Origin of the sequence: Sphingobium sp. AS12, assembly GCF_019097845.1 — a bacterium.
In the GTDB taxonomy this organism is placed as follows: domain Bacteria; phylum Pseudomonadota; class Alphaproteobacteria; order Sphingomonadales; family Sphingomonadaceae; genus Sphingobium.
The window spans coordinates 1-54069 of sequence record NZ_JAHRGM010000011.1 but is presented as its reverse complement, the minus strand read 5'-3'; the positions used below and the strand labels follow the sequence as shown (position 1 = coordinate 54069).

Sequence of the window (54069 nt, the reverse complement as noted above, 5' to 3'; positions counted from 1 at the left end):
CATGGCCGACGCATCTCAGTTGGGCCGCGATCCTGCTTCCCCTTGTCGCCCGCGGCGGCGGTGCATGGTCCATGGATGCACTCATTTTTTCCCGATCGAAGGCGTAGCGACCGTCAACAAAGTCCTGCCCGCGAACGCCAAATTACATCAAGATCTGTCGTTGCCCCAAGCCATTTGGACGGCGGCAGGGTCCTATGGAAAGGCAGTCTGGTGCATCATAAGCGACCCATTTCGGTCCTTTAAAAGGGAAAGGTCCGATTCCCGCAAGCAGACGTTCCGCGCTGTTTTCGCGCCAATGTCTGTGCACTCTCGGTTCGCACAGATCCTGATCAGGACCAAGCTCCTCGCCTGCCTTGTTCCCGCATGGCCTCAATGAACACGCGAACCGCAGGCATAGCCGCTCGACCGGGATCATAGAGCAGGCTGACTGGCATCGGAGACGGGGCATGATCAGCCAGCACCTCCACTAACTGCCCGTTCGCGATGCGCGGCGCTGATTGGTAGCTCAGCACATTGGCGAGCCCCACACCCGCCTCGGCAGCCGCGATGGTCGCATCAACGCTGTTGACGGTCAGGCGGGGAATCACATTTACGATATGGTCGCCCCGTACACCGAATGGCCAAGTGCTGCCGACGCGCACTCCACTGCCCAGAATACAATGATGCCTGGCAAGTTCGGCTGGATCGGTGGGCACGCCATGTGCGGCGAGATAGGCCGGGCTCGCCACGATGGTCTGCCGGACTGCGCCGACGGTAACGACGCGCAGCGTGCTGTCCGCCAGCACCCCGATCCGCACCGCCACGTCTATGCCCTCCTCAATGATGCGGACATTGCGGTCGAGCAGCATCATGCGCGCGTTCAGGCCCGCGTGGCTAGCCAGCAACGCATTGATGATGGGCAGCACATGCAGGCGCCCGAACATCACCGGCGCAGTCACATAGAGTTGTCCGCGCGGCACGGATCGCCCTCCCATGGCGATCTGCTCTGCCTCACGCAGGTCTGCGAGTATCCGCCGCGCCCGGTCGAGCAAGACCGCCCCTTCGTCCGTTAACGACACCGCCCGAGTCGAGCGGTGGAATAAATTGACGTGGAGATGCCGCTCCAACGCCGCGACTGCGCGAGTGACTGCCGGCGGTGACATATCCAGCGCCCGGGCGGCTGCCGCGAAACCGCGCTGCTCGGCCACGGCGACAAAAACTGAGAGGCTCTCGAAGCGGTCCATTATTCCTCAAAGTGAAATAGTGAACGTCGATCATCGCCGATTATCGCGCCAGCGGCAACGCGCTATGTCGCTGTCCATGGCACAAACATACCTCCATACGCTTTTCGGACCCGGTGCCCGCGCCATGCAAGCGGCAGCGGGATCGCGCGCCTCCCATGCCCGCATGGAAGCGGACGCGGGGCCCGTTGACGTGCTGACAAAGCGCGAACTGGACTTCATCGCCGCCCGCGACAGTTTCTACATGGCGAGCGTTTCCGAAGATGGCTGGCCCTATGTCCAGCATCGTGGCGGGCCGAGAGGGTTCATCCGTCAGATTGAGGGCAATCGCATCGGGTTTGCGGATTATCGTGGCAATCGGCAATATCTCTCCGCCGCACATTTTGCGGCTGACGACCGTGTTTCGCTGTTCATGATGGATTATCCGAACCGCCGCCGGCTCAAGATCATCGGCCATGCTCGTTCCAGCCAGGATCCCGCGGACATCGCTGCGCTCATGCCGCCAGACTATTCTGCCGAGCCGGAACGTGCGTTCCTGATCGACGTCATCGGATTCGACTGGAACTGTCCGCAGCACATCACGCCGCGCTTCACCGAGGCGGAGGCGCAGCGCGCCTACCAGCCCCTCTTTGACGAGATCGCGGCGTTGCGTGCCCGCATAATTCAATTGGAAGGAACAACATCATGACCGGTAAACTCACGCAAGGCGTTCATCATGTCGGCCTGACCGTGCCCGACCTCGATCAGGCGCGCGCCTTCTTTTGTGGCACGCTGGGTTTCGCTGAGATAGGCGGCGTGCCCGACTATCCCTCCATCTTCGTATCGGATGGAGAGATCCTGCTGACATTGTGGCGCGCAGCCGACCCGCTGACCGCCCGCGCCTTCGATCGGCGCGCCAATATAGGTCTTCATCATCTCTCGCTGTCGGTCGCCGACGATGCTGCGCTTGAAACGGCATGGCAGGCGGTGACGGCACATCCGGAGGTGATGGTCGATGCGGTGCCCGGTCCCATCCGTCCGGGGTCTTCGACGCGCCACTTCCTCATCTTCATTCCCGGTGGCATTCGCCTGGAGTTCGCCACGCCCTTTGCCTGAAAGGATATTACCCGATGTCGCGACCGCCCCTCCCGCCTTTCACCCATGAGACCGCAATGCAAAAGGTTCGCGCCGCAGAGGACGGGTGGAACAGCCGTGATCCCGCGCGCGTAGCGCTTGCTTACACCGAGGACAGCCAGTGGCGGAACCGGTCCGAGTTTCTTCAGGGGCGGGATGCCATCGTCGGCTTCCTGACCGCAAAGTGGGGTCGTGAGCAGGACTATCGGCTGATCAAGGGTTTGTGGGCCTATGACGGTAACCGGATCGCGGTGCGCTTCGCCTATGAATGGCATGATGATGCAGGTGCCTGGCATCGCTCTTATGGCAATGAGAATTGGGAGTTCGCGACGAGTGGCCTGATGGCGCGGCGGATCGCAAGTATCAACGACCTGCCGATCTCCGAGGGGGAGCGCCTGTTCCACTGGCCGCTCGGGCAACGACCTGAGGATCATCCCGGACTGGAAGAACTGGGGCTGTAGGTTTCACGGCGCGCGCACACCGGCCAGCCCACCATGGACTTCGGCCCCACTACAAGTCCACGGATCGACACCATTGGCCAAGAGCCGCCGCGCCTCGTCGCGCTTCTCGCGAGCCGCAACGAGGCGGACGAGCGGGTAAGCGCCGAACGACAAGCTCTTCTCCCTTCCGTCATGTTTGAAATTCATTCACCACACCTTCGTCCCCTTCGGCGTGACGAAGAGATAGAGTTGGTGTGCGTCACAGAGTTTGTACGGCTTATCCTTGGGTTTCGCCGCACGGAGCTGTGCATCGTTCAGCATGGTATCCGATACCCTATCCGATGCCTGTTCCATGATGGAGGCTTGTGAACAGGTACGGCCGAACCAATGCGATAAAGGTCGCAACTCCGGTGATTTTGGCAAGTGCTGTGGACTGATGCGAACCGTTGGAAACGGGCCGTTGGCGGGCCTGCTGGGAGCAAGTTCGAACCCCATCCTGACACAGCTTGAAGAGTGGAACAATGTTCTGCGGTTCAGCTCGCTCGGCAAAGGAAAGCTCATCTCGGCGAATGACGGTGAGGATGGTAGCGCCCCGCGCGAAGCCGTCCCGGCTGTTGCGCGGAGGCGTCACCGGCGCTGATCGGGGGTACGAATGGCGCGGAAGCCATACGATCCCCCGTTTTCCCTTCGCCTCTCATTCGAGGAACGCGCCCGGCTGGAACAGCAGGCGGATGGAACGCCGCTCGGCGCATATATCCGTGAACGACTATTGGCGGAGCCGCCGCGCCGGTCGCGGATAACACCAGCCGATAGACAGGCGTTAATCCAATTGCTCGGCGGACTCGGACAATCACGCATCGCCAACAATCTGAATCAACTCGCCAAACAGGCCAACCTCGGCACGTTGCCGGTCACGCCGGACACGGAAACCGCTCTGGCGGAAGCCGCCGCTGATATCGCCGCCATGCGGCAGATGCTGGTCAAGGCGCTCGGTCTGGATGCCGCGCCATGATCCTGAAAGCCAGCCAGCGCAGCGGCGGCAAACAGCTCGGCCTGCACCTGCTGAACGCCGAACAGAACGAGCATGTCGAGGTGGCGGAAGTGCGCGGCTTCATGTCCGAGTCGGTCGTCGGCGCGTTCAAGGAAGCGCAGGCGCTGGCCAGCGGCACGCGCTGCAAGCAATACCTGTTCTCGGTCAGCCTGAACCCGCCGGAAGGCGAGAATGTCCGCCCGGAGGTTTTCGAGGGCGCGATTCATAAGATCGAGGAAAAGCTGGGCCTGACTGGCCAGCCGCGTGTGGTCGTGTTCCATGAGAAGGAAGGCCGTCGCCACGCGCATTGTGTCTGGTCGCGCGTCGATGCCGAGACCACGACGGCGAAGCAGCTCTCATTCTACAAAACAAAGCTCCGCGAAGTGTCGAAGGAGCTTTATCTCGATAACGGCTGGAAGATGCCCGCCGGTATGATGGACAGGAAGGCCCGCGATCCGCGCAACTTCACGCTGGCCGAATGGCAGCAGGCCAAACGGGCCGGGCTGAAAGCGGATGATCTGCGCGGCATGGTGCAGGAATGCTGGGCGGTGTCCGACAGCCGGAACGGCTTCGCCAAGGCGCTCGAAGAGCGCGGGCTGTATCTGGCCAAAGGCGACCGGCGCGGTCATGTTGCCGTCACTTACGAGGGCGAGGTGTTCGCGGTCTCGCGGCTGATCGACAAGAAGAGTAAGGAAGTCTCGGCCAAGCTGGGCAAGCCGGATGACCTGCCGTCAGTCGAGCAGATTCTGGCTCGTATCGGCAATGAACTAGCGCCGCGTCTGAGCCGCCTCATCAGCGAAGCGAAACGCATAGCGGGCAACGCCATGAAGCCGCTGCTGGAACAGCGGAACGCGATGCAACGCGATCATTCCGACGAGCGCAAGCGGCTCGATGAAGGCCAGAAACAACGCTGGAACGCGGAAACGACGCAGCGGGCGGGACGCCTCCGCGGCGGCGTGATGGGCTTATGGGATCGCGTCACCGGCGATTACCAGAAGACCAAGCGGCAGAACGAGGTTGAGGCGCATTGGGGCCTGCAACGCGACCGGGAACAGCGGCAGGCGCTGGTGGCGGCGCAGCTCGCGGAACGGCAACGATTGCAGCAGCAGATTCGCGAAATGCGCACCCGCCATGCCGAGCAGATATTGGCACTGCATAAGCAGGCGGCAAATTATCGCCTGATGTCTGATCGTCAGACGCCAAGGCTGCGGGGGGAGTTCGGGCGACGCGCTGGGTCAGAAACGCCAATGCGACCGAACCGCCCTGGGCGCGGTCTTGATCTTGGTCGCTAATCTTCGAACATAGGACGTGAGATCGAGCTACTATTTTTGTGGATACAATACTGCCACCCAAGTTAGCGCAGTTTAACTCTGAAATTATCAATGTAGAGTTCTGCGTATTAAAAAGGACGTAGAATGAAACGATGGTTAACTGTCTCTATTTCTATAATCGCATTTGCTGCAATATACTGGCTTGTATTCGGAGCTGGGAGAGTGATTGTGCTCGGAGATAGCCAATACGATCCTTATGGGCGGTCTGATTCCTACACCGGAGGAACTCCAGCCATCTCTCAGCCCAAAGAGAGCCGTTAAATTCAATATATCGACTACGTGAGTTCAAACGGCAATCAGGCGCAGAGCGGACAGCTACGCCGCATTGGACTCGACGAGGGCCTGACTTATCGTGCTGAACCAAGCTGTGGAAAAATATAAATATATGATTTTAATCGGTTAGGATATGTCTGATCTTTCTTTTATGAGAAAGCTATTACAGATTCTGGCAATAATTGTCCTAACTATATTTACCTGTTGGTTTACGTTCGGCGGTGGCGTTCCGACGGTAATGCACATTCTGAATATAAAGCCTGCCGATACCGATTTAGTCGTCGGCGCTCAACCAATTCCCGAACATCTCAAGGCTCGTTAATGGAATTCTCGGACTTTGCGAATTTCTTACTTTCCTACAACTTTATTGGCGGATCAGGCAGTTCAGCCGTACCCGGTGTCAGCGTTACGCTTGTCGGCACGGGTCTGGATTACAAATTGATCACCGTAGGCTTCGCCAACACGGTAAGCAGCCTTCCAGCATACTACTCATCAACCAATGAGTATTATTACTATGTTGACGACTACAATTCCACCTTGCAAAGCAATTACGAAAATATCGTTCTAAATGGATACGTAAGTTCTGACAGTGATACGTTATTCGACGATGTAGCGAAAATTAACTTTGGACCAGCAACCGGGGGCGATCTCCCACTCATTCTCATTGGACAGTTAGAAGCAAATTATCCTATTCCAACCTCCAGCGGGTCTGCTATTCCTGATCCCGATCTCAATGCTTTCGTAATTCAATATAATCCCTCCCTCTTTCCAAGTAATGCCAGCCTCAAGCACGGGGACATATTCTTCTACGGCGAGAAGGATTTTTGGGAATCCGGTTACGGTATGCAAAGTCAGGGGTATAAAGTAATATTGGAGGAAACGCTTCATGCATTGGGCGTTGATAGTAAATTGCCCAGTATAGAAGGAACTTATCTCGACAATCAAAAGTATACGGTAGCCGCTTATGCTGTAGACTCTGCGCCAGGCATGTTTGATCCGATTACTGGTGATAGATTTGCCCCTCACGTCCTCCAAATCATGGATATCGCTGCCCTACAAGCGATTTATGGCGCGAATTTTGATAAGAGGTCAGGCGATACGACCTACACTCTCGCAACAATGAATCCGAACTTTGTCACCGACCCGGACAAGGCGTTTTTATACACGATATGGGATGGTGGAGGTAACGACACCCTCAATGCAGGCGCGTCGCAGGTTTCAGCGGAAATCGATCTGAGACAGGGCCGATTCAGCAGCATTGGAAACACCGCTACCGGCCTGAGCGAAATTGCCAAGGATGAGGACGCATCTTCCTCCGATCCCGATCCTGGCAATGTTGCCATCGCTTTCAATGCCATAATCGAAAATGCGACTGGCTCCAATCAGGACGACACTCTCATCGGGAACGCCTGGAATAACGTCCTGCGAGGCGGTGCCGGAAACGACTACATCTACGGTGACGGCGAAGTTTACGACAGCAATGTCGGATATGGCGCAGTCAGCGGTGAACATCATAGCGGCAATGGCGCCCATATCGCGGCAGCCGATGGCAGCGGAGCCGACACGCTTTACGGCGGCGGTGGCGATGATCATATCTGGGGTGGCGACGGCAACGACACTCTTTGGGGTGAGTCCGGCTCGAACGTCCTGACAGGAGGCACCGGCGATGACCACTACCGCGTCGATTTCGCTCAGGCGCTAGGCTCTGATAGGCTGCAAGAGGTCGCGGTCGGCGGGGGGATAGATACGCTGCGTATCATCAATGCTGACGGCCTGAGCGTCGGCGATCTTGGCTTCAGTTATGAGGCCACCAACCTCGTCCTGACGCTCGGCGGCTATTCGGTCTATCTGCCGTATATCGAGGAGAGCAAATATTACGGGACAACCAGAACGAGCTTCGTCGAAAATATCGAGATCAATGGCACGACCTATGATCTGAATGCACTGCTGCCGACCTATAGCGTTCAGCTTAAAACTCCGGGTGGTTTCAACACGCACACTGGAACTTCGGGAAATGACACCATCACGGGTTCCAGCGGAAATGACGTGATATCGTCGTACAACGGCGATGACACGCTCGACGGAGGCGCAGGCGACGATCAGATGTACGGCTCATATGGCGATGATATTTACTACGCCTCATCCGGTCACGATTTTGTCGTCGATGCGGCCTCGGATACCACATCCGGCGGTGCCCCGCTTCTCGCTGGCTTCGACAAGATCATCTTCAATTACACGATGGATGAGGTAGAAATTCGCGGCACCTACGGCGGTCTCGACCTGCTGTTCATCATGCCGGACGGATCGACCCTCGTAATCGATGGGCAATACAGCATCTCCGGCAGCACGTTGAAAACGGTCATTGAGCAGGCAGTGTTCACGGATGGAACGCTTGACCTGACCACGGTGCCGGAAGGTATTTCAATCTACAGCCGCATATCGGCCGGTTCTGGTGCGGCTGTCGGGTTCTACACAAACGGCACGACGGAAATAGCGGCATATAACGACCGCATCTTCGGCTCGGCCACCAACCCCAATGTCCTCAACGGCGGCGCAGGCGACGATATCATTTACAGTTTCGGGGCGGGAGACACGCTGAACGGCGGGACAGGGAATGATTTCCTGCATTCTGGCGGTGGCAACGACACCCTCACCGATGGCGCGGGCGACGATCATGTCTACGGCGAGTCTGGCAATGATGTATTCCGGAACAATGGTGGCGGGATCGATCTGCTCGACGGCGGTTCAGGAAACGATACCTATTATCTTCAACTGAGCGGGATCGGTACGATCCGCGACTCATCGGGCAGCGATCTGCTGAACATGAGCTACTACGGAAGCTATGCTGATCTTGGAAGCCTGTCCCTCATTCACGCCGCGAACAGCAATGACGCCATCCTGACGGTTGATTATACCAACCTGACCTACGTGGAAGGATTCTACAGCAACGCTATCGAGACATACCGCATGTGGGATGCGGCGACCTCTACCTATGTTGACCGCACCAAAGACTGGATTTTGTCGAACGTGTCATTCATCGGCTCCGCCGGGACGAACGCGGCTGATACCGTAACCCTGACCGCTGCCGACACCTACTATGGCCTTGGCGGCAGCGATGTTCTGATCGGCAGCGCCTTCTCCGATTTCGTTTACGGCGGCACCGGCACGGACACGATCAACGGCGGTGCCGGGAATGACATCCTGTTTGGCGATAATGGCGTGATCGATGATCGGGCGGAAGCCGATCTGCTCTACGGCGGCGCGGGGAATGACACCCTGTTTGGCGAAGGCGGCAACGATACTTTGTATGGCGAAGCCGACAATGACAGCCTACGGGGCGGTTATGGCGACGACACCCTTTACGGCGGTGACGGCAATGACAACCTGGAAGGCGAGGAGGGAAGTAACATCCTCTACGGCGGCGCGGGGTCTGATACTGCCAACTACGACCTTATGGTGGAGGCGGGCGTGGAAGCCAGCCTTATTCTGGGAACTGCTAAAAATGTCTATTTCTATGGCCTCCAACTCCACTCGGAACAGCTTTTCGAGATCGAGAACCTGTCCGGCACTGGCCACGCGGACAGCCTTGAAGGCGACGCCAATGCGAACATTCTTATCGGCAGGGGCGGGAATGACTACCTTCAGGGCTGGGATGGCGCGGACACGCTGCTGGGCGGCGAGGGCAACGATTTCCTGATCGGCGGTCTGGGTTCCGACACGCTGACAGACAGTTCCACCAGCTCGAACGACCGCTATTTCTTCGCCGCTGGCGGCGGCATCGATCTTGTCACCGACAATGGCGGCGCGAACGTCTACCAGTTCACATGGAACGGCACCGACGCGATCACGCAAAGCCAGTCCGGCTCCACGTTCAGCACGACGGTCGGCAGTGGCGGCAGCGCCTATGGCGCGATCATCACCGGCAATATGACCGGAAGCGCCATCTACTTCGGCGCGGCATTCGCGGGTGGCGCAGCCTATGGCAGCTTTGCGGGAGCGGACGTTAGTGCGCCGACCGATTTCCTGCGCTCCTACCAGTTCGGCGCGTCCAGCGTGACCTTCACCAGCAAGACCGGCACATCCGCGAACGAGACGATCAACGGCAACGACACGCTGTTCGGCCTGACCGCGCATGACGTGCTGTATGGCTATGGCGGGAACGACACAATATCCGGTCTCGACGGCAACGATACGCTCTATGGCGGCGATGGCGATGACGTGGTGAGCGGCGAAGCCGACAATGACACGCTTTGGGGCGGTGCCGGTGCGGATTATCTCTGGGGCAACACTGGCAACGATATCCTGTACGGCGAAGCCGGGGCCGACGCGCTGCGGGGCATGGAAGGCGACGACACCCTCTATGGTGGCGACGATGCCGACAATCTGCGCGGTGACGACGTGGACTACCTGTCCAGCTTCGCCGGAGCAGGTAACGACACGATCTATGGCGGTGGCGGCAACGACAACATTCACGGCGGCGCGGCCAATGACATCATCAACGGCGAAGCCGGGCAGGACACGCTCTTTGGCGATGCGGGCGCGGACACCTTCGTGTTCGATGCCACCAGCAACGCGATGGATTACGTGTCGGATTTCAGCACGTCGGCTGGAGACGTGATCGATATCACCGGGCTGATCGGCTTCGATTCCGGCCTCGGCCACGCCATTGCGAACTTCGTCCAGCTACAGGCGCTGTCATCGCACACCCGCGTTCAGGTTGATCGCGATGGCACCGGCTCGACCTATGCCTGGGAGAACGCGCTGCAAATCCAGAACGTCACCGGCCTGAACCTGACGACGCTGATTAGCAACGGCAGCCTGATCGTCGAATAGTCCGCCGTCCGGCGTCGGTCGCACAGACCGTTTGATCCCTTAGAACCTCATTTCCTCATGGCCCGCGCCCCGCGCGGGCCTTTGTTTGTCTGAACCTATCCGTAGCTCGTGATGGTCGGGGCAAGGCGTGAAGCCTTCTCCATGTGCATTTCGATCCTGATGGATGCCCGCCTGAACGGGTACGGACATCGGCTCCTCCAAACGCGGCCCACGGCGGGCTTGCGAAGCCCAAAGGAGGAAACGATGTTCAAACTGTCTCAAACCGATCTGCGCACGAAGACCGACGCCGAACTGGCCGATCTCTTCAATCAGGCCAGCCGCCATCTCGCCACGGCTCTACGCCTGACGACCTGCTTCGCGGAAGCTGCTTCCGCTCTCGGTCTGATCCGCAACGAGCTGACCCGTCGCGGCCTGCACTTACGCTGATCGAGGCCGCCTAATCGGCGGCCTCTTTTGCTGTGATTTCGCGCATCACGACACGACCGTCGAGGGGAACTGCGTTGAGTTCAAGCGTGAACCCTTTGCCGTCACGGGTGCGCCATGCGACCCCGATATCTGTCCAGCGTGCCTTATCGCCATGGCCGATTACGGTGTAGAGCCGGAATGCGGGGCGGTTGGTTTGTTCGGTCATCTTCGTTCTCCTGTCTGCCGCCGGGTCATTCCGTCAGCCTCATGGGAGTTCGCGCGACCTGTTGGGCAAGCGGGGGATCAAATGCTCGTGGGTAAACCGCGACCGGCAACGGGGCGGAGCTGCACGTCAGGAAGCGAGCCGCATTGATCGCCCGCGCAACGGGTCAAAACCCCATATCAGAGGCCAAAGGGATGTCCCGGCACTGCCAGAGAACGCCGGATGATCCGGCCTAACGGTTGAGCATTTCCACATCGATGCCGCCGTGGGCGACGATAGCTGCCTGCTCGATCATCCGTCGCACGGCCTTATCGGCCAGGTCAGCTTCCACCAGAACGCCGCCGATGGTCAGGCCGATATCCTGATAGGCGATATCAACGAAGATCGCGCCGCTGCCACCCAGCGCCTCGTGCAACAGGGCGTTGATCCGCAGGCTGGTCTGCTGGGTGTTGCCGGGTAGCCGGTAGTTGCCGAAGCGGCGCTTCAGATTGACCGCTTCGCCGACATAGACGTTCGTGCGATTGCCGGTGCGGACGATCAGCCGGTAAAGTCCGGCCTCGGTAGGTGCGGCGGGAAAGGTGAGCTTTCCGGTATCGGACAGCGTGACCGCGCCAAGCCGTCTCCAGTTGAGATTAAGCGCCACGGCACAATCGGCGGCAAGGTCGGTTTCGGTGAGTGACGCAGGATCGAACACCGCCTTGGCGGCGCGGGGTGTTTTGGCAGGCCGTTCGATTTTGCCCGCATCGGTGGGTGCCGCACCTGACCGCTGGAAGGTGATCGTCTGGCCCTTCATGTTGCGGTCGGTCGTCTCCCAACCGATGGCAAGCCACGCCTCGTTGTGCCGCCCCTTGGAAGGCGAGTTCGTCCACCAAGGGCCATGCTTGCGGGCGCTGGATGGCAACGGGAAGCCGACGATCTTCTCCACATCGGCAAAGGTGAGCGTGACGTGACCGCCGCTCTGCTGTTCAAGATAGGCGGTCAGGTCTGCGTATTTTCGACTCATGCGATGGATCGTAGCGACGGGTACGCCAAGTCACCACGGGATACCGTCATCGTCATCACCTTCCTCGAACGGCAGATACGGCTCATCAGGGATAAGCCCTTCGTCGGGCAGGCGGAAATTGTAGTGTTCGCGCAAGGTAAACATGAAATCCACCAGCCGCGTCAGTGACACGCGTGGCGGGAAGCCGTCAAAGGCATCGGGAACCTGTTTCGGGGTGAACAGGCCGTGCCGGATCGCTTCGCCTTCCATATCGAGGCCGAGGTCGCCCGCGATGCGGTAACATTCGTCCATCACCTCGCCCTTGAGGTGCTGGATACGTCCGGGGGTGATCTCTGCCATTAAAGCCTCCTGTTGCGTGGAACAGAAGGCTACCCGGCGCGGCGCGGGCCGGTGGGAAGAAGGCTGGCGCTCAGAAGAGCGCCAGTTGACGGCGTGCCATATCGGCCTGCTGCCATTTCGGGGAACGTGCGGCTTGTGCCAGCCACGCCTCGACGTAGTTCAGCGGGCCGCCCAGACGGTTGACGGCTTCAGAATGAACGAAATGCGATTTGTAGCCGGTCTCGCTGACGGGAATTGGAGTGCCGTAGGGGATACTCTCGACTTCAAGGTGGGCGAAGCCGGTGCCATCGTCGTAGCTGATCCATTCGGGTTGCCAGCGGATTTCCAGTGTGATGCCGTTCCAGTCGGTGGTGGAGATTTCGTAATTGTCTGTGTCGATCATGATCTGCTCCTTGGTTCGGGTTCGTCTCGTGGACGGGGAGCAACCCGACCGGCGGCTTGAGGCCGCCGATCACCGCAGGGGAATGTTCAACACGGGGCGCGATTGCGCTGGCGCGGGCAGGACATTGATCGGCGGACGCGCCGGGCGATTTCCCGTCACTCCACGAAAGACCCCGAAACCCGGCAGGACAGGCACAAAAAAGGCGGAGCTTTCGCCCCGCCCTTGGATCGCATAGCAGCGGCAGCCGCTTTCAGAGGATGCGACAGGAACCCTGATAGAACTCCATCGCCCTGCGGCCGCTGCGCTCGGTATAACCGGCAAGCCAGAACGCGCCGCCGTTCGTGCGGAGCTGCATCGCGTAATAGCGCGGCTGACCATCGGCCCCGCGCCAGTCGATCTTGGAAGCCGGGCCAAGGTGATCGAAGCTGGTGAACGGCGACCATCCGGTGCGGACGATGTTCGTGCCGGTGACGGTCTGGATGATGAAGCCACCCCGGCTGGTGTCGATCTGGCCGGTGACGCGGATGGCGTCGCTGCCCTCATTCGCGCCCAGCGGATTATTGGCGGACAGCAATGGCCGTCCGGCCGCGCATTCCATGCGGAACGTCTCGGCGCTGGCCGGGGCGATGGCGACCGTCATGGAGATGACGGCGGCGGCGGCAATCATGGTCTTCATTGGCCTTCTCCCGTGCGGCGGGATTGCCGCGCGGAACGAAGACTAGGACGGCTTTAGCTGCCGCTTGGGAGAAAGAGCCGCCCGGCCTGTTCGCTGCCGCGCTTGCATTTTCATAACTCAATAACTTTTTAACCATGATCTGATATTGTATCAGGATAACAATGAGACACGGCCTGTGGGGGGCGATGGTCTATATAGCGGCAACAGGGCTTCCACGCCTCGACCTGATCCTGAACGGAGCTGATAATGGCGGCGACAACGCGCCGCGTGGCGCATTCGCTTTCAGCGCCGATGACTTCTTTGCCAATGCCTTCGATGCGTCCACGGCGGGCCAGAAATCCGGCACGCAACTGACGGCGGCGGAAGCGGATGAGCGCCGCAAAGAGGAAGAGCAGGAAAGCGACGCCTTCCGCGACAGCATGGCGGAACTGGCCTATCTGCAAGAGCAGATCGCCCTTGGCGGCGTCACGCTGACAGTTGCCGAACATGGTAAGCTGGGCAAGCGCCTGACCAGCGACCCGACCTTCCGCGCCGGGGTGATCGCCCGCATGAAACAGGACGATCCGACGCTGACCGATACGGCGGCAAACCGCGCTATCGACACCTATGCGGAATGGGCCAAGCTCAAAAATATCCCGCCGGGCCAGCGAACCGACGCGGAGAACGAGCGGTTGCGCGAGCTGGACGCGGAAGTGAAATCCAATCCGACCGTGGGCGCGGTTGCGAAAACGGCGAGCGATCTGTCCATTGAACTGCAAACCCCGAATGAGGCTGCAACGCAGGCTTACACCGGAAAATGGACCAACTCCGCAGAGATGGCGGCTGTAAGCGACGCAAGGACCGATCTTATTGCATCTGCGGATTCAACCGCCTCGCAGTCCAGCGGGAGCGCGACAACCTTCGCTGACGACACGGAAGCCCGCCCTGACCGGGCCACCGCCAGGCCAGCATTCGGAAGCGCCGCCACCGGCGCCGCTGCGGCTACACAAGATGCCTCGGCGTTGCTGTCCGCCGCCGATGAGGCCGCCCGGACACGGGCGGCCAGCTTCTCGATCTAGGCCGCCTGCGCCCGGTTGTACCGCGCGACCTCGATCTGGCCGACGATGTTCGCCACCAGCCATATCAGCGGCCATGTCACATAGAAGATGCCGACCGTCAGGATCGCGGCGAGGGTCAGGCCGATCGCCAGCCAGATATTGGAATAGAACAGGCCGAGCGGCCCCGCGACCAGTGTGACCATGAACTGGACGATGGCTGATTTTTTATCCGATGTTCCTCCCGATTTGCTGACCGGATTGGTTGCGCGGGGCGGCGCTGGCGACGGCGCTGGGATTATCGCCGGGGGCGTCGTTGGCGGTGCGGTCAACGCCGGTTCCGGGTCTGCGTCCAGCGTGGCCAACGCCTCCCGCGCCAATTGCTGCCAGTGCGCGAGGCCGAAGATGACGCCCTCATTGGCATGGGCTTTGCCATCGGCGCGTTTGAACCAGTGCCGCGCCTGATCCGCGTCGCGCGGCCCGTTGGTCGCTGGCAGACGCGCAGCATAATATGCGCCAAGCTGGTATTGGGCGATGATCGACCCGCCATTCGCCGCGTCGATATGCTGGCCGTAGATCACGTCGAACTTGTCGGGATTGTCCATCTGGTGCCCACCGGCCAGCAGGCAGGCCTGATCCAGTCCGACAAGATCGCACAGGCGCATCCAGAGCTGATCGGGATCGTCGTGTTCATGCCTGCCGGTCATGAACATGCGCGTGAGAATGGCGCGGACTTCCTGCTCCCTGTCGGGGAAGGTGAGTTGCGAGAACGGCTCCGACATGGGCTTTTCCGACATGGGCTTCTCCGGCTGGCATGGAAGACCGGCTGGTGCAGCCGGTGCGTTTGACGCGGGGCTTATTTGCGCGGTGTCTGTGCGGCGAGCTGGGCGCGTTGCCTGAACGTATCGAGGGCAAACTGCCCATAGCCCATGTTCACCAGCGTATCGGTCTGCCACGAGAAGCCGGTCGCCGCGACGGTGGCTGACGCGCCAAGTCCCGTGGCGGGATACATGCGAACGTCGAGAAAGCCGCTGCTGACCTGACCGTTGATGACGAAACTGGCCTTGATGGCGGGGTATGCGCCATGGCTCGCGCCCTGATCGAGCGAGCCGTTGTAGTCCGCCGTGCGCGTCACGCCGCGCCGGTTCGCTTCGGCCAGAACCTGTTCGCGGGTCAGCGAATTGGGAAGCCGCCACGATGCCGGAATGGTGCGTTCGGCGGCGTTGTGGAACTGCACGTTGGCGAGCGTCGCCCGGACACAGAGCTGGCCGGGCATCCGGCCAGCCACCGCCCGGTCGCCGCCGACCTCATAGCCGCGTGAGCCGGTGCCGTTGCTGGTATAGATAACGAGACTTTTCGGGGTATTGACGGTTGCGGGCCTGCCCGCACTATCGAAAAGCCCTACCTTATCGCCCTGAACGATGGTGTGCTGACCCTCGGCGCGAAGCTCCGCGACCATCTGGTTGAAGGGCAGGCATTTGCGCTCCTCCATCGCATGGGCGGGCGGCGGCGCAAGGGCCGCTCCGACGACCAGCCCGCAAACGAGGGCGATCCTGACACACCTGATTGTCTCGTGCCTGAAACCGTATTCAACAACACCCGTCATGTTGACCTCTCGCAGCTCCGAATGCGCGGGATGGCACGGTACAAAATCGATCAGGAAAATCGAGTGAAATCTTGACTAACTGGTTTCAGATACGCTCATATACTTAACATGAGCAACGCAAAATCTGCACTTCAACCTTACGCATCTTCAATACTATCTTAGATGGTTGATAGCCTTATTTATGACTGCTTGATCCGTCATTTCTTCTTGTCGCTGGCCCGCCGCTCCGCGCGTTGCGCAAATGAGCGTTTCCGCAACATTTTTTCCGGCTGCCCGCAGCGCCCGCTCCTTCCTCAAAAGGAGCGGAAGCGATGACGAAAATGGGCTATGCGCGGGTTTCAACCGACGACCAGAATCTTGATCTGCAACGCGATGCGCTGATTGCTGCGGGCTGCGTCCGCATCCATGAGGATCACGGCATATCGGGCAGGATTGCCGCCCGGCCCGGCCTCGACAGGGCGCTGGCGGCGCTTGGCCGTGGCGATACGCTGGTCGTGTGGCGGCTCGACCGGCTGGGCCGGTCGCTGCCGCATCTGCTCGCTTTGGCGGGCGATCTGGAAGCCCGTGGCTGCGGCCTCGCCTCGTTGACCGAGGCGATAGACACCGGTTCCGCCGGTGGGCGGCTGGTGTTTCATATCATGGGGGCGCTGGCGGAATTTGAACGCGCCCTGATATCGGAACGGACACGCGCCGGATTGCAGGCCCGTCGCCAGCGTGGCCAGACGCTTGGCCGCAAACCGAAACTGTCACGGTCAGATCTGGCCGCCGTGCGGGCCGATCTGGAGCGGGGCCAGAAGGTCGGCGGGATCGCTTCCCGCCTCGGCGTCAGCCGTGTGACGCTCTGGCGGGCCTTGAGGCAGGACGCTCAGGCCGCCTTTCTCCTGTAGCGGGCGGCACCGTCGAGCCGGTTGCGGGCATGGCTGCAATAACTCTCATCCAGCTCGATACCCAGATACTGCCGCCCCGCAAGCATGGCAGCCACGGATGTGCTGCCGGAGCCGGAGAAGGGGTCCAGCACGACCCCGCCGGGGCGGGAATATGCCCGCACCAGCGGCGCGAGAATATCGACCGACTTCTCGGTCGGATGAAAGCGGTTGCCGCTGTAGACCCATTCCTGCGCATCGCTCATCGGAGCGACCGGCTTTGCAGGGAAGCCTTTGGCCAGAAGCCATGCGGATTCCTGGCGGCATTCAGTGTGCCAGGCGCTGGATGCGTAAGGTTTGCGCCAGAATATCTGGCCCACAGTGCGGAAACCCGCCTGCGTCCACGCGGTGCTGAAACTGTCGATGGCGCTCCAGCCGCAGAACAGGATCATGTAGCTGTCGTCGCGCAGGACGCGGTGCATGTGTGGAAAGGCGGGGAGAACGCCGTCCGGGTTCTGATCGTTGGCGACGGTGCGTCCGTGCCTGTCGCGGTAGCCGACCAGATAGGGAGGGTCGGTGATGATGAGGTCGATACTCCGGTCGGGCATCTGCGCCATCTGTGCGGCGGCCTCGCCGTGGATGATGCGGTTGGTCTGAAAGCTGGTCATGTCCGTTCTCCTTTCGCTGATTTCTGAGGACGCGAAGGAAAAGGCCGGACGGGATAAGCCGCCGGTCAGCCCGGCACGGGCGGAACAGGCAACACGGGAGCTTCGATGCAATCGGGGCGAATGGATCGGGCAGCCTGTTGACCGGCGGCTCACGTCCGGCATGTTCGCGGCTTACATCTCAGGGATCGGCGGGAAGGAGCGGCAATGGCCCGCGCCTGCAACGACGGTGTGTCCATCAACCGAAAAATGGCTGGACAGATTTTGTGTGCATGGATTCCGGTTCATCGGCAAGAATATGGAACGAGACGAGCTATACTATTCGAGCAAGTGAATTGGGAGATGACGATGGATCAGGGAGCCTGCCCCTTCGAAGAAGGGGACCGCGTGGATCATAGCGCATTTGGTTTCGGCACTGTTGTCGGCGCATCAGGGCCGTATGTCGGCGGCGATCCCCGAACAGGCGGGATTATTCCGGCGGGCTGGCGGGTGAAGGTAAAGTGGGACGATAATGCCAAAGGTGAAACCGAAATTTCGTCAGGACATCTGATCAAAGTTTCATCGCCCGACCAGCGGCCATTCGCTTATTGGAACCGCCGTTGGGAAACGCTCCTGTCCGATTGGAAGAAAGCGAGGCGGGAGACCGAAGAACTGGCATCACAGTTTCGTCCCATACCCGACATCGCGCAAATTAACGAAGCTCTGTCAAAAGAGAAATGGCTCTGGACGGAGATCGAAAAATGGTGGTCTGACGAGGCCGCAGGTCGTCACTCGTAGCCTGCCTGGTCGAGCGCCACGTCCTCTGCGCGTGCCTTCTCAATAGTATCGAGAAGCACCGTACATTGCCTGTCAGTCGGAATTTTCATCGGCATCTGCATGGCGATTTTCAGGACGCCGATCTCCTTCGGTGTCAGAACACGGGAGCGCAGCGAATGGAGCGGGCAGCCTGTTGACCGGCGGTTGCGTCCGGCATGTTCGCGGCTGAATCTCAGGGATTAGCGGGAAGGAAGTCGGTGCATGTCGATCATGCATCAGTTGCACGCCACGAAATAAAATGGAACAAGTAGAGAACATGGCTAGACACGATTCGGATGTGGCGCCATAATGGCGCCATGACACAGCAAGCCCGAACCACCACAGTCCGTCCGTTAGATCGGATCAATCTCCGCCTCTCAGGGGAGACTTTTCAGGCCATTGATGACGCGCGGTCGGAAAGAGCGGGAAACGTTTCACGAAACACATGGATTGCGGAAGCCATCGAAGAGAAATTGGCGCGAGATGCTGGCGCCGCCACGGGACAAGATCAGGTGGCGAATGCCTAGCTTTTACGAGTTCTTCGCCGGTGGCGGCATGGCAAGGGCCGGGCTGGGGGCGGGTTGGACGTGCCTGTTCGCCAATGATTTTGATCACAAGAAGGGCCTGACCTATCAGGCCAATTGGGGAACAGGTGGCGAGCTTAAGATTGGCGATGTGAAGCAGATCCGCGCTGCCGATCTGCCCGGAACCGCTGATCTCATCTGGGGATCGTTCCCATGTCAGGATTTGTCTCTGGCCGGTGGGGGCGCTGGCCTTAAAGGCGAGCGTTCGGGTACATTCTATCCGTTCTGGGATGTCATTAAGGGGCTGATCGCCGATGGACGTGCGCCTAAGATTATCGCTTTGGAGAATGTCTGCGGGACGCTGACTTCTCATGGCGGCAAGGATTTCGAGGCGATCTGCCAGACCTTCACCGATGCTGGGTATCGCTATGGCGCTCTTGTTCTCAACGCCGCTCTTTTCGTGCCGCAATCACGGCCGCGCCTCTTCGTGATCGGCGTTCACAACGATGTTGAGATTGATCCCGCCCTGTTGGCTCCCGGCCCTATTGAACCTTTCCATACGCGCGGCCTGTGCAACGCCATCGATGGCGTTTCAGAGTCAGCAAAGGACGCATTGCTGTGGTGGAACGTCCCGACGCCGCCACATCGTAATTCGACCTTCGCCGATATCATTGAAGAAAATCCTGCAAGCGTTGTCTGGCATACGCCTACCGAAACAAAGCAATTGCTGGGTATGATGTCGCCGCTAAATCTGGCCAAGGTGACGGCGGCAAAGCGGTCAAAGCGGCGTATGGTGGGCGGTGTTTACAAGCGCACCCGGTTCGACCAGAACGGCGTGAAGGTTCAACGCGCCGAAGTGCGTTTTGATGATGTCGCAGGGTGCCTGCGCACCCCTGCCGGTGGATCAAGTCGGCAGACGATCATCGTAATTGATGGAACGACGGTGCGTTCACGCCTCATCTCGTCGCGGGAGACCGCGCGCCTGATGGGCCTGCCGGATGAATACAAGCTGCCGAGGAACTATAATGAAGCCTATCACCTCACTGGTGATGGCGTAGCCGTTCCTGTCGTTAGACATTTGGCGAGTCATGTGCTGGAACCGCTGCTGGGCATTTTATCCGCTCAAGAACGGGAGGCTGCGTGAGTGTAATCCCATGTGAACAAAACAAGGGATTGCGCGATCAAATCGAGCGGTTCGCCGAAGTGTTGAAAACAGAGGCCCACAAGCTGGGCGATCACGGGCTGGATGAGAAGGATTTTTACAATTCCGGTCTCTTCCGGGGGGCGGTTGAGCGCGTTCGCGGCCAGTTCTCAGCGACGATGCGCGGCAAGCGCGAATTTGCGCAGCACGCGCTTAATCATATGGAAGATGGCGGCTTCATCGCCGGATGGGATTTGACGGAAGACGCCAATCGCAACGACTACATCGTTCGATTGAGTAGCGGGCGAACGGCGATCATCGATCTCAAAGGTTGCCTTGATGGCAACAATACCAACATTTTTGAGCGCCCGGCCAATGCGGATGAATTCGTAATCTGGAGCATCTGCACAAATCCCGGCGCCGACCCGCGCAAGAACGCTTGGTCGGGTATTCATACTCGACTGAGCGCCGAAATGATTTCGCGCAACCAGCGCGTCGATGGTGTAGTCATCTGGGATATGGTCTGCGGCACTATTGGCAGGCCATGCCCAAAACTTCTGGATGCCAGCCGTGCCACTGATCTCGGCCCGTTCCGCATTCCGCCCGCCTGCGTTTATCTCCTGCCTGCGGCAATTCCCTCAATCGCCAATCCTCACGCGCCCGCTCAGCCTCTTGCGAATGTTGAACTATTAACCGCTTTTCATGCCTGCTTCCTGGGGCGGGATGATGAGTTGCATCACGTCGATTTCGACATCGCCCGAAAGGGCGGCGAGCTGGTGCGGAAAACAACGGTGCGACGCGGCGGCGTGGTGCAGCAGGAATCGGAGATGACGGCGATCCGTCGAGTCTGATACTCTCTCTCGGATGACCAGTAGAGACCCTGATTCTGTTAACTTTCCGCCGTTTGAAACCGAGGATTTGCGCGCGAATCTGGCGCGTTTTCTCGATACCCCCTTTGAAGATGCCACAGGCGTCACCCGAAAGGTGGGGAACTACAAATGGGGCGTCTACGCCTTTTTCGACTACGATGGCGAGCCAATCTATGTCGGCCAGACTAATGAAATGCTGCGGACGCGCATTCGCCGCCATCTGACCAATCAACGTACCGATGCCGTCGCCATGTCAGTTCTCGACCCCTTCGAGGTTTTCGAGATTGAAGTTTGGCCGCTTGCCGAGTTTCAGGAAACCGTTGGCAAGGACTCCACTGCCCGCCAGCACCTAGATGCGTTGGAACGGCTCATCACTGAGCAAGCGGTCGAACGGTCGCAGTTCAAGGCCATTCTGAACGAGAAAGACCCCCCGCCAGGGAAGCTCGCTGTGACAGCGCCACTCTCCCTGCGGGGTAGGATCGTGTCCGAACGGGTTCACGAGCTTCGTTCCCACCCCGATTTTCGGATCGCACGTCGCGCCCTCATCATATCGCGTTTGGCGCAGGTCATATCGGAACGCAAAGTGCAGGGTGGGTTGCGGCGCGTGCTACTGACGCAGGCTTTACGTCTGCAATGGCTTGCCCACCGTCGCTATGAGGCGCTTGGCGGCGCCGCGTCAGTGGAGAAGGAAGGCGATGACGACGCCTGACGAACTCCGGTCGCGCACCATGCGTGCGGTGCGATCGAAGGACACCAAACCGGAAATGATCGTCCGTAAGCTAATACACGGCATGGGATATCGCTATCGTTTGCACCGCAAGGATTTGCCCGGTTCGCCTGATCTCGTCTTCGCCGCTCGTCGGCGCGTGGTTTTCGTGCATGGTTGCTTCTGGCACGGGCATGACTGCAAGCGCGGAGCGAGGCAGCCCAAGGCGAACGCAGAATACTGGCGGGAGAAGATCGAGCGAAACCGTGCGCGCGATTCTCGCGCCACAGGCGGGCTGACCGCGAATGGTTGGCTTGTCGCGACGATCTGGGAGTGTGAGCTAGGCAATCGTGAACATCTGAAAGATCGGCTGCGGTCGTTCCTCGACGATCAAGCGTAGCAGCATGGCGAAGGTTCAAAATTTCGGCGACAACCGGAACAAGGGATGGTGCGTTTTCTGCGGCGGCCCAAATGAGTCACGCGATCATACACCGTCACGGGTGTTTCTGGATGAGCCATACCCGGCTGATCTCGGCGTATCGCCTGCTTGCCTGCGCTGCAATAATGGCTTCTCCAGCGACGAAGCATACATGGCCTGCCTGCTCGAATGCGTGATGGCTGGCTCGGCTGAGCCGACAGACCTGTCGCGAGCGAAAATCGCTCGCCTGATGGAAGGCAATTCCAGCATAACAGCCCTGCTTCGGGCGGCGCGGCGTTCGGTGGACGGTGGCGTGATATTTGATGTCGATTATGCGCGTGTCCGCAATGTCGTCGTCAAACTCGCCCGTGGCCATGCCGCCTATGAAATGAACGAGCCTCGGCTTGACGATCCCACTGACGTTTTCATCAAGCCGCTTGCCATGATGAATGAAGGTGAGCGCGAAACATTTGAAGGCTGGAGTGGCGAACTTGCCGTTTGGCCCGAGCTTGGCAGCCGCGCCATGAACCGACTTATCATAGCTGGCGACGATGTTTATGATGAAGGGTGGCTGGTCGTTCAAGAAGCGCGCTATCGCTATCGGACGTCTGTGGAAAACGGGCTTCGCATCCGCTTCGTCATTCGGGATTTTCTCGCCTGTGAAGTGGCATGGGACTAACCCTCGTGTTCAGTACGCGGCATCCAACTGGCGCACGGTTGGTCGGGATTGCACAAGGGCTGACGGCCCTTTGCCCGTCTCCATGTGCGGTGACATGGTGCGCGTCCAGTCGGCATACGGCTGGTCGATGGGGTTCAGGGGAGAGGCGAAAGTCTCCCTGATCGAGGGTGTCCAGAGGGGCGGCGATGCGCCCATTTGGTCATGGGGTGTCGGGGAGCAGGAACGCTCTGCCTGACTGGCGATGCAACGGCCATGCGTTGCTCCGGCGCGAATAGTCCCCCTGACCCTATGTCATGCACCGGGCGTTAGCCTGGCGGCATTGGCTGGGTGGGAACGGGGGACAGGTGAGCGCCGGTTGGCCGGGAGGGATGCAACGGGAGACGCGCAGCGGGTCTCTCTTGCCAAGATATGCGTTTGGCAAAGAGCCGCCGCAGGCGGAACTTTGTAATACAAACGCACATCTTGCGGTACGTGCTAACGCCGTTTTGGATCGGGCAGTTTGTCGCCGCCCGTCCGCTGTTACCGCCGTATCTCCACACGCGGCGCTTTCATACACTGCGTCGGGATCAGCCACACGCCTTCGCCAGCCCGGAACATGACATCTTCCGCGAACATGATCCACGTCCCGTTGCCCAAGCTGTTGCCGTCCTCATACTGGCGCTCACAGAAGGAATGGAAGTGCCAGCCCTTTGCCACGAACTCCGCCGTCGCTGTCACCGTGCCGTTTTCATCGTAGGTCGTTTTTTCGCCGAAAAGCTGAAACTCGTCGGCAGGCATCATCCCATGTCGGCCATGCAGGATCACCTCCGGCTTAGGCTTCGATGGTTTCACCTTCCGTTTGTTGGCTGGGCTGCTGAAAAATCCAAAGGGGTTCTCGTCGTTCGTCATATTGCTCGCTCCTTGTGTGTCTGGCCGGGGTCGTTCCCGATCATGCGACAGGGCAGACACTCGGAACGCGACGGATCACAGGGGCCGAAACGGTTGGCTTTGTCCGCGCCTTCGCACGTCGATCACGACGGCGGCGCGGCTCTCAAAGCCTCTGTTTCGCAACCCTTGATCCATAGGCGCGAAAACGAGGGGCAAGATGGCGCATGATCGGCTTCCAACCTTTTTCCCACCTTTCGGCTAAGTTGATTCCATCATGAGTCGCGCGTGAATCATGAGGAGAAAGGGTATGCGTTTTCATCTGTGGTTGTGGACTGTCCGGGGCTGGTTCTCGTCGGCCCGCGCCTCCGGTCGCCGTCTCTTTCGGCTCATCACCCTTTCCCGCCTGCCGCCCGTACAGCTTCTGCCGGTCGAGCATTTCAAAAGCCCCGAAGCTGCCAAAGCCCTTGCGGAGAAGGTGGCCAGAATGGAGCTTTCCCGTCGCGGGTCGCTCAAGCTGATCGAAGACCGGATCAGCCGCTATGAACCCGGCTTCCTCAATCCCGATGGCTCTCCGGTCGATGCCGCCGACGTTCCCGACTTCTCCGTGATCGTCGGCGATGACACCGGCAAATGGCTGGGCGATTTCCGCACATGGCCAGCGCGGGAGTTCAGGCAGGCTATTCAGGACAAGATCGCGCATCGGCTGCAATGGATCGACGCCGCCCTTCGCGCCCGTTGACCCTGCGAATTTTTGATAAGCCGTGGCCTCACCGCCACGGCTTTTTGCTGCGTTTCTCCCATGTTCGGGCTTCGGCTCTGCTCTCCTTCCTCCGGCAATCCATCAAGCCGGAGAAACGCCGATGAAAATCAGCTACGGAAACGACGGGACGGCGCAACAGGACATCGTGCCTGCACTGCCGCCACCGCCACCAACTTATCAGCCGCTGCCGCCCGCATTGCCGCCGCGTCGCAATCGGATCGTATCGGCAGGCGCGAACATGATGGTGGGCGCTCTGCTTGTCGGCTGCGTCCTGTTCGGCACGGAAACTTTAGCGCCGCCCGACTACAAGCCGTCCGCGATCATGGGCGGGTATCAGGGGCGGATGGCGTCTGAAATCCGCGCCCGCGAACTGGAAACTCAGGCCAGATACGATGCATGGATTCAGCTGGCGCAGATCAGCATCGCTCAGCAGCAGGTCGGTTATCAGGGACAGGTGCAGGCCGTGGTCGCCAACTATCAGGCGGCCTATGATCGGGCGCGGCTGTTCTCGGACGCGACCGCCCGCATCCAGCAGGATTATTCCCGTCAGGTGCTGTCGCAGAAGCGCCAGCAGCAGGACAGCAGCTCCGGGCTGGTGAACCTTGCCCAGCTCGGTGCCGATCTGTTCCGGCCCTTCGATCCGACGATCTCGGAAAATCTGCAAGCTTACGCCGACGAAACTTCGGCCCGCCTGCGGGATCGTCTGGATGACTCCATCCAGCAGGGGATTACCGTCGATGTGGAAGGCTGGGATACCGGCCTGCCGTCGCCAGATGCGGTGCGGGCCGATCTCGACAAGCTCAAGCCCATCGTCATCCCGCCGCCGCCACGTATCAGCCGCGATCCGCGCGAAGGACATGAGTGACGTGCGCCTGGAAACGATGGCCAACGGGCTCATCCGCCTGCTGGGTGCTGCGCAGCAGGCAGACAGGCGCGAGCGCGAAGAGGAAAGCCGCGCCTACGCCGCCTGGCAGCAGTATGTCATGGCGACCGCCGCACCTTCCGGGAAGCTCGGCGACGGTCGGCTGGCCACGATAGAGGATGCGTCGGCGGCGGGGCTGCTCGATGCCTCCGGCCTCTTCCTCGGCGCACTGGACGGGCGGGCGCTCTTCTTCGCAGGCGACGGCCAGCTCCTTAGCTATGCCCGCGCCGGTTCCGGCAAGGGGCGCGACTGGATACTGCCCAACCTTGCCCATGTCCGCGACCGCTCGCTGCTGGTCGTGGACGTGAAGGACGGTGAAAACTGCTTTGCCAGCCACCATCATCGCAGTGAGACGCTGGGGCAACGCTGCATCTATCTCAACCCGTTCGGGCTGCTCGGTCTGCCGGATACCCCGATAAACCCGCTGCAAACGCTGGTGGACATCGTGAAAGGCGGCTTTGAGATCGATACCCAGGCCGATGAAATCGCGCAAATCCTGCTGCCGCCTGCGCCAAAGGCGGGGGGCAATGAATGGGTTCGGAAAGGTGCTTTGCGCCTGTTGGCGACCCGGATGGAATATCTGGCGCATTGCGAGCCGTCCTCATGCAATCTCGGCGGCCTCTGGCGCTTCGTGAATGCGCCGCCGGAAGATACCGAGCTTGCTTTCTCGATGATGGAAACCTGCGGGATAGAAGGCATCGCCCGCCGGGCCGGTGCGCTGCGGGCAACCTTCATGGATGCCCCTAAGCAGTTTGAAGCCTACAAATCGGATGCAATCGAGGCGCTGGCCCCATTCGAGCCGGGCAAGACGCTGGAACGCGCAACGCGCGAACACGGGTTTGATTTCGCCCGGCTCAAGCACGAACCCTGCACCGTGTATCTCATCACGCCGTCTGAAAAGCTGGGCGTGATCGCCCCGTGGATCAGCCTGATCGTCAACTATGCCATTGAGGCCATTGCGCGGGAGCCGGGGCCGATCCGAACCTGTTTCGTGCTGGATGAGTTCCCCCAGCTTCCGCCCGCGCCAGCGATCCTGAAAGCCTTACGCCTTTATCGCGGGCGCGGTATTCAGCTCTGGATATTCTCACAGGGGCGGTTCTCGATGGAATCCCGCTGGTCGCGGGAGGCGGTCAAAGAGTTTGAGGATCAGGCGATGGCCTTCACCATGACGGGGGTGGAAGACCCCGACCTGTTGCGTGACGTGGAAAAATGGTCGGGCAACCGCACCATCGTCACGCATGGCCAGAATGTCGGCGGCGGTGCCGTGGAGTCAGCAGGAAACAATCGCGGTGAAACCCGCCGTGCCGTTCTGCAAAGCGAGGATATCCGCGCCGTTGGCGCGGGGCGGCAGATTATCAAGGTCGCCGGAATCCCGTCGCTGTTCGTCTGCGACCGCCTGCCGTTCTATGCGGTCGATCCGTGGAAGGATCAGATTGGCGATGTGCGCGATCTGCACAAGGGTGAGGCCAATTGAGAATAGATTGCAATATTTGCAATCTCTCAACTGGAAATTGTATAATGGTGGTAGGTCTTCCTGAATGACGTGAAGCGTCGTGGAAGATTGGGCGCGGGAGAAAAGGCGTTTCTCCCAGAGATGAGATGGATACGGCTTAATTGATGTCCCCGCGCCCCAATACAGGGGCGCTGCTATTGCAGCAGAGGGATATGCCGTGTCGCTTATTTCGACACAAGATATGGAACAGTATCGTCAGTGCGTTGACAGCATTGATGTGCCTGATGATCTGAAAGACGACGTGATCAGGATTGTGTTCAATATAGTCTGCTCCTTCGTGGATCAAGCATTCGGTATTCATTCGGCACAGCTTTCCTTGAAAGACCGTGCAAATCCGTGCTTTTCCGGCAGGTCAGGCCATGCTAAGATCGCCTCCGATCCCCAAGGGGAGGCTGTTTCCCTCGAAATAGAGGGCGCGATCAATACTCAGAAATACATAGGGCATGATTTGCCATGATTGAAAAAACCTCAAAGAAGGCGGTAATTTACTGTCGTGTCAGCCACCCGAAGCAAGACCGGGAAGGCAATGGTCTCAATAGTCAGGAAACCCGCTGCCGTGAGTATGCCGGGTTCCGCAACTATGACATCGCGGCGGTGTTCACCGACAAGAAGACCGGCGGACTGTTCACGCGCCCCGGCATGAAAGACATGCTGGCTTATGTGCGGGCCAATCGAAAGGATGCCCCAGTCGTCATAATTGACGACATTTCCCGCCTTGCCCGCGATGTGGACGCGCATAAGAAGCTGCGCGTTGAAATCGCCAAGGCGGGCGGGACGCTTGAAAGCCCGTCCCTCGTGTTCGGCGAAGACTCCGATTCCGTTCTGGTCGAACATCTGCTGGCCTCGGTGGCGCAGCACCAGCGCCAGAAGAATGGCGAGCAGGCCAAAAACCGGATGCGGGCGCGGATGCTGGGCGGCTATTGGGTGTTCTTCGCCCCAATCGGCTACCGCTATCAGAAGGCGTCCGGGGGCGGCAGTATCCTCGTGCCTGACGAGCCAGTCGCCTCGTACATTCGCGAAGGGCTGGAGGGTTTCGCTTCCGGGCGGTTCAATTCACAAGCCGAGGTCAAACGCTTCTGGGAATCCCATGCGGGTTTCCCCGTCACCCGGCATGGCGTCCTGACGAACGAACAGGCCAACCGCATCCTTACCCAGCCGGTCTATGCCGGATACCTTGAAAGCAAGGTATGGGATGTATCGTTCCGCAAAGCCCATCACGAAGCGTTGATCTCGCTGGAGACATTCGAGCGCAATCAGGAACTGCTGAAAGGCAATGCCCGCACGGCCAATCGCGCTGATCTCAACGCAGAGTTTCCGCTGCGCGGTCATGTCGCCTGCTCTTGTTGCAGCCACCCTATGACGGCCAGCTTCGCGCGTGGGCGGCATGGCGGGCAGTTTGCGTATTATCTATGCCGTCAACGCGGCTGTGAACGCAGCGGCAAGTCGATCAGGCGGGCGATGATCGAAGAGGCTTTCACCGATCTGCTGCGGTCCCTGACCCCTCGGACGGAACTGGTCAGCCTCGTGTCGATGATCTTCCGCAAGGTCTGGGATGACCGCGCCCGCTCCGTGAAAGAGCAGGCTGCGACGATAGAGGCGGAGAAAACCGCCATCGATCACCAGATTGGCCAGCTTGTCGAGCGTATCGTTGCGACCCAGAACGCGACCGTCATCGGCGCGTATGAGCGCAAGGTGGATGAACTTGAACGCCAGAAGCTGGTGCTGGCTGAGAAAATCGCCCGGTGCGGCACCGCTCTGCCGGATTATGATGAAACTTTACAAACCCCTATCCGGTTTCTGTCTAACCCATTGGAATTGTGGAATAATGGTGATTTGACCGACAAGCGGATCGTGCTGAGTCTGGCCTTTGCGGGACAGCTCGTTTTTGACCCGGAAACGGGTTTCCAAACCCCGAAAATATCCTTGCCGTTCAAGGCGTTAGAGGAGTTTTCCGGTCGAGATAAGGTGATGGCGGAGCGGCAGGGATTCGAACCCTGGATACGCTTTTGGCGTATACTCACTTTCCAGGCGAGCGCCTTCGACCACTCGGCCACCGCTCCGCATTGCACTGGAAGTCGCGCTCCCTATCGCGGCGAAGGCGGCTAGGCAAGGGGATGCTTTACTTTCCTGTGCGGTGGCGCTCTGATCGGCGCATGATCCGTTTTTTCGCGCCCGCGCTGCTCGCTTTTGCCCCCGCTTCTGCCGCCATCGCCGCTGATCCGCCGGCAACGCCCGCTGCCGTCGTGGCCGCAGCCCCGGCCAGCGCCTGGCGCGCGATCGCGGCGGAGGATCTGCTGGTGATGACGATCGAGGGAGGCAAGCGGGTGGTGATCCAGGTCGCCCCCGGCTTTGCGCCGCGCCATGTCGCCAATATCCGCGCGCTGGCCAGGGCGCATTGGTGGGACGGGACCAGCATCAACCGGGTGCAGGATAATTATGTCGTGCAATGGGGCGATGTGACCGAGAAAAAGCCGCTGCCGCCCGGCCTGTCGCCGACCAGTTCCGCGGATTATGTCCGATCGATCGCCAATGTGCGGCTGGCAATCACGCCCTCGCCCTCGGCGGACGCCTATGCGCCCAAGACCGGCTATGTCGATGGCTGGCCGATGGCGATGGACGGCGACGGGGCGTGGCTGCCGCATTGCTACGGCTTTGTAGGCGTAGGGCGCAATGTCTCGCCCGACGCGGGGACGGGGGCGGAACTATATGCGGTGAACGGACAGGCACCGCGCCAGCTGGACCGCAATATCGCGGTGGTCGGCCGGGTGGTCGAGGGGATGGCGCATCTGTCCAGCCTGCCGCGCGGGTCGGGCGAGCTGGGTTTCTACACGGCGGACGAGAAGAAAGTGCCGATCCTGTCGGTGCGGCTGGCAAGCGACTTGCCCGACGCCGAACGGCCGCATTTTCAGGCGATGGATGTCGCATCGCCCAGCTTTGCCACCTATCTGCACCTGCGCGCCAACCGGAAGGATGATTTTTACGACCGGCCCGCTGGCGGGGTCGATCTGTGCAATGCGCCGGTGCCCGTCAGGGCGGCGCCATAACGGAACATTCGTCTGTCGATCCGCGCTATAGCCGCAACAGGATAGCGGGAGAGAGCGGATGATCGTCGGCACCGTCAAGGAAATCAAGAATCACGAATATCGCGTCGGCCTGACCCCCGAAAGCGTCCATGAACTGACCGCGCATGGCCATGATGTGCTGGTGGAGACGGGCGCGGGCGAGGGGATTGGGGCGCATGACGCGCTGTACGAGAAAGCGGGCGCGCGGATCGTCGCGACTGCGGCGGCGGTGTTCGGCAGCGCCGAGATGATCGTCAAGGTCAAGGAACCACAGGCCGATGAGCGGGCCATGCTGCGGGCCGGACAGATCCTCTATACCTATCTGCATCTGGCCCCCGATCCCGACCAGACCCGCGACCTGATCGCCAGCCGGGCCATCTGCATCGCCTATGAAACGGTGACGGACGATCATGGCGGCCTGCCCTTGCTCAAGCCCATGAGCCAGGTCGCGGGCCGCATGGCGATACAGGCCGGGGCGACCGCGCTGGAAAAGGCGCATGGCGGGCGCGGCGTGCTGTTGGGCGGCGTGCCAGGCGTGTTGCCCGCCAAGGTCGCGGTGATCGGGGGCGGGGTGGTCGGCTTCAACGCGGCGCAGATGGCGGCGGGGCTGGGCGCGGACGTCACCATCCTCGATCGCAGCCCGGAAGTGCTGGAACGGCTGGGCATGTATTTCGAGGCACGGGCCAAGACGCGCTTTTCCAACCGCGCGAACCTCGCCGAATGTGTCGCGGACGCCGATCTGGTGATCGGCGCGGTGCTGATCCCCGGCGCGGCCGCGCCCAAGCTGGTCAGTGCAGCCATGCTGGGGACGATGAAGAAAGGCGCGGTGCTGGTCGATGTCGCGATCGACCAGGGCGGCTGTTTCGAGACCAGCCATGCCACCACCCATGCCGACCCGACCTATATCGTCGATGGCATCGTTCATTATTGCGTCGCCAATATGCCGGGCGCGGTGGCGCGCACCAGCACCTACGCGCTCAACAATGTCACGCTGCCCCATGCGCTGCGGATCGCCGATCTGGGCTGGAAGGAGGCGTTGCGGACCGACCCGCATTTGCTGGCGGGGCTGAATGTGTGGGACGGCAAAGTGACCTATCGCGCGGTCGCAGAGGCACTGGGACTGGACTATGTGGAGGCGGCGGGGGCAGTGGCTTGATCATGGATGCAATGCGCTTCTGTCAACTTTTGTCCATGGCTGTTGCGGGTTAGCCGCGCCTGTTCGTCTAGCCAGACAAGGGACAGCCTATCCGTGTTCCTTGTCCGGTTTCGCCGAAGAGAGGCATGGTTTCCCGTGATGATCGATTCCCCGTCATTCGCCCCCTTGACCTGCAAGGGCGTTCGCAACAGCTTGGCCATGGGTCAGGCATGGGAACAGGGAGCGCGGTGATGCACGGCGAAGTCATGACCTGGCTGGTGCCGCTGGTTTCGATGTTGGCGGCAGGGCTGTTCGCGGGCTTCGCAGCCGGCATCTTTGGCATTGGCGGCGGCTTTGTCGTCGTGCCAGCCCTGTTCGTCGTGCTGCCGTTGCTGGGCGGCACGCATGATGCCATCGCCCATGTCGCGATCGGCACGTCGGCGGCGACGATCATTGTCACCTCGATCCGTTCGCTGCTGGCCCATGCCAAGCGCGGCGCGGTGGAGTTTGAGATACTCAAGACCTGGGCGCCGTGGATCATCCTGGGCGATGGGATCGGCGTGTTGCTGGCGGGCCATGTCGACGGGCGCATCCTGACCATGATCTTTGCCGGTGGCGTGTTTCTGATGTCGCTCAATTTCCTGCTGCCCAAGGTCGGCGACAAGGTGATCAGCCAGGACATGCCGTCGGGGATCGCGCGGGTCGGGATTGCCGGGGGGCTGGGGACATTCTCCGCATTGCTGGGGATTGGCGGCGGGACGATTGCGATCATGGTGATGACGTTGTGCGGTCGTTCGATTCACCGCGCCATCGCCACCGCGTCCGGGGTCGGCACGCTGATCGCCATTCCCAGCGCGATCGGCTTTGCGCTCATCGGCCTGAAGGAGAGCGGTCTGCCCTGGGGGTCGCTCGGCTATGTCAACGTGCCGGCGACGCTGGCGATCGCATCCATGTCGGTGCTGACCGCGCCGTTGGGCGTCGCTGTCGCCCACGCATTGCCCGCCAAGCCGCTCAAGAAAATCTTTGGCGTCTATCTGGTCGTCATCGCTTTCGTCATGTTCCGCAACGCCCTGAAAATCTGAACGGCGGAGCGCGCCCCTAACAGATATTGTCACTGGCGGCCTTTCCCTCCATTCGTGTAGCGGGGGGCATGATGGGGCAGACTGACCAGATTTCCGTGCTGCTGGTGGAGGATGACGCCGCCGCGCGCGCCAATATCGCCGCGATCCTGACCGGTGCGGGCATGACCGTGGAGCAGGCCGAGGATGGCGCGTCCGGGCTGACGCGCGCGGGCAGCGGCGGGCATGACGTGCTGATCCTGGACCGGATGCTGCCGCATTATTCGGGCATCGACATCGTAACCCGGTTGCGCGGCGCGGGCGTGGGCGCGCCGGTGCTGATGCTGTCGGCGCTGGGGCGTAGCGAACATCGGGTCGAGGGGCTGGAAAGCGGGGTCGACGATTATCTGGCCAAGCCGTTCGACCCGGACGAACTGGTCGCCCGCGTCCGCGCGCTGTGGCGACGCGCCAGCCGCCGCAATCATGATCCAGTGCTGCTGTTTGGCGATCTGGAATGTCATGCCAAGGCGCGCACCGCCTATCGCCAGGGGCGGCATCTGGCACTGTCGCCCAAGGAATTTGAGCTGTTCCGCTATCTGATGGACCATGCGGGCGAGGTGGTGACGCGCGAAATGCTGCTGCGCCATGTGTGGAAGCTGAATTTCGATCCGCAGACCAATGTCGTCGACGTCAATGTCGGCCGCTTGCGTCGCAAGCTGGAGGAAGGGTTTGACGGCCCGGTGCTGGAAACCGTGTGGGGCACCGGATACCGGCTGATCGCGGCGGGGGCAGGACCGGCCAGCGGATCGGCCGTTGGATAGGATCAACCTGTTCCATTCGGTATTCGGCCGGGTGACTTTATCGGCGCTGCTGGTCAGCTTGTTGTCCACGCTGGCGCTGTTCCTGGTCGTCGAAAAGATCGTCGCCGATGATGGCCGGGCGATGCTGGCGCGGGAGGTCGATACCGATCTGGCTGGCCTTGCGGATATTTATGTGAGCGGCGGCGACGCGGAGTTGCGGGCGCGCATCGCAGACCGACTGGCGGTCGAGCGGGAGGATGGCGAGCAGGGCTGGTATCTGCTGGCCGACGCGCAGGGCCGCCGCATCGCAGGCAATCTGGAGCGCTGGCCAAAATTATCCTCGCGCGTGTCCGAAGCGCGCTTCGTCACGCTGCCCGACGGGCAACGCATGTTCGCGCGCGCGACCCGGCTTGGCCCGGCGGCACAATTGCTCGTCGGGCGCAGCAATGTGCGCGGGGAGGCACTGCTGGCGCGGTTGGCGGTCGCCTTTGCCGTGGCGGGGGCGCTGATCGCGCTGCTCAGCCTGACGGCGGGCCATTTTGCGGCCCGTCGCCTGCGCGCGCGGGTGGAGGCGGTCAATGCGACCTTCGCCGCCGTCCGCGCCGGGCGGATCGCGGCGCGCGCGCCGGGGGCGGGGACCAGCGACGAACTGGCCGAACTGGCGGGCAACACCAATGCGATGCTGGACCAGGTCGAACGGCTGATCGAGGCGCAGCGCGCCGTGTCGGACCAGACCGCGCATGAAATCCGCACCCCGCTGATGCATCTCGACACCCGCATATTGAAAGCGATGGAAGGGACGCAGGATGCCGCGCTGCTGCGCACGCTGGACCAGTCGCGCGGCGAGATTCGCGGGGTCGTGCGGCTGCTCGATTCGCTGCTCGACATAGCGGGCACACAGGCGCTGCGCGGTGACCTGCGCGGACTGGCGGAGGTCGATCTGAGCGACATCGCCGAGACACTGGCCGACCTCTATGGCGCAAGCGCGGAGGAACTGGGCATCGGCTTTCATGCCCGGATCGCGCCGGGGGTGATGCTGCGCGCGGACCCGATGCAGATGATGCGGCTGATGTCCAACCTGCTCGACAATGCGTTCAAATATGTGCCGAGCGGCGGATCGGTGGCGCTGGAGCTGTCGTCCGGCCCGCGCATCGTGGTGCAGGACGACGGCCCCGGCATCCCGGCTGCCGACCGCGCGCGCATTTTCGAACGCTATGTCCGGCTCGATGTCGGGTCCGGTGGCGGGCATGGGCTGGGACTGGCGCTTGCCAGAGCGATTGCGCAGCGGCATGAACTGTCGCTGCATGTGGAGGATGCAGCGCCCGGTGCGCGCTTCGTCGTCCAGCTGGAGGATCAGGATGTTTAGGCTGTTGCTGCCCGCATTGCTGCTTGCCACGACGCCCGCCGCGCCAGCAGCCGACATGCTGCCCGCCGATCCGGTGCTGCGCACGCTGATGGAGGGGGATGCAGCGCTGGCCGGGGGCAATGCCGCGCAGCTGATGGACACAGCGCAGGTGTTGAAGGCGCTGGGCGCGACCCCGGCAGAGGGGCAGGATGATCTCGCCGCACTCTGGACGCAGGAGGCGCAGACGCGCGGCGTGACCCGGTCGACGCTTGCCTTCCGCGGACGGGCGCTGGGTCCGGCCTACAGGCGGGGTTCGCTGGTGGCGGGCGGCAGCTTCACCATGCGGCAATTATTCCTGGCCGGGCAGCGGGCGCAGATTTCCATCGCACCGGCGGGCGGGGCCGGTGGCGCTGGCCTGTCGATCCGCGTGCAGGGGGCCGACGGCGCGACCCTGTGCGCGAAGGCTGTGGGCGGGCCGCAGGCGGACTGCGCATGGCTGCCGGTCTTTACCGAACGCTATGATATCGTGATCGAAAATGGCGGTTCATCGCCTGCGGGATTCTATCTGATCATGCGTTGAGCGGCTCCATTCGTCGTTGCACTGGCGCATTTCATCCATTCTGTCAGTTCATTCAGGCGAAAAAGGACGGGGTCGGAGCGTTGTCTCCTTCGTGTTTCACGAGGAATGAGGAGAAACCCCATGACGCGTTCGTCCTTTCTGGCCGCTGCCGCCCTGTTCACCCTGACGTCCACCGCCGCGCTCGCCCAGGGCGAAGGGCCGGTCAGCTATGAGGAGCAACTGGCGCAGGTTGAAAACCAGCTGACCTATCAGGCGCCGATTGCCGGGATCGAGAATGATTATTGGTTCAACTATCAGACCGATCTTGCCGAAGCGCGCAAGGAACTGACCAAGGATCTGCGCGGCGCGTCCGATGCGGAGGATAATCGCGACGCATGGGAAGAATATCGCGCAGAACTCGCCGACGCGCGGGGTGATTATGCCAAGGAAATGGCCGAGAAGGGCTATCCGGTCGGGCAGGTCCGCGTGCTGAGCGATACCGGCCGTTGATGATGCGGGGGAGGGGCTGACCCTCCCCCCTTTTAATCAGCGTCGGGATCGCGGAAATTGAGCCGCCGCGTTACGGTATAGTCCAGCACACCGACCAGCATATAGCTGATCCACTGCTTGGCCAGCGTCAATATGGTGCGGGTGGCGCGGTGGCTTTCCAGCGTCACGACGCGGCTCTCCGCCGCCATCCGGTCGATCATGCCGCGCACGGACGTGGCAAACCCGGCATCGTCCACCCGCAGCATGATCTCTAAATTGACGAACAGGCTGCGCATGTCGAAATTGGCTGATCCGATGAACACCGCATCGTCGATGACGATCAGCTTCATGTGCAACTTGCAGGGCTGATATTCGGCAATCTCCACCCCCCGCTTGAGCAGCGGCCCGTAGAGCAGCCGCGCTGCCGCGATTGTCGCGCCATTGTCCGACTTGGCGGGTAATATGATCCGCGCGCCCTTGCGTCTTGTCGCGCGGGCTATCCGCTTGAGCATTCCGCGTCCGGGCGAGAAATAGGCCGCGACCATATCGACCCGCTGCGCCTGTTCCAGATCATGTTTCACCACTTGCGCCCAGGGGCTTAGTCGCCGGGTCGGTCCGCCGATGAGCCAGCGGAACGGATCGGCGGGATCATGGTGGAGCGAGGGGTGGCAGTGGCGCACCATGTAGCGCAGCGTGCGGAAACGCTGCTTGCGCGTCGCGACCCAGCGCCAGAGCTGGCCATACCAGCGGCTCATCGCCTCGACCTGCGGTCCTTCCATCCACAGGCCAAGGTCGGCCCAACTGTCCTGCGGCGGGATGCCGAAATAGCCATCCTCGATATTGAAGCCGCCGATCAGCATCCGCGCGTCATCGGCGATCGCCATCTTCTGGTGGTTGCGGATCAGGTAGCGGGTCGACCGGCGCGTGCCGAACCGGCCGAAATGCCCGCCCGCTTCCACCAATGGCGCAAAGAAGGCTTCCGGGGTGCGGGACGATCCGAAGCCGTCGACCATCAGCGTGACGGCCACGTTGCGCGCCCGCGCCGCGACCAGCGCGTCGCGAATCTTCGTGCCGCTGCCATCATCGGTAAAGATATAATAATAGAGTTTGAGCGAGGTGCGCGCGCCGGTGATCAGCGCCACCAGCGCGTCGAACAGGGTCGCGCCATCATCGATCAGGCGCAGATGATTGCCGTTCAGCGTGACGGCGATGTCGGGCGCTTGGACTTTCACGGGGGTCGCCATCGCGCCCTCATGCCGCCTTTTGGCCGGGTGCGCCACGGCTTTATGGCCTTTTCATTGACTTGGGACAGGGGCGCTGCTAACCGGCCCACTAATCATTCCATTTGTTGCAGGAGGCCCGTTTGGCCCGCGTTACCGTCGAAGATTGCGTCGACAAGGTTACCAACCGTTTTGACCTCGTCCTGCTCGCCGCCCAGCGCGCGCGGGAGATTTCGGGCGGCGCAGAGCTGACCGTGGACCGCGACCGGGACAAGAACCCTGTCGTCGCCCTGCGCGAAATCGCCGAGGAAACGGTGCTGCCCGCCGAACTGCATGATTCGGTCGTCGCCTCGCTCCAGAAGGTGCAGATTGACGATGACGATACGCCGGACGAAATCGGATCGATCGCGCAGTCGGCTGAAGCCCTGCGCCTGACTGCCGCGGCCCCGCCGCGCAACCAGAATATCGGCGGCGATTACGACGGCTGATCCACAGGATTTGGTTTGGAGAGGGAAGAGGCCCGGCCTGCGCAAGCAGGACCGGGCCTCACTTTTTGGTGGGGTTATCCCTCTCCCAGCGGGGAGAGGGCTGCGCAGACTTGGCAGCTTGCTGCCTAGTCGGAGCTGGGTGAGGGGTGCTGCCCTCGCGAAGATATGCCACTCCAGCTTCGATCCCCCTCATCCAACTGCGCCTAACCTCACTGCGTTCGGCAAGGCTGCGTATCCTTCTCCCCCATGGGGAGAAGGGGGCGACTTCATCCCGCAGGCCGCGCGATGCGTTTGCCCTTGGTTCGGCTTGTGAGGTGGAATTGTCCGCAGCGGTCGCAGCGATAGGGTCGCAATATGATCGTCGCCTGCTCCACCGCTGCCTGCGCGTCCGCTTCCGATCCATAGCGCCGCTTGGCGGTGCAGATGCGCAGGCGGGTGCGCTTCACGATTCGGTCACAGCGGCGGCAAGGCCCAATCGATCGCCCCGCGCCCGTGCGCCTCCAGAAAGGCGTTGGCCTGCGAAAAGGGCCGCGATCCGTGGAAGCCATTATGTGCCGACAGGGGCGAAGGGTGGGCGGATTTCAGCACCAGATGGCGGCTCTGATCGACAAACGCCGCCTTGCGCTGGGCATAGGCACCCCAGAGCAGGAATACGGTGGGTTTTTCCTGCTGCGCCACCAGCCGCACGACGGCATCGGTAAACAACTCCCAGCCCTTGCCCTGATGGGAGGCTGCGCGGGCCATTTCGACCGTCAGCACGCTGTTGAGCAACAGCACGCCCTGTCTGGCCCAATGTTCCAGAAAGCCGTGGGACGCGCGCGGGATGCCCAGATCCGCCTCCATCTCCTTGTAGATATTGACCAGGGATGGCGGGGTGCGCACGCCGGGCTGGACCGAAAAGCACAGGCCATGCGCCTGCCCCTCGCCATGATAGGGGTCCTGACCCAAAATCACGACCTTGACCTGATTTAGCGGGGTCAGGTCGAGTGCGCGGAAATAGTCGCGGCCCTTGGGGAAGATGCGTTTGCCTGCCGCCTTTTCCGCCGCCAGAAAGGCTTTGAGCCCCTGCATATGCGGAGTGGCGAACTGGTCGGCCAGCGGGGTCAGCCAGCTTTCGTGCAACTTGATGGCGCTAGTCATGGTGCGGGTGATGGCCCGCACGGCAAAGCCCTGTCAACGCGCGAATCGCGGTAAACTCTCTTGCGCTTGCCCTGCGCATTGGCGACATGGGGGCATATGGTTTCGCTCCGTCCCATCGCCCTGCTCGCCGCGCTTGGCCTGTTCCTGGCGCCCCTGCCCAATGCCGACGCCTTCGGCCCGGCCAAGACGGCGGTGCAGCAGACCGCCGAGACGCGACTGATCGCCCAGTTCCAGCGCTTCGCCAGCCTGACCGACGGCACGGTCGGCATCGTCGTGCGTGACCTTGGCACCGGCGAAACGCTCTCGCTCAATGGCGATACGCTCTTCCCGATGGCTAGCGCCTACAAGGTTGCGGTTGCGGGGCGTATCTTTGCGATGGTCGACGCTGGCGCGCTGACGCTGGAGGACCGGCTGGCCAGTCCGGCGGGGCCGGTGTCGGTCGCGACTTTGCTCGACCTGATGCTGACCCGTAGCGACAATGATGCGACCGACCTGCTGGTCGCGCGCGCAGGCGGCCCGGCGGCGGTGCATCACTGGGTCGCGGGGTTGGGGATCAGGGGCTTGCGGGTGGACAGCAACACCGCCGACCTTCTGTATCGCGCCATGGGGCTGGCCCCCCGACCGGGCAATTTCAACCGCAATGTCGCCGCTGCCATGGCCGCCGACCCGACGCTGCGCGAACGCGATGCGCGCGACATCCCCAATATCGCCTTTGCCCAAGACCCACGCGATACCGCCACGCCGACCGCGATGACCGATCTGGTTGCCGCAATCCGCACTGGCAAGGCTTTGTCAGGGCGCAGCACGGTGGCGTTGCTGTCGATCATGGAACGTTGCCGCACTGGCAAGGCGCGACTGCCGGGCATGTTGCCGCCCGGCACGCTGGTGGCGCACAAGACCGGGTCGCTCAACGGCACCGGCAATGATACCGGCGTCATCACCCTGCCCGACGGGCGGTTGTTCGCCATCACCGTATTCGTGATGCAAGATCATAAGGGGCAGGCGACGCGCGACCGGATCATGGCGGAAGCGGCGCGGGCGACCTATGACTATTTCCTGTTCGCGCCCGATAGAGACCCCAATCGCAGCACAGTCTGACGCATCGAGCTTAACATCGATCAGCCATATGAATAAGGTGGCGGCAGAGAGGATTGCCGTGCCCGCCATTACCCAATTTCGTGAATTCTGGCCCTATTATCTGCAGGAACATGCGCGTCCCGGTACGCGCGCGCTGCATTATGCGGGGACCAGCATGGTCGTGGCGCTGCTGGCGGCGGCACCGGTTGCCGGGCGCTGGTGGATGGCGCTGGCCCTGCCGATCGTGGGCTATGGCTTTGCCTGGATCGGCCATGGCCTGATCGAGCGAAACCGGCCCGCGACCTTCCGCTATCCGCTCTGGTCGCTGCGCGCCGATTTCGTGATGTGGCACCGCTATCTGACCGGGCATATCCGCCGTGACCTGGCCCGCGCCGGGGTGCGCGCCGATGGCACGGTCGATCCTGACCGGCGCGTATTCGCCTAGCAGAGCCGCTTGACCGCACCGGGCGCTCTGCCACAAGAGGGCGCCATGGCTCTTACCGCGCAATTCCTGCCCCTGCCCGACCGGGCGGCGCTTTCCGCTCGCTGGCAGGCGCTCGAAGCGCGGGCGGACGGTGCCTTTTTCCTCAGCTGGACCTGGGTGGGCGCATGGCTCGACAGCTATGATGTGCGGCCCGAATTGCTGGCGGTCACCGACGAGGCGGGCGGGGACGTCGCGCTGGCGCTGGTCGGTCATGCGATGATGCCGCGCCTGCTGGGGCAGGTCGCGACATTGAGCCTCAACCAGTCGGGCGACGCGCACGCCGACCGACCCTATGTCGAATATAATGGCCTGCTCGTCGCGCGCGGGCAGGAGGCGGAAGCAGCGACCGCCGCCATCGCTGCATTGGCCCGCCGCCGCGACTGGCGGGCGCTGCGGTTGAGCGGGATTGCGCCCGATTCGGCGCTGCTCAACCTGCCAGCCTCGACGAAACGCCGGGCCGATGCTTCGCCCGTCTATCAGGTCGATCTCGACGCCGTGCGCGGCGCAAGCGGCGATTATCTCTCGCTGCTCAGTGCCAATACGCGCAGCCAGATCCGCCGCGCGATCAAGGATCATGGCGGTGGCTTGCCCCATGTCGCACGGGCGGGCGCGAACGAGGTCGCGCCATGGCTGGCGGAGATGGCAGCGCTCAACAACGGGCGTCATGCCGACAATGCCTGGGACGATCCGGCCTTTCGCGACTTTGTCGCGACCATCGTGGAGCAGGGGCGGGCCAGCGGCGCGGTCGACCTGCTGCGCTTTACCGATGCGGGTGGGGTCGTGGGCCTGCTGGTCAATTTCGTGCATCGGGGTCAAGCGCTCAACTATCAGTCCGCCTTTGCCGAACCGCGCACGGGCAAGGACAAGCCGGGCCTGCTCTGCCATGCCGCCGCGGTCGATCATTATGCTGCGCGCGGCCTGTCGCTCTATTCGCTGCTGGCGGGTAAGGACCGCTACAAGCAGAGCCTGTCCACGCGCGAGGAAAGTCTGGAATGGTGGGTGATCGAGCGTTTTTCGCCGCGTCTGGCGGCCGAGGCGCTGCTGCGCCGCGTCTTTAAACGCCCAGCTTCCGCATGATACGATAGACCAGACGCCGCACGCCCTGCTTTTCGGGTTGCGCGCTGATTGTGCCGACTGGCAGGCTGCGCCGCCGCAGCAATGCGTTGAAACTGTGCAATTCGCCCTCTGCCACGCTGCGTTCGGACCGCCATGTCACTGACAGGCTGACCGAGACGGCGGGGCCATTCTCGACGAAATGGGGCGCCTTGACCGGCACATGCACCGCGTCGCCCGGCTGCATGGGGAAGGGGGTGCCAAGCGCCTTGAACCCGTCCTGCCAGACCAGATTGCGATGGCCGCCGCCGTGAAATTCCTCGCTCTTTTGCGCCGGAACCAGCGCTTCGTCGCGCGCCGGGAAGATGGTCATCACCTTCGATCCCATGATCTGGAGCAGGATATTATGCTCCGGGTCCATGTGGAACGGGGTGACGCTGCCCGGCGAGGTCAGGAAGATGAAGGCTTCGCGGTGGAGCATCGGCCCGGTCTTGTCCGCGACGATCGGCGCGAGTTCGGCCAATGCCGCGTCGAGCAGCGCGGCATAGGCCGGATCACGCTCGACATTTTTCAGCACCGCCCAGCTGCCATTGGTCTCGATCGTGCGGATGGTTTCGCCCAGCGTCAGCCCGTTGGACGGCGTATCTTCGGGCCGCACGCCCAGAGGCAGCTGGCCCAGATTATATTCGACGCTGGACGCAGGCATACGCTCCGCCAGCACGGCCAGTGCATCAAGGCTGAGCAATGTGTGGCCGACCAGAGTGTGGGTCAACGCGACCGGCTGGTCGGGATAGGCGGCGGCGAAGGTCACGCGCGCGCTATTGGGGAAGGTCGCGGCATCGGTTGCGGCGATCGGGCGATGGGCAGTCATCGCTGTCCTTTCAAAAGGCTGGCCAAAGATTCAAGGCCGTTGACAAGGGTGAAGGCGGCGGCGCGCTGAACCCGCGCCAGGCCTGTGCCGCGCAGGGCGATGCGATATTGCACGATCGTGCGCCGTTCCGCCCACAGGCTGTCGATCATGGGATGGTCGGGCGCGGCGCAGCTGTCCATCCAGCCGATGGCGGGATCATCCTGAACCGCGTGGAGATTGGCGATCTCGATCAGCACGCCGGGCGAAAAGCGACCCAGCGCCTCGTCAAAGGCGATCTTGAAGGAGAAGGCGCCCGCGCCGTGACGGAAATTGGCCAGCATCGCGATCGCCCGGCCATCGAGGTCGATGCGCAGCATATGCAGCCGCCCCGCGTCGAAGGCGGCAGCGCAGGCCGCGCGGAAAAAGGCGGCGTCGGCGGGTTTGCAGGCCAAGGCCGTGCCTTCCTGACCCTTCCATCCCGACGCTTCGAGCATCAGAAAATCGGCGCACCATTGCGGCAGGTCGGCGCGCTCGGCCAGCAGCCTTGTCTCGACCGTGCCAAGTTCGGCCAGCCGCTTTTGCAGGCGGCGGATTTCCTTGCGCTTCTTGGAGCGGACATTGGCGTCCCAATAGGCGTCAGCGGTCAGGTCCGACCGCAGCATTGCCCGGTCATAGCGGTGAATCTCGCGCCGTCCGCGCCTTTGTTCGACGCAGAGCGCCTCCAGCGCGGCGGCATTGGCTCCGGCGGCGTCCAGCCCCTCCATATGCAGGAAGCCACGCGCCCAGGGAGCATCGTCCAGTTGGTGAAGGAAACTGCGCCATGCCGCAACTTCCTGTCCCGCGCTGATCATCGGTGCGCCAAAGAAGCAATGATCGTGCATCCAGTTGGTCACGCAGCCGACCGGCAGGCGGCCATGGCGCGGCTGCACCACCACCGGCAACAGGCCGATCAGATGGTCGCCCGCCCGCGCCTCGATCAGCCGAACCTGGCCGTCGGTAGCGAGATGGTCGATCGCCGCACCCAGCATGTCTGGCGCATAAAAGGCATTGGCTTCCGCCGCCTCCTTCGCTAGCGCCGCCCAGCGCGCACGCGGCTTCGTTCCCGGTGACAGGCCCGGCGGCAGGGGAACGGGGGGCGCTGGATGCGATGCCATGTCCATGGCTTTCCGCCTTAAATGGCAAAGATTAGGGAAAGCCTAAACTTTGCCGTCTAAGCGGAGAGTGATCGGATGGGACATCGGGCGCAATTGGGGCGAAAAAGCCTTTACATCGCCCGCCACTTTGGTGTGACTGACAGGGTGCGCCGCCCGCTGGCGCGACTTCGCGTGGGAGAATGAATAGCATGACGATATTGGTCACCGGCGTAGCCGGCTTTATCGGCATGACGGTCGCCGATCGGCTCATGGCGCAGGGCCATGCCGTGGTCGGCATCGACAACATGAACGATTATTATCCCGTCTCGCTCAAGCGGGACCGGATCGCCGCGCTGGAAACAGCGCATGGCAAGCTGTTCACCTTTCACGAGCTGGATTTCGCCGACAATGATGCGCTGCACGCGGCGCTCGCGGATCAGGTGATCGAATCGATCGTCCATCTGGGCGCGCAGGCCGGTGTGCGCTATTCGCTGATCAACCCGCACGCCTATGTCCGATCCAACCTGGCGGGCCATGTCAACATGCTGGAGCTGGCGCGCGAACGACGGGTACGGCATCTTGTCTATGCCTCCTCCTCGTCCGTCTATGGCGGCAATGACAGCCTGCCTTTCCGGGTCGAGGACCGGGCGGACCACCCCGTTTCCCTCTATGCCGCGACCAAGCGCGCTGACGAACTGATGAGCGAGACCTACGCCCATCTGTTCCGTATCCCGATGACCGGGCTGCGTTTCTTCACCGTCTATGGACCATGGGGGCGGCCCGACATGGCGATGTGGATCTTCACCAAGAAGATTCTCGCCGGGGAGCCGATACCGGTGTTCAACCATGGCCGGATGCAGCGCGATTTCACCTATATCGACGATATCGTCAGTGGCGTGATCGGCTGCCTCGACCATCCGCCTGCCGACGACGGCGCACCCAAGCCGGGTGGCAGTCGCGCCCCGCACCGCCTCTATAATATCGGCAATAACAAGCCTGAGGAACTGATGCACCTGATTGCGGTGCTGGAGGACGCGCTGGGTCAAAAGGCGCAGATCGATTTCCAGCCGATGCAGCCGGGCGATGTTCACGCCACCTTTGCCGACATCAGCGCCATCGCCCATGACATCGGCTTTGCCCCCACGACGCAAATCGAATCGGGCGTGCCGCAATTTGTGGCCTGGTATCGCGATTATCATCAGGCGCGTTGATGCCGCGTTGCGATGCACACATAGCCCTGCCAAAAGTTCCACGGCCCGTCGCTGGCTTCAGTCGCCCCGTCTCGTAAGATGACGATAGTGTGAAGGAAAACTGCGTTGAAATTCTTTTCGCAGTTGCAAAATGGTTTGCCATAAGTGCCTGAAACAGCGTAAACAGTTGCCCTGTACCGGTGGTCAAGCCGGTTAGGGGTCGCGGAACAAGGGAAAGACGACGCATCGAATACGATGGATCGTCGCCGCATGTGCCAGCCGGATATATGGCGGCAATACGCGGGAAAAAGGGCAAACGCGTGTCGACACTTGCTTCGAAAATCGTTCCGTTCGGGTCGGGCGGACGGATTGTTAAAGCGGCTTGCCACAGCCTGTCTGTCGCAGCACTGGGCCTCAACGCGCTGGAAGCGCAATTTGCTGAACGCGACTTTGCCGCTACCTTTGTGCGGCTGATCGGCGTTATCATGAATGTCCGAGGTCGCGTGATCGTGACCGGCATTGGCAAGAGCGGCATCGTCGCGCGCAAGATGACGGCGACGCTGACGTCGACCGGCACGCCAGCCATTTTCCTGCATCCTGCCGACGCCGGCCATGGCGATCTGGGCATGGTGACGCCGGACGATGTCGTGCTGATGCTGTCCCATTCGGGCGAATCGACCGAACTTGGTCCTATCATCCAATATTGCAAGCGCTTCGCGATTCCACTGCTGGGCATGACGGCGCAGGCGCACAGCACGGTGGCCACTGCCGCCGACATTTGCATGTTGATGCCCGACGTGCCCGAAGCCTGCCCCAATTCGCTCGCGCCGACCACATCGACCACGGTGCAGATGGCCTTTGGCGACGCAATGGCGATTGCGCTGATGGAAATGCGCGGATTTTCCGCTGACGACTTCCACAAATTCCATCCCAATGGCCGCCTTGGCGCGCAGCTGATCAAGGTGCGCGAACTGATGGCCAAGGGGGGGGACATCCCTTCGGTGCAGGAGGATGCATCGCTCCTGGACGCGACCATCGAAATGACCCGCGCCCGTCTGGGCGGCACGGCGGTCGTCGATCGTGACGGGCGGCTGATCGGTGCCTTCACCGATGGCGACCTGCGCCGCACGGTGACCGGCAAGCAGAATCTGACCGAGGCGGTCGGCCGGTTCATGACGCATACGCCGCTGGCGGTGGGACCGGACGAACTGGCGCAGGAAGCGCTGCACCTGATGCACGAACGCAACGTCATGCTGCTGTTCGTGTGCGACAAGGGCAAGTTGATCGGTGCGGTCCATATGCACGACCTGTTGAACGCGGGCGTCGCCTGAACCAGCTTGTCGTCATTCCCGCGCGGGCGGGGTCGTCCCGCCTGCCGCGCAAGCCGCTGCGCCTGATCGCCGGGCGCACCCTGCTCCATCGCACCATCGCCATGGCCCGCGCCGCTATCGGCACGCGGGACGGGGTGACGCTGATCGTGGCCACTGATGACGACGCCATCGCCGATCATGCCCGCGCCATCGGCTGTGACGCCGTGATGACCGACAGCGCCATTGCTACCGGATCGGGCCGGGCGCTGGCCGCTGCGCTGGCGCAGGCCACCCCGCCGCGCTTCGTCGTCAACCTCCAGGGCGATTCCCCCTTCCAGCCGCAGGGCGCGCTCGGCGCGGTTCTCGCCGCGCTGGATGCGGGCGCTCAGGTCGCCACCCCGGTGATCGCGCTCGATTGGGCCGCGCTCGATGCCCTGCGCGATCACAAGACCCGCTCCCCCTTCAGCGGCACCTGCTGCGCCCGCGCGCCCGATGGCCGGGCCTTGTGGTTCTCCAAAAATATCATCCCTGCCATCAGAGGGGAGGACGCCCTGCGCGTCAGCCAGCCCGTATCGCCGGTGTGGCGGCATGTCGGCCTTTATGGCTATGCGCTGGACGCTCTGCGCGCGTTCGAGGCTTGCCCGCCCACGGCGCTCGAAAATCTGGAAGGGCTGGAACAGCTCCGCCTGCTGGAATTGGGCATCCCGGTCACGACCGTGGCGGTCGATCCGCCGCTGTTCGACAGCAGCGGGATCGATACCGAAGCGGACATCAGCCGTGTCGAGGCGCTGATCGCCCGGCATGGCGACCCGACGCCCCCTTAACGCCATGCGCCGCCTGTTCATCATCCGCCACGGCAACACCTTTGCCAGTAGCGCGCAGGCCTGCCGCATTGGATCGCGCACCGACCTGCCGCTGGTCGAGAGCGGCCATGCGCAGGCGCAGCGGCTGGGCGCATGGTTTGCCGCACAGGACTTTGCCATCACCCGGCTGCTCACCAGCCCGCTGCTGCGTGCCCGGCAAACCGCGCAGGCGATCGCCGACGCCACCGGCCATGCGCCCGACGGCACGCGCGACTGGCTGGGCGAGATCGACCATGGTCCCGACGAAGGCCACCCGGAGGCACAGGTGCTGGCCCGCATCGGGGCGCAGGCGATCGCCGACTGGGACGAACGCGCCATCGCCCCTGTCGACTGGATCGTGGACGCCGACGCGCGTATCGCGGCCTGGCGCGCTTATTTCGCTGAAGGTGGGGAGGGGATCGACCTGCTCGTTACCAGCAATGGCGCCGCGCGCTTCGCGCTGCTGGCTGCGGGTTTGCCGCTAGGCTCGCTCAAACTGCGGACGGGGGCGTTCGGAGAGTTGGCGCTCGATGCGGACGGCGGCGTGACGCTGGTCCAATGGGATGCCCGGCCTTGAAGCGATAGGCACAAGTCCCGCCTCTTCGCGCCCGCCTAGCCTTTGGAAAACCAGATCACGATGCCGATCGAGGCTACGGCCCAGCTGGCCAGGCCGACCGCCAGGCCACTGATGACGCCGATGGTCATGTTCCAGCGGCGCGCGCTCAGAATGGCGCTACAGAGCGCAATGGCGAATATCACTAGAACGATTGCCGCCAATGTCATGGAGCAGCTTATCGCAGCGCAATTAAAAATGTGCAATCCCTGATTGTTACAGGGTCTCCACTCTGGATCAACCCCGCCGACAAACGGTTCGTCGCGTCACAGAAACCGCGCAACGCCTGTGCTTAATTCTGCCGCTGCGGCACCGAGAATGTCCCCGTCACCCGGCCACCGGCGCTGCCCGTAACGCCGGCACCGCCGCCCGACGCGCGGCCGTCGACCGTCGAACGCCCGGTGTTGAGGTCCATCACCAGTCGTCCGCCGGTCAGCCGGTTGGACCCTTGGGTCAGCGCGACATTGCCCAGCATGGTGATCAGCTTGCTGTTGAGGTCGTAAATGGCGACATTGCCGCGTGCGGTCTGGTCAGCCTTGGTCACCACGACATTGCCCGATGCGTCGATCCGGTCGATCTCCACCCCGCCCGTGCCACCGCCCGGCTGGTTGCGATAGGCTACCGTCATGCGCGCGGCGTTGAGCGTCATGCCCGCCTGCGTCACCTCGACATTGCCGGACACGACGACACGGTCGGCGCGGTCCTGCACCTCGATCCGGTCGGCGGTGAAATTGACCGGCGCGTTGCTGTTATGATTGCCAATCACCTGAGCGCCCGCACCCGCGAACATCAGCCCAGCGACGCTCACGCAGCCGATCGACAGCAGAAGATAGGAGGTTTTCATCAGTTCCGCCCTTTGAGGCCATTTTGTTCGATGCGCAAGCTGGCCCGGCCATTCAATGTTACCGTCCGTGCGCCCATGTCCGCTTCCAGATGGTCGGCGCTGAACGTGCCGATCGGGATGCGCCCGTCGACCCGGCCCGCGCTGCGCATCCGCCGGGTTTTGAGGTCAATGCCGACGTCGCGGGTAGTCAGGCGGTATCCGCCCGCCGCCTCGAATTGTACCGGCCCTTCGATCCCGACCCGCTCCGTCTCCATGTCATAGCGGCCCTTTTGCGCGCTCAGCACGGCGGGGCCGTCCGACAGCAATATGCGCGCGGACATGCTGTTCAGATCGACGATCGGCTCGCGCGAGCTTTTCTGCACCGCGGACCCCGCACGCAGGGAAAAGGGCTGCCCCTTGCTGTCCTGCCCGCGATAGAGCGCCTCGGTCACGCGCATCCGTTCCTTGGCGACTTCGACCTTATTCTTGTCCAGAACGAAGCTGACCTTGTCGCCGCCGGTAAAGGGCGCGGTCGCCAGCAGCGCGCTCAGCACGCCGACCGCGACCGGCAGCCAGTTTTTGAGCGTGCCGACCAGCCGGTCATGGCTCCCCCCCGGCCGCGCCCAGTGGCGGCGCACATCGCGTTGCTGATCGGCCTGGACGGACATGATGACGACTACCCGATTCGCTTACATATGGGAGAAGATGTCGATCTCCGGCCATCCTGCCAGGTCGAGTTCGGCACGATGCGGCAGGAAATCGAAACAGGCCTGCGCCAGTTCCATCCGCCCTTCGCGCTCCAGCCTTTTGTTCAACTCGGTGCGTAGCGCATGGAGGAAGCGTACGTCCGACGCTGCATAATCCTTCTGCGCGTCCGTCAGGGTCGGGTTGCCCCAGTCGCTCGACTGCTGCTGCTTGCTGATGTCCTGCCCCAGCAATTCGCGCACCAGTTCTTTCAGGCCATGGCGGTCTGTATAGGTGCGGATCAGGCGAGACGCGATCTTGGTGCAATAGACAGGCGCTGCCACCACGCCCAGATAATATTTGATCGCGGCGATGTCGAAACGCCCGAAATGATAGAGTTTCAGCCGTTCCGGGTCGGCCAGCACGGCGCGCAGATTGGGCGCGGCATAGTCCGATCCGGCGGCAAAACGCACCAGATGTTCATCGCCCTTGCCATCGCTGATCTGCACTACGCACAGGCGATCGCGGGGGGTGATCAGCCCCATGGTTTCGGAGTCGACGGCGATCGGACCGGGGGCAAGCACGCCAGCGGGCAGATCTTCTTCATGGAAATGGACGGTCATGGCTTCCCCTCTATGGGCAAAGCGGGGATATCGCAATCAAAGGCTTTGCCGATGGTGCGACAGGATAGTTCGACAGGGGCGTGCGGTCAGCCGAAGTCGCACCGGAAAGCGAGCCTGTAAAAACATTCGCGCTCCCCCGAAAAGTTGATATAGTGATTCCCAAACCGCGCCTTTGCGGTGGATTGTGCATGTCATTCGCCCGACATGTTTGTCCGATTGGTCTTGGGGCGAAGCGAAAGTGACTAACAGGGCATGAGTTTTGACAGAGGTCGCCGCGGCGGGCGCGGCAAGGACAAGCGCGACGGTTTCGGCGACGACAATTTCTACGATCAGGGCGCTGGCGGCGGCGGTGGTCGCGGTGGTTTTGGTGGCGGCTTCGGTGGCGGTGACCGCTTCGGCGGCGGCGGTGGCTTCGGCGGGGATCGCGGCGGCTTCGGCGGTGGCGATCGTCCTGCTGGCGGCGGCTTTGCCGGTGGTGGCAATCGCGGCGGCTTCGGCGGCGGTGGCGGTTTTGGCGGCGGCGGCGGCGGTGGTCGCGGTATGCCCGCGCAGGTCGTTGGCGAAGGCACGGGCGTCGTCAAATTCTTCAACGGTCAAAAGGGCTTCGGCTTCGTCGTCCGTGATGACGGTGGTGAGGACGTGTTCGTTCACATCAGCGCTGTCGAGCAGGCTGGCCTGACCGGTCTGGCCGAAGGGCAGCAGCTGGGCTTCACCCTGGTCGATCGTGGCGGCAAGGTGTCGGCGACCGATCTCAAGATCGAAGGCGAACCGCTCCCCGTCACCGATCGCGGCCCGCCGCGCGAACCGCGCGAACCCCGCGCCGGTGGTTTCGGTGCGCCCGGTGGCGATCGTGGTGGCCCGCAGCGTCAGCTGACCGGCGAACGCGCCAGCGGCACGGTCAAATTCTTCAACGCGATGAAGGGCTTTGGCTTCATTCAGCGCGATGACGGCCAGCCCGACGCCTTCGTCCACATCAGCGCCGTCGAACGCGCCGGCATGGCCGCCCTCAATGAAGGCGACCGTCTGGACTTTGAACTGGAAGTCGACCGTCGCGGCAAATATGCCGCCGTCAACCTCCAGCCCAAGGCCGACTGAACGGCCACACTTCCGCTTTCGCGGGAGAGGATAAAGAAGGGGTCGCCTGCCCGGCGGCCCCTTTTTTGTTTGGGGGCGGGGCGGCTGTGCGCCACTTCTCGCCGCTCGGCGCAGAATTTCCCTTTCCCCGAAGATGCCATTCGTTCAGATTTCTATCATGTAGCGGGTGACGGAAGAGAAGCCCGTCGACCATGTTCAGCCGCTCAGTGCCCAGTTTTGCCTTCCCAAGTCCGGGAATGCGGCTTTTTTCATCACGATGCTACCCGTTCGCACTTATTTGTGCATGCTTTCATCCCAGCGAATTTCGCTCGCCGCGATGATCGATTGGCCGCGTATGATCGACCAGAGGCGATGGGGCGTCTTGGGGTCCCAGTCGATCGCCTGGCCCTCTGTCGCGATAGGGATGGTGGCCAGCAGTTCCAGCGTCGATCCGGCGCTTGGCAGGCGTATGACATATAGCTCCGGCCTGTCGTGGCCAGTGACATAAAGTTGACCGTCCGCGCCCCAACTCATGCCCGAACAGCTGAAAGGGGCAAAGCGCGCCAGCACCTCGGCGGGAAACAGCCAGCCACGCAGTTGCCGGAAATCATCGTCAAGCTGTACCAGCGTTGTGTAGCGATGGTCGCGGTCGGCCTCTTTGCCCTTCCCGTCATAATTGGCGAACATCGCCCACCATGTCCCGTCATGCCGATCTAGCGCGGTCAGCGATCCCGGCCCCATGCCCAGGCTGATGCTGCGGACATGGCGCAGGCTTTTGGTGTCGAAGATTTCGATGGCGCTGGTCTGCGGCACGGCGGGATAGTTGGACGCCGCGCATATCAGTTCGCGGCCTACCACCGTGCAGCTGTTCATATGCGGAAAAAGTCTCCGGTCGCCTTTCCACTGCGCGATACGCACGCCGTCGCTGATCCGATATTTGCCGATCCGGTCATTGTCGATGGCATAGATATGGACGCCATCGGACGCGACGCCCTGCCGCGCTTCCTCGGCGGCTATGCGCAAGGTGACCGGCGCGCTGGTCGCAGGCGGCGGCGGCGCTGCAATGCCCTGAACGGCAAGCAGTACTGGCAGGATCAGGGGCGCAAACATGACCGACCTATATCCCGACATTTGTGACGGGTTCATGATGGGTGCAATCATGACATGCCATTCGTCCAGACTTCATCGTTCCGTCACGAATAGTGCATCAGCTTGTTATGAATGTCCGACATTGGCGGGTCATGCAGTGCTTCAGTCAGCCGCTATCGCAGACCGATAAAGCTATCGTGGATAGCGATTGTGAAGCCGTTTCGCCGCCGCATGTCCTGGTCGTTCTTCATGCCCCCGGACCGGGCGGAGTCGAACGCATTGCGCTGCGGCTGATCACGGGCTGGCGGCGGGCCGGGATGGACGTGCGCCTGATGCTCGGCAATCCGGCAGGCCCGATGCAGCATGACCTGCCGCCTGGCAGCGCCACCCAACATCTGCCATCGTGGCCGTTGATCGGTCGCCATCTGGCGAGCCTCCGCCTCCTGCTCGCCACCTTGCGCGCCATTGATGCGCACCGGCCCGACATTCTGTTTTGCGCAGGCAATGCCTATGCGATCGTCGCCGTGCTGCTGAAATTGCGGCTTGGGCGGCGCTGTCCGCTCATCCTGGCCAAGATCAGCAACGACCTGATGCGATCCGATATGCCGGCGATCATGCGGCCCTTCTATCGCCTTTGGCTGCGCATACAGGGCAGGGCGATCGACCATTTCGCTGCCCTGTCCGATCCCATGGCGCGGGAAGTGACGGCGCGGATGCGCGTCGATCGCGCCCGCGTCCGTGTCGTTCCCAATCCGGTGCTGGCGCTGGCCGATCTGGATGCCGTTGCAGCACCGCCTTCAACATTGCCGCGACAAGGCAGGCATTTCGTGGCCGTCGGTCGGCTGGAGCGGCAGAAAGATTATCCTTTGATGCTTCGCGCCTTCGCAGCGGGCAGCGGGCCGGACGACAGGCTGACCATCTTCGGGGAAGGCCGTGCGCGCTTCCGGCTGGAACGCCTTGCCGAACGGCTCGGCATCGCGGCGAAGGTGCGTTTCGCCGGGTTCAGCGCAGATATCCGTCACCAATTGCCTCACCATGACGTGCTGCTGCTCTCGTCCCGCTATGAAGGGCAGCCGGGCGTCGTGGTCGAAGCGCTGGCGTGCGGCCTTCCGATCATCGCCACCCGCTGCTGCGCGAGCATGTCGCCGCTTTTGGATGACGGCGCGCTCGGCACGCTGGTCGATGGCGGCGATGAAGCCGCGTTCGCCGATGCCATCCGCACCGCGCACCGGGATAGGCAGGACCGCCCGCGCGCCCGCGAAAAGGCAGCGGCGTTCACCATCGAACGCGCCGTCCCTGCCTATCGCGCGCTGTTCCATCACATGCTGGCAATGCCCCCGCACCGACGGCGCGCCACCTTTGCCAAGCCCTGTTCGCAATCCCCTCTGGAGGCGCAGCTGTCATGAGCCATGCCGATACCCTTTCCCCGCTGATCCAAGCGCCGGGCACAGGCGCGATGCTGGACCCGACCCCGCTCGTGCGGTCCGGCCGCAACTGGACGGCATGGTTCGGCCCGCTCATCTCCTTTGCGATACTGGCGGTCGTATTCGTTCAGATCGGCTCGTTCGATTTTCACGAGCTCATCGCCATGCTGCCGCGCACCCCGCTTTTCTGGCTGGTGTTCGCCGTGACATACAGCCTGACGCCGCTGTGCGATTGGGTCATCTTCAATCGGCTATGGTCGATCCCCGCCGGTGGCCTGTCGGCCCTGTTCCGCAAGCGGATCAGTAACGAACTGCTGCTTGGATATGTCGGCGACGTCTATTTCTACGCCTGGGCGCGACGGCATGTGACGATGGCCGGATCGCCCTTTGGCGCGGTCAAGGATTCAGCGATATTGTCCGGCGTGATGGGCAATATCGTCACGCTCGCGATGCTGCTTTTCACGCTGCCCCTCCTGTCATCGCTGCGGCTGGCGATGGACGGGCGGGCGCTGGGGATATCGCTCACCATCCTTGTGGTGACCTCTTTTGGTCCCATCCTGTTCAGTCGCAAGGTGTTTAGCCTGCCGTGGCCGGAACGGCGGATGGTGGCGGGGGTGCATCTGGCGCGGATCATCGCCAATGTGCTGCTCTATGCGACATTATGGCACCTGCTGCTGCCCGATGTCGCGTTGAGCTGGTGGTTCATGCTGTCGACGTTGCGGCTGGTCCTGTCCCGCCTGCCGATGGTGCCGAACAAGGATGTGCTGTTCGCGGGCGTGGCCGTATTCTTGGTCGGGCGTGAGCTGGAAATTGCTGAGGTGCTGGCGGTGATCGCCAGCCTGCTGCTTGCCGCGCATCTGCTGATCGGGCTGATCCTGGGCCTGAACGGCCTTGTCAAACAGCGGAGGCAGGCATGACAAACCTGACCCTGTGGGCGATCAGCATCATCGCCGCCGCAGCGATGCCGAGCATCCCCTCGACCCCCGATCTGGGTAAGGCGGAGGCACGCTGTCGTCCCGGCGAAAACGGCCCGTCCTTGCTCCTCGACATCGTCGGCCTCAAGGATCGCGAAGGTCGCCTGAAGGCGGAAGTCTATCCCGCCAATGATCAGGACTTTCTTCAGGACGACAATATCCTGATTTCTCAGGGCAAGATTTTCCGCCGGGTCGAGGTGCCCGTCGGGCAAGGCTCCACGCAGAACGGCTATACCGCGCAAATCTGCGTCCGTGTGCCGGGTCCGGGCCGTTATGCGGTCAGCGTGCTGCATGATCGCGACGGCAACCGGAAATTCGGGCTTTCGGTCGATGGCGTCGGTTTTGGCGGCAACCCGAAACTGGGCATGGGCAAGCCCAAGGCCGCGTCGGCCACGCTGGTCGTCGGCACCGGCCCTACGCGCGGGCGGATCATCATGAATTATCGTCGGGGACTATTGTCCTTCGGCCCGGTCAAGGCGCTTTAGGTTATGCGGATCGTCGATATATGCGCTTTTTACGCGCCCCAGGGCGGGGGCGTCAAAACCTATGTCCGGCACAAGATGCTGGCCGGTCCTGCGCGCGGCCATGAAGTCATCATCCTTGCCCCCGCCGCGCAGGCGCATGTGGAATATTTCGGCGATCATGGCCGCATCGAATATGTGCCGGGTCGCCGCTTCCCGCTCGACGGGCGCTATCATTATTTCCATGACGAAGCGGCGTTGCACGCCCGGCTGGACGCCCTGCGTCCCGATCTGGTGGAGGCATCGACGCCCTGGGGCAGCGCATCGATGGTCGCCAACTGGCGCGGCGATGTGCCACGCAGCCTGATCATGCACGCCGATCCGCTGGGCAATTACGCCTATCGCTGGTTCCGCAGCCTTGCCAGTCGCGAGCAGATCG

At 62.0% G+C, this 54069-nt stretch carries 61 protein-coding genes, 1 tRNA gene and 1 pseudogene (1 of these 63 only partly in view); 41 read left to right on the top strand and 22 right to left on the bottom strand.

Annotation, left to right across the window (positions count from 1 at the left end):
* On the top strand, positions 1–107 hold the final stretch of the coding sequence (locus KRZ98_RS05360) for a DoxX family protein (RefSeq protein WP_217672636.1). It extends 343 nt beyond the left edge of the window; the window shows 107 of its 450 coding nt (coding positions 344–450); the start codon falls outside the window, past its left edge; it ends in the stop codon at positions 105–107.
* A gap of 222 nt (positions 108–329) precedes the next feature.
* Here KRZ98_RS05360 and KRZ98_RS05355 read toward each other — a convergent pair whose 3' ends face one another.
* Positions 330–1223, bottom strand: a complete 894-nt coding sequence (locus KRZ98_RS05355) for a LysR family transcriptional regulator (RefSeq protein WP_217672635.1) — start codon at positions 1221–1223, stop codon at positions 330–332.
* Between the two features lie 19 nt (positions 1224–1242).
* Here KRZ98_RS05355 and KRZ98_RS05350 point away from each other — a divergent pair, with 19 nt between their 5' ends.
* Genes KRZ98_RS05350 through KRZ98_RS05340 form a run of 3 tightly spaced genes read left to right on the top strand, consistent with a single transcriptional unit; the run spans position 1243 to position 2794 of the window.
* Complete coding sequence (locus KRZ98_RS05350) at positions 1243–1908, top strand: pyridoxamine 5'-phosphate oxidase family protein (RefSeq protein WP_368389785.1); 666 nt, start codon at positions 1243–1245, stop codon at positions 1906–1908.
* Positions 1905–2315, top strand: a complete 411-nt coding sequence (locus KRZ98_RS05345) for a VOC family protein (protein WP_217672634.1) — start codon at positions 1905–1907, stop codon at positions 2313–2315. Before KRZ98_RS05350 ends, KRZ98_RS05345 begins: the two co-directional genes overlap by 4 nt.
* A gap of 14 nt (positions 2316–2329) precedes the next feature.
* Positions 2330–2794, top strand: a complete 465-nt coding sequence (locus tag KRZ98_RS05340; RefSeq protein ID WP_217672633.1) for a nuclear transport factor 2 family protein — start codon at positions 2330–2332, stop codon at positions 2792–2794.
* A gap of 3 nt (positions 2795–2797) precedes the next feature.
* On the opposite strand, the gene KRZ98_RS05335 is transcribed toward KRZ98_RS05340, so the two are convergent.
* Positions 2798–2980, bottom strand: a complete 183-nt coding sequence (locus KRZ98_RS05335; RefSeq protein ID WP_217672632.1) for an Arm DNA-binding domain-containing protein — start codon at positions 2978–2980, stop codon at positions 2798–2800.
* Between the two features lie 445 nt (positions 2981–3425).
* On the opposite strand from KRZ98_RS05335, the gene mobC reads away from it, so the two are divergent.
* The 4 genes from mobC (at position 3426) to KRZ98_RS05315 (ending at position 10666) form a co-directional block, all read left to right on the top strand.
* Positions 3426–3785 carry a plasmid mobilization relaxosome protein MobC gene (gene mobC, locus KRZ98_RS05330; RefSeq protein ID WP_217672631.1) on the top strand — a complete coding sequence of 120 codons (360 nt, stop codon included), beginning with the start codon at positions 3426–3428 and terminating at the stop codon, positions 3783–3785.
* The gene (locus tag KRZ98_RS05325) at positions 3782–5095 is read left to right on the top strand and encodes a relaxase/mobilization nuclease domain-containing protein (RefSeq protein ID WP_217672630.1); all 1314 of its coding nucleotides are present in this window, start codon (positions 3782–3784) and stop codon (positions 5093–5095) included. Before mobC ends, KRZ98_RS05325 begins: the two co-directional genes overlap by 4 nt.
* Positions 5096–5728: 633 nt before the next feature.
* Positions 5729–10240 carry a type I secretion C-terminal target domain-containing protein gene (locus KRZ98_RS05320; RefSeq protein WP_217672629.1) on the top strand — a complete coding sequence of 1504 codons (4512 nt, stop codon included), beginning with the start codon at positions 5729–5731 and terminating at the stop codon, positions 10238–10240.
* 243 nt (positions 10241–10483) lie between these two features.
* Positions 10484–10666 carry a hypothetical protein gene (locus KRZ98_RS05315; protein ID WP_217672628.1) on the top strand — a complete coding sequence of 61 codons (183 nt, stop codon included), beginning with the start codon at positions 10484–10486 and terminating at the stop codon, positions 10664–10666.
* Positions 10667–10676: 10 nt separating this feature from the next.
* Here the strand turns inward: KRZ98_RS05315 and KRZ98_RS05310 are convergent, their stop codons facing one another.
* From KRZ98_RS05310 to KRZ98_RS05290, 5 genes are all read right to left on the bottom strand, one after another.
* Positions 10677–10871: a hypothetical protein gene (locus tag KRZ98_RS05310; protein ID WP_217672627.1), complete on the bottom strand. Its 195-nt coding sequence runs from the start codon at positions 10869–10871 to the stop codon at positions 10677–10679.
* 229 nt (positions 10872–11100) lie between these two features.
* Positions 11101–11871, bottom strand: a complete 771-nt coding sequence (locus KRZ98_RS05305) for a hypothetical protein (RefSeq protein WP_217672626.1) — start codon at positions 11869–11871, stop codon at positions 11101–11103.
* A gap of 30 nt (positions 11872–11901) precedes the next feature.
* Entirely contained in the window at positions 11902–12210 is a 309-nt protein-coding gene (locus KRZ98_RS05300; RefSeq protein WP_217672625.1) for a hypothetical protein, read from the bottom strand.
* Positions 12211–12280: 70 nt separating this feature from the next.
* A complete protein-coding gene (locus KRZ98_RS05295) occupies positions 12281–12592 on the bottom strand; it encodes a hypothetical protein (protein WP_217672624.1) in 312 nt (103 codons plus the stop codon).
* A gap of 250 nt (positions 12593–12842) precedes the next feature.
* On the bottom strand, positions 12843–13268 hold the full coding sequence (locus KRZ98_RS05290; RefSeq protein WP_217672623.1) for a hypothetical protein: 426 nt from the start codon (positions 13266–13268) through the stop codon (positions 12843–12845).
* 161 nt (positions 13269–13429) lie between these two features.
* On the opposite strand from KRZ98_RS05290, the gene KRZ98_RS05285 reads away from it, so the two are divergent.
* Positions 13430–14326 carry a hypothetical protein gene (locus KRZ98_RS05285; protein WP_217672622.1) on the top strand — a complete coding sequence of 299 codons (897 nt, stop codon included), beginning with the start codon at positions 13430–13432 and terminating at the stop codon, positions 14324–14326.
* On the opposite strand, the gene KRZ98_RS05280 is transcribed toward KRZ98_RS05285, so the two are convergent.
* Positions 14323–15099: a hypothetical protein gene (locus KRZ98_RS05280; protein WP_217672621.1), complete on the bottom strand. Its 777-nt coding sequence runs from the start codon at positions 15097–15099 to the stop codon at positions 14323–14325. The two genes, KRZ98_RS05285 and KRZ98_RS05280, sit on opposite strands and share 4 nt — an antisense overlap.
* A gap of 59 nt (positions 15100–15158) precedes the next feature.
* Positions 15159–15794, bottom strand: coding sequence for a hypothetical protein (locus tag KRZ98_RS05275; protein WP_217672620.1), 636 nt, complete (start codon positions 15792–15794; stop codon positions 15159–15161).
* 425 nt (positions 15795–16219) lie between these two features.
* Between KRZ98_RS05275 and KRZ98_RS05270 the strand changes: the two genes are divergently transcribed.
* On the top strand, positions 16220–16795 hold the full coding sequence (locus KRZ98_RS05270; protein ID WP_217672619.1) for a recombinase family protein: 576 nt from the start codon (positions 16220–16222) through the stop codon (positions 16793–16795).
* On the opposite strand, the gene KRZ98_RS05265 is transcribed toward KRZ98_RS05270, so the two are convergent.
* Positions 16774–17439 carry a DNA methyltransferase gene (locus tag KRZ98_RS05265; protein WP_217672618.1) on the bottom strand — a complete coding sequence of 222 codons (666 nt, stop codon included), beginning with the start codon at positions 17437–17439 and terminating at the stop codon, positions 16774–16776. The genes KRZ98_RS05270 and KRZ98_RS05265 overlap by 22 nt on opposite strands.
* A 204-nt stretch (positions 17440–17643) precedes the next feature.
* Between KRZ98_RS05265 and KRZ98_RS05260 the strand changes: the two genes are divergently transcribed.
* The 6 genes from KRZ98_RS05260 (at position 17644) to KRZ98_RS05235 (ending at position 22568) form a co-directional block, all read left to right on the top strand.
* Positions 17644–18213 carry a hypothetical protein gene (locus KRZ98_RS05260; RefSeq protein ID WP_217672617.1) on the top strand — a complete coding sequence of 190 codons (570 nt, stop codon included), beginning with the start codon at positions 17644–17646 and terminating at the stop codon, positions 18211–18213.
* Positions 18214–18750: 537 nt separating this feature from the next.
* Positions 18751–19899, top strand: a complete 1149-nt coding sequence (locus KRZ98_RS05255; protein ID WP_217672616.1) for a DNA cytosine methyltransferase — start codon at positions 18751–18753, stop codon at positions 19897–19899.
* Complete coding sequence (locus KRZ98_RS05250; protein ID WP_217672615.1) at positions 19896–20747, top strand: hypothetical protein; 852 nt, start codon at positions 19896–19898, stop codon at positions 20745–20747. The genes KRZ98_RS05255 and KRZ98_RS05250 overlap by 4 nt, the downstream gene beginning before the upstream one ends.
* Positions 20748–20760: 13 nt before the next feature.
* A complete protein-coding gene (locus KRZ98_RS05245) occupies positions 20761–21474 on the top strand; it encodes a GIY-YIG nuclease family protein (protein WP_217672614.1) in 714 nt (237 codons plus the stop codon).
* The gene (locus KRZ98_RS05240; protein ID WP_217672613.1) at positions 21461–21871 is read left to right on the top strand and encodes a very short patch repair endonuclease; all 411 of its coding nucleotides are present in this window, start codon (positions 21461–21463) and stop codon (positions 21869–21871) included. The genes KRZ98_RS05245 and KRZ98_RS05240 overlap by 14 nt, the downstream gene beginning before the upstream one ends.
* 4 nt (positions 21872–21875) lie before the next feature.
* The gene (locus KRZ98_RS05235; protein ID WP_217672612.1) at positions 21876–22568 is read left to right on the top strand and encodes a hypothetical protein; all 693 of its coding nucleotides are present in this window, start codon (positions 21876–21878) and stop codon (positions 22566–22568) included.
* 519 nt (positions 22569–23087) lie between these two features.
* Here the strand turns inward: KRZ98_RS05235 and KRZ98_RS05230 are convergent.
* On the bottom strand, positions 23088–23456 hold the full coding sequence (locus tag KRZ98_RS05230) for a hypothetical protein (protein ID WP_217672611.1): 369 nt from the start codon (positions 23454–23456) through the stop codon (positions 23088–23090).
* Between the two features lie 286 nt (positions 23457–23742).
* Between KRZ98_RS05230 and KRZ98_RS05225 the strand changes: the two genes are divergently transcribed.
* The 5 genes and pseudogenes from KRZ98_RS05225 to KRZ98_RS24520 all read left to right on the top strand — a co-directional run.
* Positions 23743–24174, top strand: coding sequence for a hypothetical protein (locus tag KRZ98_RS05225; protein ID WP_217672610.1), 432 nt, complete (start codon positions 23743–23745; stop codon positions 24172–24174).
* 121 nt (positions 24175–24295) lie between these two features.
* Positions 24296–25060, top strand: a complete 765-nt coding sequence (locus KRZ98_RS05220; protein WP_217672609.1) for a hypothetical protein — start codon at positions 24296–24298, stop codon at positions 25058–25060.
* A complete protein-coding gene (locus KRZ98_RS05215; protein WP_217672608.1) occupies positions 25053–26591 on the top strand; it encodes a type IV secretory system conjugative DNA transfer family protein in 1539 nt (512 codons plus the stop codon). Before KRZ98_RS05220 ends, KRZ98_RS05215 begins: the two co-directional genes overlap by 8 nt.
* Positions 26592–26811: 220 nt before the next feature.
* A complete protein-coding gene (locus KRZ98_RS05210; RefSeq protein WP_217672607.1) occupies positions 26812–27087 on the top strand; it encodes a hypothetical protein in 276 nt (91 codons plus the stop codon).
* Positions 27084–28061: pseudogene (locus KRZ98_RS24520) on the top strand (recombinase family protein); the annotation flags it as partial. The gene KRZ98_RS05210 and the pseudogene KRZ98_RS24520, both read left to right, overlap by 4 nt.
* Before the next feature lie 538 nt (positions 28062–28599).
* Here the strand turns inward: KRZ98_RS24520 and KRZ98_RS05195 are convergent.
* A tRNA-Ser gene (locus KRZ98_RS05195) sits at positions 28600–28690 on the bottom strand.
* A 93-nt stretch (positions 28691–28783) separates the two neighbouring features.
* Here KRZ98_RS05195 and KRZ98_RS05190 point away from each other — a divergent pair.
* The 7 genes from KRZ98_RS05190 (at position 28784) to KRZ98_RS05160 (ending at position 35099) form a co-directional block, all read left to right on the top strand.
* Complete coding sequence (locus tag KRZ98_RS05190; RefSeq protein ID WP_217672606.1) at positions 28784–29674, top strand: peptidylprolyl isomerase; 891 nt, start codon at positions 28784–28786, stop codon at positions 29672–29674.
* 58 nt (positions 29675–29732) lie between these two features.
* Positions 29733–30848 (top strand): alanine dehydrogenase, encoded by a 1116-nt coding sequence (gene ald, locus KRZ98_RS05185; protein WP_217672605.1) that lies wholly within the window; start codon positions 29733–29735, stop codon positions 30846–30848.
* A gap of 230 nt (positions 30849–31078) precedes the next feature.
* Positions 31079–31909: a sulfite exporter TauE/SafE family protein gene (locus KRZ98_RS05180; RefSeq protein WP_217672604.1), complete on the top strand. Its 831-nt coding sequence runs from the start codon at positions 31079–31081 to the stop codon at positions 31907–31909.
* Positions 31910–31980: 71 nt separating this feature from the next.
* A complete protein-coding gene (locus KRZ98_RS05175; protein WP_217672704.1) occupies positions 31981–32706 on the top strand; it encodes a response regulator transcription factor in 726 nt (241 codons plus the stop codon).
* Positions 32699–34051 (top strand): HAMP domain-containing sensor histidine kinase, encoded by a 1353-nt coding sequence (locus KRZ98_RS05170; protein WP_217672603.1) that lies wholly within the window; start codon positions 32699–32701, stop codon positions 34049–34051. The genes KRZ98_RS05175 and KRZ98_RS05170 overlap by 8 nt, the downstream gene beginning before the upstream one ends.
* Positions 34044–34610 carry a hypothetical protein gene (locus KRZ98_RS05165; protein WP_217672602.1) on the top strand — a complete coding sequence of 189 codons (567 nt, stop codon included), beginning with the start codon at positions 34044–34046 and terminating at the stop codon, positions 34608–34610. The genes KRZ98_RS05170 and KRZ98_RS05165 overlap by 8 nt, the downstream gene beginning before the upstream one ends.
* A gap of 120 nt (positions 34611–34730) precedes the next feature.
* Positions 34731–35099 (top strand): hypothetical protein, encoded by a 369-nt coding sequence (locus KRZ98_RS05160; protein WP_217672601.1) that lies wholly within the window; start codon positions 34731–34733, stop codon positions 35097–35099.
* 32 nt (positions 35100–35131) lie between these two features.
* Here KRZ98_RS05160 and KRZ98_RS05155 read toward each other — a convergent pair whose 3' ends face one another.
* On the bottom strand, positions 35132–36322 hold the full coding sequence (locus tag KRZ98_RS05155; protein ID WP_217672600.1) for a phosphatidylserine/phosphatidylglycerophosphate/cardiolipin synthase family protein: 1191 nt from the start codon (positions 36320–36322) through the stop codon (positions 35132–35134).
* A gap of 119 nt (positions 36323–36441) precedes the next feature.
* Here KRZ98_RS05155 and rpoZ point away from each other — a divergent pair, with 119 nt between their 5' ends.
* Positions 36442–36786 carry a DNA-directed RNA polymerase subunit omega gene (rpoZ, locus tag KRZ98_RS05150; RefSeq protein WP_026002539.1) on the top strand — a complete coding sequence of 115 codons (345 nt, stop codon included), beginning with the start codon at positions 36442–36444 and terminating at the stop codon, positions 36784–36786.
* A gap of 266 nt (positions 36787–37052) precedes the next feature.
* Here the strand turns inward: rpoZ and KRZ98_RS05145 are convergent, their stop codons facing one another.
* Both KRZ98_RS05145 and ung read right to left on the bottom strand, forming a co-directional pair.
* Positions 37053–37232 (bottom strand): hypothetical protein, encoded by a 180-nt coding sequence (locus KRZ98_RS05145; RefSeq protein ID WP_217672599.1) that lies wholly within the window; start codon positions 37230–37232, stop codon positions 37053–37055.
* A gap of 7 nt (positions 37233–37239) precedes the next feature.
* Positions 37240–37926: a uracil-DNA glycosylase gene (ung, locus tag KRZ98_RS05140; protein ID WP_217672598.1), complete on the bottom strand. Its 687-nt coding sequence runs from the start codon at positions 37924–37926 to the stop codon at positions 37240–37242.
* A gap of 96 nt (positions 37927–38022) precedes the next feature.
* Here ung and KRZ98_RS05135 point away from each other — a divergent pair, with 96 nt between their 5' ends.
* From KRZ98_RS05135 to KRZ98_RS05125, 3 genes are read left to right on the top strand one after another with little or no spacing between them, the layout of a single operon-like run.
* The gene (locus KRZ98_RS05135; RefSeq protein ID WP_217672597.1) at positions 38023–39024 is read left to right on the top strand and encodes a serine hydrolase; all 1002 of its coding nucleotides are present in this window, start codon (positions 38023–38025) and stop codon (positions 39022–39024) included.
* A 58-nt stretch (positions 39025–39082) separates the two neighbouring features.
* The gene (locus KRZ98_RS05130) at positions 39083–39448 is read left to right on the top strand and encodes a DUF962 domain-containing protein (protein WP_217672703.1); all 366 of its coding nucleotides are present in this window, start codon (positions 39083–39085) and stop codon (positions 39446–39448) included.
* A 45-nt stretch (positions 39449–39493) separates the two neighbouring features.
* Positions 39494–40564: a GNAT family N-acetyltransferase gene (locus tag KRZ98_RS05125; protein WP_217672596.1), complete on the top strand. Its 1071-nt coding sequence runs from the start codon at positions 39494–39496 to the stop codon at positions 40562–40564.
* Here KRZ98_RS05125 and KRZ98_RS05120 read toward each other — a convergent pair.
* On the bottom strand, positions 40542–41411 hold the full coding sequence (locus KRZ98_RS05120; RefSeq protein WP_217672595.1) for a cupin-like domain-containing protein: 870 nt from the start codon (positions 41409–41411) through the stop codon (positions 40542–40544). The genes KRZ98_RS05125 and KRZ98_RS05120 overlap by 23 nt on opposite strands.
* Positions 41408–42550, bottom strand: coding sequence for a GNAT family N-acetyltransferase (locus KRZ98_RS05115; RefSeq protein WP_217672594.1), 1143 nt, complete (start codon positions 42548–42550; stop codon positions 41408–41410). The genes KRZ98_RS05120 and KRZ98_RS05115 overlap by 4 nt, the downstream gene beginning before the upstream one ends.
* A 182-nt stretch (positions 42551–42732) precedes the next feature.
* On the opposite strand from KRZ98_RS05115, the gene KRZ98_RS05110 reads away from it, so the two are divergent.
* From KRZ98_RS05110 to KRZ98_RS05095, 4 genes are all read left to right on the top strand, one after another.
* Complete coding sequence (locus KRZ98_RS05110; protein ID WP_217672593.1) at positions 42733–43734, top strand: NAD-dependent epimerase/dehydratase family protein; 1002 nt, start codon at positions 42733–42735, stop codon at positions 43732–43734.
* Positions 43735–44033: 299 nt separating this feature from the next.
* A complete protein-coding gene (locus tag KRZ98_RS05105; protein WP_217672592.1) occupies positions 44034–45044 on the top strand; it encodes an SIS domain-containing protein in 1011 nt (336 codons plus the stop codon).
* Complete coding sequence (kdsB, locus tag KRZ98_RS05100) at positions 45041–45847, top strand: 3-deoxy-manno-octulosonate cytidylyltransferase (protein ID WP_217672702.1); 807 nt, start codon at positions 45041–45043, stop codon at positions 45845–45847. The genes KRZ98_RS05105 and kdsB overlap by 4 nt, the downstream gene beginning before the upstream one ends.
* A 4-nt stretch (positions 45848–45851) precedes the next feature.
* Positions 45852–46442, top strand: a complete 591-nt coding sequence (locus KRZ98_RS05095) for a histidine phosphatase family protein (protein WP_217672591.1) — start codon at positions 45852–45854, stop codon at positions 46440–46442.
* A gap of 35 nt (positions 46443–46477) precedes the next feature.
* Here KRZ98_RS05095 and KRZ98_RS05090 read toward each other — a convergent pair whose 3' ends face one another.
* From KRZ98_RS05090 to KRZ98_RS05075, 4 genes are all read right to left on the bottom strand, one after another.
* Positions 46478–46648, bottom strand: a complete 171-nt coding sequence (locus KRZ98_RS05090) for a hypothetical protein (RefSeq protein WP_217672590.1) — start codon at positions 46646–46648, stop codon at positions 46478–46480.
* A 122-nt stretch (positions 46649–46770) separates the two neighbouring features.
* Positions 46771–47322, bottom strand: a complete 552-nt coding sequence (locus KRZ98_RS05085; RefSeq protein ID WP_217672589.1) for an LptA/OstA family protein — start codon at positions 47320–47322, stop codon at positions 46771–46773.
* Positions 47322–47969: an LPS export ABC transporter periplasmic protein LptC gene (locus KRZ98_RS05080; RefSeq protein ID WP_119746149.1), complete on the bottom strand. Its 648-nt coding sequence runs from the start codon at positions 47967–47969 to the stop codon at positions 47322–47324. Before KRZ98_RS05080 ends, KRZ98_RS05085 begins: the two co-directional genes overlap by 1 nt.
* A gap of 21 nt (positions 47970–47990) precedes the next feature.
* Positions 47991–48608 carry a ribonuclease D gene (locus KRZ98_RS05075; protein WP_217672588.1) on the bottom strand — a complete coding sequence of 206 codons (618 nt, stop codon included), beginning with the start codon at positions 48606–48608 and terminating at the stop codon, positions 47991–47993.
* Between the two features lie 252 nt (positions 48609–48860).
* On the opposite strand from KRZ98_RS05075, the gene KRZ98_RS24360 reads away from it, so the two are divergent.
* The gene (locus tag KRZ98_RS24360; RefSeq protein ID WP_217672587.1) at positions 48861–49703 is read left to right on the top strand and encodes a cold-shock protein; all 843 of its coding nucleotides are present in this window, start codon (positions 48861–48863) and stop codon (positions 49701–49703) included.
* A gap of 273 nt (positions 49704–49976) precedes the next feature.
* On the opposite strand, the gene KRZ98_RS05065 is transcribed toward KRZ98_RS24360, so the two are convergent.
* Positions 49977–50792 carry a hypothetical protein gene (locus KRZ98_RS05065; protein ID WP_217672586.1) on the bottom strand — a complete coding sequence of 272 codons (816 nt, stop codon included), beginning with the start codon at positions 50790–50792 and terminating at the stop codon, positions 49977–49979.
* 176 nt (positions 50793–50968) lie between these two features.
* Between KRZ98_RS05065 and KRZ98_RS05060 the strand changes: the two genes are divergently transcribed.
* The 4 genes from KRZ98_RS05060 to KRZ98_RS05045 all read left to right on the top strand — a co-directional run.
* Positions 50969–52177 (top strand): glycosyltransferase, encoded by a 1209-nt coding sequence (locus KRZ98_RS05060; protein ID WP_368389784.1) that lies wholly within the window; start codon positions 50969–50971, stop codon positions 52175–52177.
* On the top strand, positions 52174–53112 hold the full coding sequence (locus KRZ98_RS05055) for a hypothetical protein (RefSeq protein ID WP_217672584.1): 939 nt from the start codon (positions 52174–52176) through the stop codon (positions 53110–53112). The genes KRZ98_RS05060 and KRZ98_RS05055 overlap by 4 nt, the downstream gene beginning before the upstream one ends.
* Complete coding sequence (locus tag KRZ98_RS05050) at positions 53109–53654, top strand: DUF2141 domain-containing protein (RefSeq protein WP_217672583.1); 546 nt, start codon at positions 53109–53111, stop codon at positions 53652–53654. The genes KRZ98_RS05055 and KRZ98_RS05050 overlap by 4 nt, the downstream gene beginning before the upstream one ends.
* Positions 53655–53657: 3 nt before the next feature.
* Positions 53658–54069, top strand: a 412-nt coding sequence (locus tag KRZ98_RS05045) for a glycosyltransferase (RefSeq protein ID WP_217672582.1), incomplete at its 3' end; no start/stop codon positions are given.

Bases quoted from the DNA above. Each gene is read 5' to 3' on its own strand.
- KRZ98_RS05355 (WP_217672635.1), bottom strand. From the start codon at position 1,223: ATGGACCGCTTCGAGAGCCTCTCAGTTTTTGTCGCCGTGGCCGAGCAG.
- KRZ98_RS05345 (WP_217672634.1), top strand. From the start codon at position 1,905: ATGACCGGTAAACTCACGCAAGGCGTTCATCATGTCGGCCTGACCGTG.
- KRZ98_RS05340 (WP_217672633.1), top strand. From the start codon at position 2,330: ATGTCGCGACCGCCCCTCCCGCCTTTCACCCATGAGACCGCAATGCAA.
- KRZ98_RS05335 (WP_217672632.1), bottom strand. From the start codon at position 2,980: ATGAATTTCAAACATGACGGAAGGGAGAAGAGCTTGTCGTTCGGCGCT.
- mobC (WP_217672631.1), top strand. From the start codon at position 3,426: ATGGCGCGGAAGCCATACGATCCCCCGTTTTCCCTTCGCCTCTCATTC.
- KRZ98_RS05325 (WP_217672630.1), top strand. From the start codon at position 3,782: ATGATCCTGAAAGCCAGCCAGCGCAGCGGCGGCAAACAGCTCGGCCTG.
- KRZ98_RS05320 (WP_217672629.1), top strand. From the start codon at position 5,729: ATGGAATTCTCGGACTTTGCGAATTTCTTACTTTCCTACAACTTTATT.
- KRZ98_RS05315 (WP_217672628.1), top strand. From the start codon at position 10,484: ATGTTCAAACTGTCTCAAACCGATCTGCGCACGAAGACCGACGCCGAA.
- KRZ98_RS05310 (WP_217672627.1), bottom strand. From the start codon at position 10,871: ATGACCGAACAAACCAACCGCCCCGCATTCCGGCTCTACACCGTAATC.
- KRZ98_RS05305 (WP_217672626.1), bottom strand. From the start codon at position 11,871: ATGAGTCGAAAATACGCAGACCTGACCGCCTATCTTGAACAGCAGAGC.
- KRZ98_RS05300 (WP_217672625.1), bottom strand. From the start codon at position 12,210: ATGGCAGAGATCACCCCCGGACGTATCCAGCACCTCAAGGGCGAGGTG.
- KRZ98_RS05295 (WP_217672624.1), bottom strand. From the start codon at position 12,592: ATGATCGACACAGACAATTACGAAATCTCCACCACCGACTGGAACGGC.
- KRZ98_RS05290 (WP_217672623.1), bottom strand. From the start codon at position 13,268: ATGAAGACCATGATTGCCGCCGCCGCCGTCATCTCCATGACGGTCGCC.
- KRZ98_RS05285 (WP_217672622.1), top strand. From the start codon at position 13,430: ATGAGACACGGCCTGTGGGGGGCGATGGTCTATATAGCGGCAACAGGG.
- KRZ98_RS05280 (WP_217672621.1), bottom strand. From the start codon at position 15,099: ATGTCGGAAAAGCCCATGTCGGAGCCGTTCTCGCAACTCACCTTCCCC.
- KRZ98_RS05275 (WP_217672620.1), bottom strand. From the start codon at position 15,794: ATGGAGGAGCGCAAATGCCTGCCCTTCAACCAGATGGTCGCGGAGCTT.
- KRZ98_RS05270 (WP_217672619.1), top strand. From the start codon at position 16,220: ATGACGAAAATGGGCTATGCGCGGGTTTCAACCGACGACCAGAATCTT.
- KRZ98_RS05265 (WP_217672618.1), bottom strand. From the start codon at position 17,439: ATGACCAGCTTTCAGACCAACCGCATCATCCACGGCGAGGCCGCCGCA.
- KRZ98_RS05260 (WP_217672617.1), top strand. From the start codon at position 17,644: ATGGCCCGCGCCTGCAACGACGGTGTGTCCATCAACCGAAAAATGGCT.
- KRZ98_RS05255 (WP_217672616.1), top strand. From the start codon at position 18,751: ATGCCTAGCTTTTACGAGTTCTTCGCCGGTGGCGGCATGGCAAGGGCC.
- KRZ98_RS05245 (WP_217672614.1), top strand. From the start codon at position 20,761: ATGACCAGTAGAGACCCTGATTCTGTTAACTTTCCGCCGTTTGAAACC.
- KRZ98_RS05240 (WP_217672613.1), top strand. From the start codon at position 21,461: ATGACGACGCCTGACGAACTCCGGTCGCGCACCATGCGTGCGGTGCGA.
- KRZ98_RS05235 (WP_217672612.1), top strand. From the start codon at position 21,876: ATGGCGAAGGTTCAAAATTTCGGCGACAACCGGAACAAGGGATGGTGC.
- KRZ98_RS05230 (WP_217672611.1), bottom strand. From the start codon at position 23,456: ATGACGAACGACGAGAACCCCTTTGGATTTTTCAGCAGCCCAGCCAAC.
- KRZ98_RS05225 (WP_217672610.1), top strand. From the start codon at position 23,743: ATGCGTTTTCATCTGTGGTTGTGGACTGTCCGGGGCTGGTTCTCGTCG.
- KRZ98_RS05220 (WP_217672609.1), top strand. From the start codon at position 24,296: ATGAAAATCAGCTACGGAAACGACGGGACGGCGCAACAGGACATCGTG.
- KRZ98_RS05215 (WP_217672608.1), top strand. From the start codon at position 25,053: ATGAGTGACGTGCGCCTGGAAACGATGGCCAACGGGCTCATCCGCCTG.
- KRZ98_RS05210 (WP_217672607.1), top strand. From the start codon at position 26,812: ATGGAACAGTATCGTCAGTGCGTTGACAGCATTGATGTGCCTGATGAT.
- KRZ98_RS05190 (WP_217672606.1), top strand. From the start codon at position 28,784: ATGATCCGTTTTTTCGCGCCCGCGCTGCTCGCTTTTGCCCCCGCTTCT.
- ald (WP_217672605.1), top strand. From the start codon at position 29,733: ATGATCGTCGGCACCGTCAAGGAAATCAAGAATCACGAATATCGCGTC.
- KRZ98_RS05180 (WP_217672604.1), top strand. From the start codon at position 31,079: ATGCACGGCGAAGTCATGACCTGGCTGGTGCCGCTGGTTTCGATGTTG.
- KRZ98_RS05175 (WP_217672704.1), top strand. From the start codon at position 31,981: ATGGGGCAGACTGACCAGATTTCCGTGCTGCTGGTGGAGGATGACGCC.
- KRZ98_RS05165 (WP_217672602.1), top strand. From the start codon at position 34,044: ATGTTTAGGCTGTTGCTGCCCGCATTGCTGCTTGCCACGACGCCCGCC.
- KRZ98_RS05160 (WP_217672601.1), top strand. From the start codon at position 34,731: ATGACGCGTTCGTCCTTTCTGGCCGCTGCCGCCCTGTTCACCCTGACG.
- KRZ98_RS05155 (WP_217672600.1), bottom strand. From the start codon at position 36,322: ATGGCGACCCCCGTGAAAGTCCAAGCGCCCGACATCGCCGTCACGCTG.
- ung (WP_217672598.1), bottom strand. From the start codon at position 37,926: ATGACTAGCGCCATCAAGTTGCACGAAAGCTGGCTGACCCCGCTGGCC.
- KRZ98_RS05135 (WP_217672597.1), top strand. From the start codon at position 38,023: ATGGTTTCGCTCCGTCCCATCGCCCTGCTCGCCGCGCTTGGCCTGTTC.
- KRZ98_RS05125 (WP_217672596.1), top strand. From the start codon at position 39,494: ATGGCTCTTACCGCGCAATTCCTGCCCCTGCCCGACCGGGCGGCGCTT.
- KRZ98_RS05120 (WP_217672595.1), bottom strand. From the start codon at position 41,411: ATGACTGCCCATCGCCCGATCGCCGCAACCGATGCCGCGACCTTCCCC.
- KRZ98_RS05115 (WP_217672594.1), bottom strand. From the start codon at position 42,550: ATGGACATGGCATCGCATCCAGCGCCCCCCGTTCCCCTGCCGCCGGGC.
- KRZ98_RS05110 (WP_217672593.1), top strand. From the start codon at position 42,733: ATGACGATATTGGTCACCGGCGTAGCCGGCTTTATCGGCATGACGGTC.
- KRZ98_RS05095 (WP_217672591.1), top strand. From the start codon at position 45,852: ATGCGCCGCCTGTTCATCATCCGCCACGGCAACACCTTTGCCAGTAGC.
- KRZ98_RS05090 (WP_217672590.1), bottom strand. From the start codon at position 46,648: ATGACATTGGCGGCAATCGTTCTAGTGATATTCGCCATTGCGCTCTGT.
- KRZ98_RS05085 (WP_217672589.1), bottom strand. From the start codon at position 47,322: ATGAAAACCTCCTATCTTCTGCTGTCGATCGGCTGCGTGAGCGTCGCT.
- KRZ98_RS05080 (WP_119746149.1), bottom strand. From the start codon at position 47,969: ATGTCCGTCCAGGCCGATCAGCAACGCGATGTGCGCCGCCACTGGGCG.
- KRZ98_RS05075 (WP_217672588.1), bottom strand. From the start codon at position 48,608: ATGACCGTCCATTTCCATGAAGAAGATCTGCCCGCTGGCGTGCTTGCC.
- KRZ98_RS24360 (WP_217672587.1), top strand. From the start codon at position 48,861: ATGAGTTTTGACAGAGGTCGCCGCGGCGGGCGCGGCAAGGACAAGCGC.
- KRZ98_RS05065 (WP_217672586.1), bottom strand. From the start codon at position 50,792: ATGTTTGCGCCCCTGATCCTGCCAGTACTGCTTGCCGTTCAGGGCATT.
- KRZ98_RS05055 (WP_217672584.1), top strand. From the start codon at position 52,174: ATGAGCCATGCCGATACCCTTTCCCCGCTGATCCAAGCGCCGGGCACA.
- KRZ98_RS05050 (WP_217672583.1), top strand. From the start codon at position 53,109: ATGACAAACCTGACCCTGTGGGCGATCAGCATCATCGCCGCCGCAGCG.